We start from the raw sequence: 57,671 nt of genomic DNA, 5'->3' as shown, positions 1-57,671 counted from the left end.
GCCGGTGCGGCGGAAGGTGCCGGCAATGGGGTACAGGCTCGCCTGCCGGCCTTTAATCAGCAGCTGGGTTTCGGGCGAGGAGCCGAAGATTTTAAAGGAGCCGTAATCGAAGTAAAACAGGTAGGGCGAGGGGTTGATGGAGCGCAGGGCCCGGTACACGTTGAACTCGTCGCCGGTGAAGCCCTGCTGAAACCGCCGCGACAACACAATCTGGAACACGTTGCCGCGGCGGCAGTGCTGCTGCCCGGCGGCCAGCACTTTTAGGAATTCCTCGTCGGTCTGGTTGGTTTGCTCCTCTCCTACCACGCGGAACTTGAAATCGGGCAAGGACGGGTTACGGATCAGGTTTACCAGCCGCGTCAGCCCATCTTCATCAACCGTTTGCCCGGCCAGCGTATGCTCAAACACATACAGCTCGTTGCGGAAGTGGTTAACGGCAATTACGTAGCGGTAGGTGCTGTACAGAATGTCCGGAATTTGGCCGGCGGCCTGCTTTACCGAGCTCAGCTCCAGGTCCTCGAAGTACTGCACGGCCTCGTAGCCCAGGTACCCAAACAGGCCGCCAGTAATGAAATCATGGCCCGTATCCTGGGTCTGGAAGCAATTAGCAAACTCCTGCAGCCGCTCCAAAGCCTGCCGGGGGTTGGTTAGCGTTTCCGTGGCCGTGGTATCGTCGGGGAAGGTTAGGGCCAACTCGCCGCCGCGCAGCTCAAAACGGGCCAGCGGATCGAAGGCCAGGTAGCTGAAAGCGTTCTGCTGGCCGTGGTAGTCGGAGCTTTCCAGCAGCAGGCAGTTGGCGTATCGGTCGCGCAGGCGCAGGTACAGCCCCACGGGAGTTACGGTATCGGCCAAAACGCGCAGGTGGCGGGTGTGCAGGTGGAAGGTTTTCATCGGCTGGTTGTGGGAGTGAGGTAGAGGACCAGCGCCGGGAAATAAAAAAGCCCGGCGGGGCGGCCGGGCTTTTGAGCTAATGCGAAGAAGGTTGTTCAGTTGACCTTAGCGCACGCACAGGATGTCCCGTCCGGAATTTCCGTAGGGCCACCACCACGCTTGCTGAGTCATTGAAAAGGTCATTGCCAAATAGGGTTGGGCGTTGAACGGGGCAAAGGTAAGCTGAGTTGATTTTTTCGCAAGCACAAGCCCGATTTTTTTTATTTACACCCACGCTGTATCATAACTTACTGTTTTACAAGCAGCTGCCGCCCTTGCTCCTCTCCCGCCCGTACCAACACCTCGTAGGTGCCCGCAGGTAGGCTCCCAACATTAACTGCGCTGCCAGTCCGTACTTTCTTCCTAAGAACTGTCTGCTGCTTGTGGTTCAGTACAGTTACCGTACCCCTTTTGAAACCCGCGGGCAGGTGTACTGCCAGCCGATTCTGTTCCGGATTCAGGTGCGCGCTGTAAGCTAGGGGCGGCTGATTTTTATAAGCAGTACTGTCCTGCCTGTACAGCCAGCGATAGGCCGCTGGAAACTCCCGCTTCCAGAACCACTCGGCATGCTTGCCATCAGCCGGGGTAGTGTACTCTACCCCGGCTCCGCTTCGTGCTAGGGTATCGTGCATAGCCTTCATGAAGGGCACCATGGTTTCGCTTTCCGTGGTGCCGCTAACGAAATAAAACTGCGTACCGGGCTGCGGCCGGTGTTGTTGCACGTAGCGGAACAGGGAGTCTTTAGCAAACCAGAAGGCCGGCGAAAACACGCCTACCTTGCTATATACCTGCGGGTACTTCAGGGCCGCGTAGGTGGAAATCAGGCCGCCCATGCTGCTGCCCGCAATGCCCGTAAACTCCCGGCCGCTTAGGGTTCGGTAGGTGGCATCAACGTAGGGCTTCAGGGTCCGGACCATAAAATCCACGTATTCGTTTCCTTGCCCGCCGCCGTATTCGGGGTTTTTCCAGGGCGAAAGCTCGTTGAGCCGTTCCGGGCCGCCGTTGTCCACGGCCACTACTATGCAGCCGGCCGCGTCCTGCCCGGCTTGCTGCAATTGTTGCAAAGTCTCATCTACTCCCCATTCCCCCGAGAAGCTGGTGCAGGCGTCAAACACGTTCTGGCCATCGTGCATATACAGCACGGGGTAGCGCTTAGCCCTGGCAGCGGTGTAGTCGGCGGGCAGGTAAACCCAGACGCGGCGGGTACGGCCCAGTTGGGGCATTGGGAAAGCGGGATTGATAATCTGCACGTGGGGCTGCAGGGCGGTGCTTGTGCAGGTGGTTGCTCCGGCACCATCTTTCCAAGCAGCTACGATTAACGTTACCTCACTTTTCCCAGGTAGCACAGTGTGCTGCCGGTTTTCGATATCTTGGTAGCCAGCATGGGTTTCTACCGTTTCCCAAGAGCCGCGGGTTATTTTATAAGTAAAAGGGCCCTGCACAGAAGCCGGTAGCGTAAGCTGGTAGCTACCATCCTGATTCTGGGTAAACCGATACGCAGTGCTAGCAGGCTGCCAGTTATTGCACGAGCCCGCTAGGTAAAGAGCAGCACCGGGTGAAGTAGCAGCAGGCACCTTGGTTATTCGCAAGGTGGTTTGGGCTAGGCCACTTTCACTGGACAAAATACCAAGTATCAGAAGAACGAAGGAGAGTCGCATAGCGCAAATGGGCGAGATATGAGGGCAAGCTACTACTATTCTATGCCACCAACGCCGCTGAATACGAGCCGAACCAGTTCAATCGTATCACCTCCCGCAAGAGCTTGAATAGAGGATAAACCCAATCTGTATTTTTCCTAGAATTTACTTTTTTCTTCAGCTCACACTTTCTCTATCCAGTAAGTAAGCCCTCACCTAAAGATGGAAAAACTCTCTGCGCAAATCTGAAGTTGTACTGGCTACTCCCACCCTTCCTTACCTTGTCAATCTCTAGAATATATACAAAAAATAGTGTATTAAAACTGTATTTACCGCCCGAAACCGTTGCGCCTGTATTGACAACTGCTTCCCGTTGTGACTTTAAGTCTTTTCAGAATACGTAAGGCACCTTACTGCTTTTACCCCTTACTAAAAGCACCTCTATCAACGAAAAAATACTGTGTTTCCCTTCTTATGACTATAAAAATTAATGCTCACTCTTTGCACGCGTGTTGAAATCACCTAATCCGCTTCTATTGACCATTTTCAACAAACATCAATACAGCACGCTGTTTTGTTAACACAGCACAAGGTATTATTAGTACCGAACTGTCCCTTTGAATGGCCTAATTGCTAGTGCAGACCTAATATGTGCGTGGTTTTTTGAGGTGTGCCAAACTAACTAGAATAAGTTCCAAACGCTTCACTGGGCTCTGGCATTTTCTATGCTGTTCAGAGCAGCAAAGAAAGTCCAATTATCACTATACCTGCTTCCCCCTTGTACCCCATTGTTTTTATTCCTATTAGCGCTTTAACTTGCGGTGTTTAGTAACAATTTGGTGATGTTGAACCCAAGTGAATGCGGCGATAATTCAGGCTCTAGCGACTGGCATTATCAAGGCCTCTACCCTTGGACGGGCCACTAAATTCCCACTCCGGTTTGTCCGGAAAAATCCATTTCAACCCCTAACTTTTTTTCAATGAAACACCCCTATCTAGCGAAACTGGCGCTGCCTCTCCTGTGCGCAGGTGTAAGCGTGAGCAGCGCATATGCGCAGGGAATCGGGACGGTGAGTGGCCGCGTACTCGATGAGAAGGGCGAAGGCATGCCCGGCGTTACGGTCCTGATTGAGGGCACCTCCCTGGGCGGTTCCACTAACTCTGACGGCACTTTCTCCATTCAGAACGTTCCCTCGGGCTCCCACACCTTGGTTATGTCGTTTGTGGGTTACACCACCAAGCGGCTGCCGATTAACGTAACGGCTGGACAGAATACGGCCGTGGCTGGGCTATCCATGTCGGAGAACACTACGCTGCTCAACGAGGCCGTAGTAGTAGGCTACGGGGTGCAGCGCCGTCAGGATGTGACGGGTTCCATTGCCACAGTGCAGGCTAAAGACTTTGTACCTGGGCAGGTAACAAACCCGGAGCAGCTGGTGCAGGGCAAAATTGCTGGCGTAAACATTACCACCGGGGGCGGTGCTCCTGGCGCCGCAACGACGATTCGTATCCGGGGTGGCTCCTCGCTTAATGCAAACAACGATCCGCTGTTTGTAGTTGATGGCGTGCCAGTAGATAAGGGCGGTATCAGCGGGGCCAGCAACCCACTATCGTTGATCAACCCCAACGATATTGAGTCAGTAACGGTCCTGAAGGACGCTTCTGCTTTGGCTATCTACGGTAACCGTGCGTCGAACGGGGTAGTGCTTATCACCACGAAGCGTGGAGTGCAGGGCGAGAAATTTACGGTAAACTTCTCTTCGCAGACTTCGGTTTCCCGGCCTTTCCGAACCTATGAAGTACTAGGGGCTGATGAATTCCGCTCCCTTATTCAAGCCAATGGCTCGGCCTCGCAGGTCGCCACGTTGGGCACCGCTAACACCGACTGGCAGGACGAGATTTTCCGCACTGCTACTACCCTTGATAACAACATCAGCCTGTCCGGCAACCTGGGCAAGGTGCCATTCCGCGTTTCCTACGGCAACCTCTACCAAGAGGGCATTGTTATTACGAACAAGCTGAAGCGTAATACCGGTGCCATCAGCCTTTCTCCTGTAGTTCTCGACGGCCATCTGCGCATCGATGTGAATGCGAAGGGTACCCAGCTGGAGAACCGCTTTATTGACAATGGCGCAATCGGTGGGGCCTTGTTCTATGACCCCACGCAACCGGTGCGTTCAGCAGAAAGCCAGTTTACTCCCTTCGGTGGCTACTATCAGTACCTTACGCCAACTGGTGTACCCCTGACGCTAGCCCCTGGCAACCCAGTAGCAGCCCTGCGCAACACGAACAACATCAGTGATGTACAGCGCTTTATCGGTAATGTACAGCTGGACTACAAGTTCCACTTCCTGCCCGAACTGCGTGCTAACCTAAACCTGGCCACCGACCTTTCGCGCGGCTCCGGCTCGTCAACCAGCTCGGTAACTGATTTCGGCAACTTTAACAGCACTGCGACTAACGTTAACCAGAACGGCCGTTACTCGCAGTACAAGCAGGATAAGGATATGCGCCTGCTGGAATTCTACCTTGCTTATAACAAGCAGCTAGGGGAGAATACCAAGTTTGATGTTCAGGCGGGCTACTCCTATCAGGATTTCGAAACCCAGGGTCCGTTATATCTACCTTACCGCTTCGACCGCACTACCCTGTTCACCCTCGGCCAAACGCAAACGGTTACGGGTTACTATGACCCCTTCCGCCTTATCTCGTATTTCGGTCGGGCTAACTTCACGGTTAAGGACCGTTACCTGCTGACGGCAACCCTGCGTAACGATAACACGTCCCGCTTTGGTGAGGATAACCGGAGCGGTTACTTTCCTGCTATTGGTTTGGGCTGGCGCCTGAAAGGCGAGGAATTCCTGGCTAACAACACGACTATCACGGAGCTGAAGCTGCGTGCCGGATATGGCACTACTGGTCAGCAGGAAATTGGTGGACCATTCGACTATCTGCCGCGCTACGTTACAGGTCGCTCCACAGTGCAATACCAGTTTGGGGTGGATGCTAACGGCAACCCGATTTTCGTTACCGCTCTACGTCCTTCCGGCTACAACAACGATTTGAAGTGGGAAACCACCACTACCTATAACGTTGGTTTGGACTGGGGTATTTTCGACAACCGCCTCTCCGGTACGGTTGATGTATACCAGCGTGAATCCAATGACCTGCTGGCCAACGTATTTGTGCCAGCGGGCGGCCTAGCTAACCAGCTAAACCGCAACATCGGCTCGCTGCGTAACCGCGGCGTAGAAGTTGCGCTGAATGCCTCGCCGGTACGTTCCGACGACTTTACCTGGGACCTTAACTTTAACGTGGCCTACAACAAGACTAAGATTACGGACTTAGGGCCCCAGCAGGAGAACTTCCCGGGTTACCTGGTGGAAGGTATTCCTGGTGGCACGGGAACCACGGTCCAGATCAACTCAGTGGGCTTCCCCAACAACGCGTACTATGTGTACCAGCAAGTATACGGCGAAAATGGCCGTCCGCTGGAGGGTATCTACGTAGATCGTAACGGTGATGGCACTGTAAATGAGCAGGATCTGTACCGCTACAAGCAGCGCGCGCCGCTGGCTACGTTCGGCTTGTCGACCAATTTTGCCTACAAGAAGTTTTCGCTGAATGCTGTGTTGCGTGCTAACACTGGCAACTACGTGTACAACTCCCTGGCTGGTAACTTGGCCAACTTTGCTAATGCCAACACTTCAACCGGTTTTGTAGGTAACCTGCCCGTTGGTATCCGTGACACTGGCTTCCGCACCCAGCAGGTTCTCTCCGACTACTACGTTGAGAATGGTTCGTTTATCCGCGGCGAGAATATTACCCTGGGCTACAACGTAGGCAAGATTTTCCGTGAAGGATCGAATCTTCGCTTAACAGCTGCTGTTCAGAATGTATTCCTTATCACCAAGTACAAGGGCTTGGATCCGGAAATCTTTAATGGAGTTGATAACAACTTCTATCCCCGCTCCCGCACTTTCACCTTTGGCGTGAACGCCAGCTTCTAACCCACCCGACTAATGAATAAATTTTTAATTCGTGGCTTGGTAGCAGCCACCACAGGTCTTACGCTATCTGCCGGTCTAACGTCTTGTAATGACCTTGACTTGGAGCCTAAGTACGAGACGACGCCGGACCGGGTGTACGTTGACCTGAATGGTTACCGCTCAGTGCTGGCGAAAGTGTATGGTGGTTTTGCGGTGACGGGTCTGGGTTCCGATGACAATGGAGCTTCTGGTGGGGGTGACGTTGGGGGCATTGACGAGGGCACGTCTGACTACATCCGTCAGTTGTGGAGTGCTCAGACCTTGTCTACCGACGAGGCCATTCTGGCTTGGGGTGATGCTGGGGTGCGCGATTGGCACAACATGAACTGGACGGCTTCCAACCCGCTTATTCGTGGTCTGTACTACCGCATTTATTACGAAATTGCCGTTGCTAACGAGTTCATTCGTGAATCGAGCGATGATAAGTTGAACTCCCGGCTCAGCGGCAACGATATTGCCACTGTAAAGCGCTACCGTGCTGAAGCCCGTTTCCTGCGTGCCGTGGCTTACATGCACGTTCTGGACTTGTACGGTGGTGGTCCTTTCGTTGTGGAAACCGATCCGGCTGGTGCCTTCACGCCCCCTTATCGTAATCGGCAGCAGTTATTTGAGTACGTGGAAAGCGAACTGCTCGCGTTGAGCAACGACGCCGACTTCGCCGAGCCTAAGACCAACGAGTATGGTCGCGTTGACAAGGCTGCAGCTTGGAGCATGTTGTCTCGTCTGTACCTGAACGCGGGAGTGTACACGGGTACTCCTCGTTTCAATGATGCAGCTACCTTCGCTAAGCGCGTAATTGATGTGCCTGGCTTCGCTCTTTCTTCAGCACCAGCTGGTCGGGTTGCTTCGGCTTATGGCCGCTTGTTCCTGGCTGACAATAACACGTCGCCGGCACGTGACGAAATTATCTGGCCGGTAACTTTCGATGCCAACAACACGCGGAGCTTCGGGGGTACTACCTTCTTGGTGAACGGTTCCACCAGCCCCAGCAACGCTAGCTGGAAGGCTAAAAACGGTATGCCCCAGGGCGGCTGGGGTGGCATGCGGGCTACTAAGAATCTGGTGAATCTGTTCGGGGCCGATACCGCTCGTGATACGCGGGGCCGTTTCTGGACGCAGGGCCAGAGCCTGGAAATCAACGATATCGGTAACTTCAATGAAGGCTTCGGTGTCGTTAAGTTCCGTAACGTAACCTCCACGGGTACTGCCCTGGGTGGTTCGCAAAGCCAGTCAAGCGTAGACTTCCCGATGATTCGTCTGGCAGAAGTAATGCTGAACTACGCGGAGGCCGTTTCTCGTGGTGGCTCCGGCGATGCTACCTTGGCGTTATCCTACGTCAACCGGATTCGTCGTCGGGCTTACGGTGTGCCACTTACGACGCCTAATCCAACTGTTGACTTGGCAGCCCTTTCAACTGACGCCCTGCTGAATGAGCGCGGCCGTGAATTGTTTTGGGAAGGCTTCCGCCGGACCGACCTTATCCGCTACAACCGCTTTGTAGATGCTTACCTCTGGCCTTGGAAAGGCGGGGTGGCCGCTGGTCGTAATGTGGAAGCATTCCGGACTCTGTACCCACTACCTGCTTCTGATTTGACAGTAAACCCGAATCTGAAGCAGAATCCTGGTTATTAAGCAGAACTTCTACGCTCCGCCCAAGTAATTTTGGCGGGGCGTAGATATCTTCTTTCGTATTAAACTTCCCACATAACGGTATCATTCTACATGAAAAATTGGTTCGCTCAACTAGCCGGACTGGTTATGGTAACGGCCCTGACTCTTACTTCCTGCGAGAAGGATGAGACGCAGGTAACTCTGAACCCCACCAACTCCCCTACCTTCTCAGCTTCTACTAACACCGTTGTGCTGCAACAGGCCAACAGTGCTCAGAACGCTATTACCTTCACTTGGACGCCAGTTAATTATAGCTGGGGCAATGCTAGCAGCTCGGCAGTTGTGCCTACCGTACAGTATGCCGCTGAGATTGACAAGAAAGGCAACAATTTCGCGCGTCCAGTAACAGTAACCCTGGGAACTGGCACTACTACTACCTCAACTCTTACAGTTGAGGCGCTTAACCAGAGCCTGAATACATTAGGCTTGCCTAATGGTGTAGCTACGGACGTTGATGTACGCCTCAAAGCGTATGTTGCGGCTAACACGCCTACCTACTCTCCGACGGTAACGTTGAAGGCTACTCCTTACAAAGTGTGCATTGCCCCCACCACGGACAAATGGTCGATCATCGGGCCGGCGGGCGTTGATTGGTCAACTGATGTTCCTCTCACCTACGATTGTGACACCAAAACGTACGTGCTTACCCGGACGCTGAACGCCGGAGAGTTCAAGTTCCGCAAAAACAACGACTGGGCCGGTAATCTGGGCGGCGACGGTGCAGGCGACAAGTTGAAAGTAGATGGGGCCAACATAGCTGTTGCTACTGCTGGCATGTACACTATTTCGCTAAATCTTGCCGGTGCTACCCCAACCTACTCACTGACCAAGAAATAAGGGACAGTAGTTTGCTCCTTATCAAATATTCGGAAAGGCCGCTGGTAAATACGCCAGCGGCCTTTTTTGTGTGGTACCTCCTAATCAGTCAAGCGTAAACTCTTTTCCCCGGGAGGGGTATCATGCAGAACGAAGCTGGGCCGCGCTAGTTGATATTGGGGGCCGTGCCTTATCCTTGTCATCACCCGGCGCATTGCTATCTTACAGCCGAGTGAAGTACTGGCGGTTTGCTCACCTAAGGATGTATTTTACTTACAACTGCCACTTATAGAAAAGCCCCGCTGCTTAGGCAGCGGGGCTTTCGTATTCATAATGCTACTTAAAGTATTCTACTCAACTACTACCTTCTGGCTGGTCATTTGGTCACCTACGCGCAGCTTTACAAAGTAAGCGCCGGCGGTAAGGTTGGTCAGTGGGTACGACTGCTTGCCGGACTGCGTGCCGGACGCTACGGTACGAACCCGCTGACCCAAGGAGTTGAACACGTCCAGAGAAACGTTTTGCTGACCGGCTACTACGTAGTCGATGGTAGCGGCGGCAGGCGCGGGATTAGGATACACCCCGAACTTCAGGGCCGCAGCTGCAGCATTCCGGTTGGAAGTAACGATACTCAGGCCCGAGGCCGTAACGGTTAGCGTGGCAGCTTGCGTACCCGCAATAGCTGTAAAATCGGCGCCAGAACCCGGGTTAGCAGCGTCAGCAGGGCCCTGCGGGATGTAGTCGCTGGAGATGAAACCTCCGTCTTGGTTGTTTTGCAGGGCAAAAATTCTAACCTGACCGCCCGTGGCCGGAATACCCATTGCCGAGCGGCTTACCACAATTTCCAGCCCATTGGCCGGCGCGTTGCCATTGGTAGCGAACCCAGGGTTACTCGACAGGTTAGCGCTGGTTAGGTAGGCTACCTGGGCCCCAGCGAAGGGAGCAAACGTGCCGGTGGTGCTGGCCGGTACCGTGAAGGCGGCGCCAGTTACGGCATTCAGCGGCGTGCTGCCGCTTGCTACCATAGCCGTAGCCGTGGGGGTGGTGCCAGGGGTGTATACTACAGCACCCATTTGTACTTGCCCGGCCGCACCGGTGCCCTTGATAGCTACGCCCAGATCGGCGGCCAAATCCAGCTTGGCGTTCATCTTCTGGAATGAGGTAGCCGGACCGGAGGTAGGATCGGCGGGGAGTGGTAGGGCCGTGCCTACCGGAATGCCGTCTACGCCCGGCCGGTCAATGAATACCTGCAGCGAGTTCTTTATTTCTGTGGCGCTAGATTCTAGGGTGCCTACTAGGAAGAAATACAGGTTGTTGGCGTCAGCAGCGGCGTACAGAGCCAGCACCCCAGCGTCACCGAACCCGCGGGCACCGGTATCACGGCCTACTAGCTGATAGCCGTTCGCTGCTACTTCCGTGGCTGCCAGCTTGCCGTCAACCGTGATAGGGGCCTGGGCCATAGAGGGCAAAGCAGCTACAGACAGTAGGCCAAGAGTAGCTAGAGTAATGGTTTTTTTCATGAATAAAAGAAAAAGTGTGAATAAAATTTTTTACCAGGCTTAGTCAGTAAGTGATTCCTTACTGCTGCCCTGGCACTAAAAGTACTATATATCTCTTATTACCAAAACTCAAGTATTACCAAAACTCAAGGCCTAGTTATCTTCTCCAAAAAAACAGCTTATGAGCGTAAGCTGAAAGACTAGCAAGTAACTATTTCCTTCCCGGTTCCTTTCTGGCTATGGCTAAGGAAAAAAGGCTTAACGGAACTTACAAAGCATTTTTTTGTACCGAAATCTTTTCCGTGCTTCGTTCTTAGTTATGGCTGAACTTTCACTTGTTCCCTCGGAGCTCGCCCAGATCAGCCACGTAAGTTTTTCCTCACCTTTCCAACTGGAATATGATTCTTATTGCCGACGGCGGCTCGACTAAGAGCAACTGGTGCCAGCTTGATGATGCGGGTAACCGGGTGTACTTCAACACCGAAGGGTACAACCCTGATTTTATGGGTACCACCGCCATTGCGGCATCCTTGGATAAGAACTTGCCCGACACACTACCCCGTCAGGAAGTAAGCAAGGTGTATTACTACGGCGCGGGCGTGCACAACGCGGAAAAGGCCGAGCGGGTAGCTGCCGCCATGCGTCAGATTTTTCCGAACGCCAACGCCTTTGTAGCCGAGGACCTGCTGGCGGCGGCCCACGCCCTGCTCGGCAACAAGCCGGGCTTTGCGGCCATTCTGGGCACGGGCACCAACTCCTGCCTTTACGACGGCGAGAAAATTACCTATAACGTGGACTCCCTGGGCTATTTCCTCGGCGACGAGGGCTCCGGCTCGTTTATTGGCAAGCGCCTGCTACGCGACTACCTGCGCGGCCTGCTGCCCGATGGCTTGCAGGAAATCTTCCAGGAGGAGTTCAAGCTCACGCGCGACGAAATTCTGGACCGGCTCTACAACCAGCCCCTGCCTAACCGGTTTCTGGCCAGCTTCGCCAAGTTTACCTACGACCACAACAACATCAGCTACTGCCGCGAGATTGTGCTGCAGGGGTTCGAGACGTTCTTCGCTAACCTGGTGAGTCACTACCCCAACTATCAGGACTATACCTTCAACTGCGTGGGCTCAGTGGGCTACAACTTCCGCGACGCGCTGACTCAGGTAGCGCGTGGTCACAACATGGAGGTCGGCAAAATCATCCGCTCCCCCATCGACGACCTCGTGTCGTATCACGAAACTGCCTTGCGCTAAGCGGCCTGTACACTTCGCGCAGAGCGCATAACTAAAAAGGGCCACCCTACTAACAGGGTGGCCCTTTTTAGTTTGCCCTACCTGGCTGGCTCCCGCGAGAACCAGCCAGGTCAGAAGCAGACAACTTGATTATTTCTGGACGACCAACCGAACGGCTTGCTGCTGCTGGCCGGTGGTGAGCTGTACCAGGTATATGCCATTGGCCAGGTTGCGCAGCGGCAACTCCAGCTCGTGGGCACCGGCGGCCTGCCGGGTAGCGGGCAGCGTATGCACCGTGGCGCCAAGCAGGTTGGTAACCGTTACCTGCACGGTAGTTGCCTGGGGCAGGCTGTAGCGCAGCTGGGCCGAGGCACTGGCCGGGTTGGGCTGGGCAGTCAACTGCAGAACGGCCGCGTCGCGCTGGCGCTTGGTGGCCAGCACCGTACCCGCGGGGACAGCAATTTTGCGGGAGGTGTACACGGCGTACTGGCCGGGCGCCAGGGTCATGCTCATGGTAGCGCTAGTTACGGCCAGCGGCTCGCTAGTGAGGTAGTTATACCAGGTGCCGGTTTGCGGGAACGTAACCGTGGCAGTAGCGGGCGTCACATCAAAGTTACCAACCACGGTCACGCTCAGGCGCGGGTCGGTGAGCTGCAAGGTTTTCACGGCGCCGCTCAGGTTTTGAGTAAAGCTGGCTGGGTTTTCGAAGGCGGGCTCCTGCACTTTCAGGGCAATCAGGCTGCGGTACACGTCGTACAGACGGCGACGGTTGGGGTCCTGGTAGTAGTTCCACAACGCGGGCTTGTTGCTGAGTTTGCAGTTGTCCGTGGGGTAGGGCTGAGGCACCGTACCATCGGGGCAGGAGAAAATCGACTTGTCGTAGCCTAGCTCGCCAAACTGCCAAATCATTTTGGGACCGGGCACGGGGAAGAAGAAGGCCGCGGCCATTTCCTGACGGGCCAGGGCCGTTGGCAGGTTTTTCACGCTGTAAGAGCCCGAAGAATTACCGAACGTCAGGTTCTTGTACATCAGGCGCTCTTCGTCGTGGCTTTCCATGTAGGTTACCAGGTTGGGCTGGCTCCAGCCGCGGCCGCCTTGTGCGGTGCTACCGTAGTAGCCGTAGCTGAAGTTGGAGTTGGGCAGGTAGCCCATGGTCGCCTCGTTGTAGTTGTAGGTCATAATACCCCACAGCATCAGGCCCATATCCGACAGCACTTTTTCCTCGTCGTTGTTGCCCAGGTGCTCCAGAATGGGGTACGAGGTAGCATCCACGCTCACTTGGTAATCGTGGTAGTCCTTCCAGATATTCACGCGCGACTGGTCGTACTGGCCCCAGTCGCCCACATTGGTGCTTACTTTCTGGGTGAAACCCTTACTCAAATCAAAGCGGTAGCCGTCTACGTTGTACTCCTTAAGCCAGTGCTCAATAACGCGCTTGGAGAAATAACGGGTGTAGGGGCTTTCGTGGTTGAAATCGTAGCCTACGCTAAAAGGGTGCGTGGCATCGGGGTTAAACCAGGGGTTGCTGGCGGCGGGTTTGTTGCCATCGAAGTACATCTGCACCATGGGGCTCTGGCCGAAGGACTGGTTCAGGACCACGTCGAGCACCACGGCAATACCGCGCTTGTGGCACTCGTCAATGAAGCGCTTCAGCTCGTTTTTCGAGCCGTAGTACTTGTCCGGGGCAAAGTAGAACGACACATTGTAGCCCCAGCTTTCGTTGCCCTCAAACTCATTGGGCGGCATCAGCTCGATGACGTTGACGCCCAGGCGCTTCAAGTAAGCCAGGGTATCGGTCAGGGTTTTGTAGTCGTGGCGGGCCACAAAGTCGCGGGGCAGCAGCTCGTACACCACCATATCGGTGCGGGCGGGCCGCTGGAAGTTGGTGGTTTGCCAGGTGTAAGTAGGGGCGTTGCTCTGCAGCACCGAAACGATGCCGTTGGTTTTGCCAGCGGGGTACGCCTTCAGGTTGGGGTACACCGTGTAGCCCGCGGTGTTGATGTACTGGTCGTTGTCGGGGTCCAATACCTTTTCGGTGAAGGGGTCAGCCACGCGCATGGTTTCGTTGATCAGAAACTGGTAGGCGTACTCCTGGCCGGGCGTCAGGCCGTCAATCTGCACCCACCACCGGTCGTCGGCGGCGCGGCTGGCGGTGGTGGTATCCGTGCGCTTAAGCTGGTAGGCGGCGCCGGGCTGCCAGTTGTTGAAGTCGCCGAGCACGTACACCGATTTTTTAAGCGGAGCCGTCAGGCTCAGGATGGCCGAGGTACCGTTGTTAATGTACGTAACGCCGTCTTTCTTGGCCCCGGCCGGTAGCGCGGCCGTAGTGAAGGGGGCGCGCACCAGTACGCTGAGCGTAGCCGAGGCGGTGTTGGTACCGCTGGTGGCCGTCAGCACCAGGTCGTTCTGGCCGGCCTGGGTTACGGGCACCGTGGCCGTCAGAACTTTGGTGTTGGTTTGCTGGGCTACCTGGGTGCCATTAAGCGTCAGGGTCAGCGTGGACTCAGTGGAAGCCTCGCCCCTAACGCTAAGGCTGGTGCCGCTATTTACAAAAATGGGGTTGCCATTCTGCGAAGCCGGGCTGGTGAAAGCAACAGCAAAGGCGGATTGGGATACATCCACGAAGATGTCGCCGCCGCCGGTGGCGCGGCCCACGGTGGTGCCGGCCGCATTTTTAAAGATCATGGCCAGCTTCTTGACCTGATCGGTCGCCGCTACGCCGTACCAGGCGCGCACGCTGGGCGTGAGGGCAATGGTGTAGCGGTTGGGGTTGGTGGCGTCGCGCGTCATCTTGGCGGCCGGATCGGCCTGATTGAACGTCGGGCTCTTTACGTACTTCCAGTCAGAGTTGGAGTTGCTCTTGTCCGTAATAACGCCGGTCCAGATGTAGACGTCGCCGGTGAAATTGGCTAATGCTGCGTTGCCCTGCGTGGCATCGAACACAATGGTTACCGGGTCCGTGTCGCGGAAAAGAGCTGGCTGCGTGGTAACGACCTGAGCCTGCAGAACCGGGATTCCAGCCAGTAAAGCCACCAGACTTAAGAAAAGTCGAAGTATTCTCATGAAAAATGGAGGTTGGGAATTTTGGAAAGTGAGAACAAGACAAATGCTCTATTAACACGAGGCAGTCAAAAGCATCGTATCAAAGCGCAAGGGGGCATTAAAGATAGAGGATGGCGGCAGTTGTTACCAAGTCAATAGCCGCTTTTATTGTAGCTTTGATTCCTGTTTTTCGGCTTTCTGCCTTTTCCTCTTCTATGGTGTCTTTCCAGCCGCTCCGCCAGCTAGTTGGCCGCCTCGCGGGGTGGGCAGCCCTGACGGCCGGCTTGGGCACCCTCACTACCCCGGCTGCCGCCCAGCTACCCCGGCTCCCGGCCCCCGAAGCTGGGGCCAGCGCCCCCACCCCACCAGCCGATGCGGCAGCGGCCCGGCCCGACACTACCCGCCTGAGCCGGCGGCTGCCTTTGCTGGCGGGAGGGCTGGTAGTAACGTACTCTGGAACGATGTATCTGCTTAGCCGGGGCTGGTACACCGGTGAGCGGAGCCGCTTGCACTGGTTCAATGACTTATCGGAGTGGAAGCAGCTCGACAAGGCGGGTCACTTCTGGGGGGCTTTCCACGAAAGCCGGGGCGCCGTGGACATGCTGCGCTGGGCGGGCGTGCCCGAGCGGCGGGCCCTCTGGTACGGCGGTTTCGTGGGGTTCTTGTTGCAGAGCCCAATCGAGCTACTAGATGGCCGCGACCCGGCCTACGGCGCCTCTGCCACTGATTTAGCCGCCAACCTCCTGGGCTCCGTGGGTTTGATCGGTCAGCAGCTGGCGTGGAACGAGGTGCGCATCATGCCCAAATACTCCTTTCATACCACGCCCTACGCCAAGCGGCGCCCCAACGTACTGGGCCGCAGCCTGGCGGAGCAGCACCTGAAGGACTACAACGGCCAGACATACTGGCTATGCGCCGACGTAGGCGCCTGGCTGCCAGCCACCTCCCGCTGGCCCCGGTGGCTGCAGCCCGCCGTGGGCTACGGGGCCCAGCAAATGGTATTCAACGACCCGGCGGCCAACGCTGCCCTGGGCCTGCGCCCTTACCGCCAGTACTACCTCAGCCTCGATGTGGACCTACGCCGCATCCCCACCCGCTCCAAACTCCTGAAGCGGGTGTTCTACGTGGCTAGTATTTTTCACCTCCCGGCTCCTGCTCTGGAGTGGAACAGGAAGCGCGGCTTGGTAGCGCACGGGCTGTATTATTAAGGATTACCGCCGCTACTACAAGCTAGGCCCGAACTCCTATTTTGTGTGGTGAACAGGCAGCGGACCAGCCATACATACTCGGATTATCGGCCTGAATGGGCCCCGCGGCTCCGTCGCGCATAACTCGTCTCACGTCTTTTCTGCCCAGCATCAGCCCCGACAATGCGAGCGGTGCAGGCCCTCCAACGAATCAGGCCGGAGCGCAAAACGGACCGGGAGGGCGGACTGGACCTGCGGTTTGTGGACGACCGCAGCAGCTTCGGCATCATGGGTTACACCAACCGCACATCGGCACCATCCTAGCCGTGCCCTCGTGGCCACGCCCACCGGCTGCTCGGCCACCAGCGCTAACGCCGCCGAAATCAAGCACGGGAAATCCTGACCGAAAAGTACCTGAGCGTGGTTGGCCAGCTTGAGCCTTTCAACGACACTCGGCGGACGGATAACCTGACTGGAGTGCCGAAAAAGCGGGCCGCTACGCCCTCCATTCCCCGCCGCTACCCCCCTTGCCCAGAACGAATTCAGCGCCAGCCTCACCGGCCCCAGCCCATTGCTTCTTGTATGAGCCCACGTAGGCAAACCGTAATCCTTCCGCAGAAAGATTTGCGTACAAAGCCCTGGCTGCTAAGCCAAGGCTTTTTGCTTGCCGGTGGCCCTGGCGGCCTTGCGCTACTTCTCACCGCGGAACGTGCGTGTGCTTCGGCGGCGGAGTTAGGCAAATATATTTTGGTCCTGAAGCCCGCTGGCCGCCTACCTTTGCTGATTATTCCACCCGATTTTTGTTTCTGTTGATATGAACGTAGGAGACCGAGTACGCCTGCTTACTGGGCGCGAGGAAGGCATTATCACCCGCCTGCTCAGCGACGAGCTGGTAGAGGTAGCCATTGACAACGATTTCACCATTCCAGTGCTGCGCCGCGAGGTAGTCGTGGTAGCGGCCGAGGAAACCAAGGCTTTCGGACAGAGCGCGGCTTCGGTGGCGGCCGAAAAGAAAGCAGCTTCTGCCGGCGCGGCCCGGGCCGCCAAAGCTGCCGGCGTACCCGCAGCATCCGCTGCCAACGCTAGCAAAACCGAAGGCCCGGCCCCCATTAAGGCCGATAAAAACCTGACCCCACCGGTTCAGAAGGGCTTGTATTTGGCCCTTACCCACCAGTCGCCGGAACTGCTGGCCCTGCAGATTGTCAACCACACCGACCGGGACGTGCTCTATACGTTTGGGGAGGAGCGCAACGGGCAGTACCGGGGGTTATCGGCGGAACGGCTGGCGGCTAAATCGGCCAGCAAGCCTCTGGGCCACTGGCACCTGAAGGATTTCGACCAGTGGCCGGCTCCCGTGGTGCAGCTGCTGCCGTTTCAGCTCAACGGCACGACAGCCTACGAGCTGCTGACCAAGCGCCTGCAGTTCAAGGCCGCCAGCTTCTACACCAGCCGCCAGCCCAACGTGCCCGTGCTGCAGCGCGAGGCCTACCTCTTCCAGCTCGACGAAAAGCCCGCCGCGCCCGTGGTCGTAGCCCCCGAAAAGCTGGCTGAAACCCTGAAGGCCCAGCTCACTGGCAACGCGCCCGCCAAGCCCGCCGCCGTGGCTCCCGCCCCGGAGCCGGCCAAAGCCATTGTAGCCCCGCCCCACGAGGTAGACCTACACCTGGAAGCCCTCATGCCGGAAGGTGGCACGGAAGGCCTGAGCAACACGGCCATCCTCAAGCTTCAGCTCGAAGCCTTCGAGGACGCCCTGAGCCGGGCCCTGGCTACCAACATGCACGAAATCATCTTCATCCACGGCTCCGGCAACGGCACCCTGCGTAAGGAGCTGCACAAGCTGCTCAGCCGTAACCGCGACATCAAGTTCTTCGAGGACTCGCAAAAGGAGAAGTTCGGCTACGGCGCTACCCTGGTGCGCCTGAAGTAAGCCGAACCAGTATGGTCATTCCGACCACAGGGAGGAATCTGGGGCAAGTCGTTGAATCGATTACCCCAGATTCCTCCCTGTGGTCGGAATGACCGTTCCGGGCGCAACCCTCCAGGCCTATGTGGTACCTTTGCGGCAGAACTATTCCTTCCGCATGAAACTACCCGCGCTACTCGCTGCTTCCCTCCTCTCCCTTGCCGCTTCGGCCCAGCAGTTGCCGGTGCCGCGCAACCTGCAGGCTACCTACGCCAAAGGCACCCGCAGTGAATCGGGCCACCCGGGACCCAACTACTGGCAAAACTCCGCCGATTATACATTAAAGGTCAGCTTCGACCCAACCTCGCGGCGGGTGGCGGGCACCGTGGACATTGCCTACCACAACCAAAGCCCCGACTCACTGCGGCAAATCTGGTTTAAGCTCTACCCCAACCTCTACCAGAAGGGTGCGCCGCGGGCTTCCGGCATCAGCCCGGAGGACGTGAGCGAGGGGGTGAAAATCACCAAGCTGACCATCAACGGGCAGGCTTTGGACGTAGCCAAGCTGCGCGCCGATTTCACTAATTTGTCGGTACCCGTACGCCGCGCTATCGGCCCAAAGCAGAAGGCCCAGGTGTCGGTTGCCTACTCCTACATCCTCAACAAAGGCTCCCACACCCGCACCGGCGAGGTAGAGCCCAACGCGGACTTTGTGGCCTACTTCTTCCCGCGCATAGCGGTGTACGATGACATCGACGGCTGGAACCGCACCCCCTACCTCGGCTCCCAGGAGTTCTACAACGACTTCGCCAACTTCTCCGCTGACATCACCGTGCCCAAGAATTTCGTGGTGTGGGCCACCGGCGACCTGACCAACGCCAGCCAAGTGCTAAGCAAAAAGTACGCTCAGCGCCTTCAGGAGGCGGAGAAGAAGGACGGCATCACCAGCATCATCACCGAGGCCGACCTCAAAGCCCGGGACATTACCGCCCCCAACGCCCAGAATACCTGGCACTTCGAGGCCAAGAACGTGACCGACTTCGTGTTTGCCACCACCGACCATTACGTGTGGCAGTCGAGCAGTTTGGTGGTGGACCCGGCCACCAAGCGCCGCACCCGCGTAGATGCCGTGTACAACACCAAGCACAAGGATTACGAGGAGGTGATTCACTTTGCCCGCCAGACCGTGGAGGCCATGTCGTACACTTTTCCCAAGTGGCCCTTTCCCTACTCCCACGAAACCATTTTCGATGGCCTCGACCAGATGGAGTACCCCATGATGGTGAACGACAACCCCACCAGCACCCGCCAGGACGCCATTACGCTTACCGACCACGAGATATTCCACACGATGTTCCCGTTTTACATGGGCATCAACGAAACCAAGTACGGCTGGATGGATGAGGGCTGGGCTACCATCGGCGAGTGGCTGATTTCGGGCCTCATCGACCCCAAGCTCGACGACGACTACGGCATTGCGCCCTACGCCGCGGCGGCCGCCACCGAAGTTGATCTGCCCATCGTCACGCTCAGCACCCAGCAAACCGGCACGGCTTTCTTCCTCAACTCCTACCCCAAGCCCGGCCTGGGCTACCTCTATGTGAAGGATATGCTCGGCGACGAGCTGTTCACCAAGGCCCTGCACACCTACATCCGCAACTGGAACGGTAAGCACCCCATGCCCTATGACTTCTTCAACTCGATGAACGCCGGGGCCGGCCGCAACCTCAACTGGTTTTGGCAGCGCTGGTTTTTCGACGGCGGCTACCCCGACCTGGCCATCCAGCAGGTCACCAAAACTGCCACCGGCTACGACGTGGTAGTCGAATCAAAAGGCAGCAAGCCTGTTCCCGTCGACCTCACCCTCACCTTCCAGGACAACTCCACCCAGAAGCTGCACCGCACCATTGCCGTCTGGGAGCAGGGCGCCCGCACCGTTACGGTGCCCGTGGTTACCACCAAAGCCGTGAAGCAAGTGAAGCTAGGCGCTACCCTCGTGCCCGACAGCTACCCGAAGGATAACGTGTGGGAGGGGAAGTAATTATAAAATTCGAGCTCATGGTGCTGCTGCCCTCACATCTGCTTTGCTCGTAGATCCTTCATCAGTAGAATTTTGTAGTAGAGAACTAAAGTTATAAATGATGCATACATAGTAATGCACACCATATTGCCACAAAAAAGCAGCCTCTCCAAGTTGGAAAGGCTGCTTTTGGCTTTAATAACAGAGACAATTTAGGCTTTCGACTTTGATTTACCTTTACCGTTCTGTTTATAAGACAGTGTTGTTATAACAGAACCGTTGGGTTCTGTTATTGTTTGTACATCGTATAGGGTAGTCTCGCCGTTTACTGTTTCAGAGTAAGTAGTGTTGTGAACAAACCGTTTGGCCGGACGCTGATTAACAGGCAATTCACCTTTCCAAACAGCTGTGCGGTTGTTAGAAGGCGTTACTAAGAATTTTACCTGTGTCATAGTCAAGCAAGAAGCAGTAAAACCAGGAATACCAAGCAAATTTGCTCCCAGACAATCCTGACGATCCGTTTTTTGCACGTAGGCGCCATTTCCTTGCTGAACAGCACCGCCGATGGCATTCTGGGCTAAAGCGCTAGTGCTTGCCAGAAGGCCAGTCGACAAGGTGAGAATGGCTATTTTCTTGAGAATGTTTTTCATCTTTTACTAGTAAGTGAGAGCAGGATTTTGATCTGTTATGTGCAACACTTTTCAAGTATCGTACCACATTTACCGCATAATACGAAAAAGCTCAACTGTAGATGCAGTTGAGCTTACTTTTTCACAGCAACGCAAATTAACATCTTGGGAAAAGGCTTTACTGCTTTTACTAAATTGAACACTAGGTGAAAATTTTCAGCTAGCAACCCAGCCGTGTTCTTACCTTTGCCCCCAGTGATGGGTCGCCCCACCGCGGCGCCGGACGCAAGAATGGCGACGAGGAAAGTCCGGGCAACGCAGAGCACCCTGCTTCCTAACGGGAAGGACTGGGCGGCGTAACGCTTCTCAGGACAGCCAGTGCCACAGAAAATTACCGCCAGGCGGTGAAGTGGTGAGTTGGTGAAATAGTGAGTCCTTGTTCAAGCTGCGCAAGCAGCACGGCAAACTCACCATTTCACAGTTTCACCATCTCACCTTTGGTAAGGGTGAAAAGGTGCGGTAAGAGCGCACCAGCGGCTGGGTGACCAGGCCGGCTGGGTAAACCTCAGGGGTTGAAAGACCAAATAAGCTGGCACGCAGGCCCTTCGGGGCCGGCACCGGGCGGCTCGTCCGGCGCCAGCGGGTAGGTTGATGGAGCCTTTCCGCGAGGACTGGCCTAGATAAATGGTGGGGCCGCTGTTGCTTGCAAGGGCGGACAAAACCCGGCTTACAGACTCATCACCTTCCATCAAACGGCCGCCGCAGCTTCGGATGCGGCGGCCGTTTTTGTGCTTATATGGTGTTACTTCGCGAAGTCAAACGTTTGTGTTATGTCTGAATCCTTGCGTGCTGTTGGGGCTGTTCGCCGCAGCTGGTTGTTTGTTCTGGCTTTTCTTACTGGACTACCGCTGCTTACTGAGGGCCCGGCCGCCTTTGCTCAGAAGGCCCCGCCGGCCCGCGCCGATGTGTACGTGGATGCCAAGGGCGTGCTGCGCTGGCAGGGTAGCAAGCAGGAAGTCGCCCTGTTCGGGGTGAACTACACCAGCCCCTTCGCCTACTCCTACCGGGCCCACCGGAAGCTGGGCGTGAACCTGGAAAAGGCCATTGACCAGGACGTGTACCACCTCTCGCGCCTGGGCGTGGATGCCTTTCGAGTGCACGTCTGGGACGTGGAAATCACGGATACGGTGGGTAATCTGCTCCAGAACGAACACCTGCGCCTGCTCGACTATCTGGTGCAGCAGCTGAAAGCGCGCCACATCAAAATCATTCTGACGCCCATTGCCTATTGGGGCAACGGTTACCCCGAGAAGGACACGGCCCAGACGGGCTTTTCCAGCCTCTACCCCAAGGGCCGGGCCTATAACAACGAGCGGGCCGTGCGGGCCCAGGAGAGGTACCTGGGTCAGTTCCTGAACCACCGCAACCAGTATACCGGCCAGCTTAACCGCGAAGACCCCGACATCATTGCCTACGAGGTGTGCAACGAGCCCCACTACCGCCAGCCCGAGGCCGAGGTTAGTAGCTTTGTGCAGCGCATGGTGCGGGCTATGCGGGCTACCGGTTACAAAAAGCCCATCTTTTACAACATTGCCGAAAGCCCTACGGTAGCCAATGCCATCCTGAGCAGCCCGGTGCAGGGCTTTACGTTTCAGTGGTACCCCTCGGCCCTGGTGGGCGGGCACACCTTGCGCGGCAACCTGCTGCCGCTGGTCAACCAATACCCCATCCCGTACGCCCAGGACCCGCGCTTTGCCGGCAAGCCGCGCATGGTGTACGAGTTTGAGTCGGCCGATATTTTGCAGCCCGTGCTGTACCCGCTGATGGCCCGCTCCTTCCGCAGCGCCGGCTTTCAGTGGGCCACGCAGTTTGCCTACGACCCGCTGGCTATTGCCTTTGCTAACACCGAATACCAGACCCACTACCTCAACCTGGCCTATACGCCTGCCAAAGCTATTAGCCTGCTGATTGCGGGCAAGGTGTTCCGGCAGGTGCCCCGGGGCCAGCAGTTCCGCTCCTACCCCCAGGACTCTACCTTTCACAACTTCCGGGTAAGCTACCGCGCGGGCGTCAGTGAGTTGAATACGCCCGAAGAATTCTACTACACCAGCTCCACCACCACCCAGCCCCGCAAGCCCGCCGCCCTGCGCCGCCTGGCCGGCACGGGTTCTTCGCCAGTGGTTTCCTACGAAGGCACCGGCGCCTACTTCCTCGACCAACTAGCTACCGGCGTGTGGCGCCTGGAGGTGATGCCCGATGCCATTCAGGTACGCGACCCGTTTGCCACTACCTCCCTGCGCCAGCCCGTGACGCGCATCGACTGGAACACCCAGCCCCTGCGCCTGACGCTCCCCGGTCTGGGCGCTGACTTTACGGTGCGCGGGCTGAACGAGGGCAACGCCTTCCAGGGCCAGGCCACCAACGGTACCGTGCGTCTGCAACCCGGTGTATACGTGGTAGCCGCGCGGGGCAAGAACGCCAGCACGTTCACGGCCCAAACGACGCTGGGCGCTATTAAGCTGGGCGAGTTTGTGGCCCCGCCGGCTACCAACTTGCCCGTGCAGGTGCTGCACTCGGCCCCCACCCAGCTGCAAGCCGGGCAGCCGGCCACGCTCCAGGCCACCGTAGCCGGCGCCGCCCCTACCGACTCGGTACTGCTGGTCGCCCAGCACTACTATGGTCCCACCCGCACCATCCCGATGCGCCGCCTTACGCTGACCACGGCCGAGGCAACGGTACCCGCGAACTTGCTCTACCCCGGCCTGCTGCGCTACTGGATTGTCGTGAAAGGCAATAACCGAAACACCACCTTTCCCGGCGGCCACCCCGGCAGCCCCCGCGACTGGGACTACGCCCCCCGGGAGCAGTGGGAAGCAACCATTGTGGCCCCGGGCACGGCCCTGCCGCTCTACGTGGCCAGCCAGGACCAGCAGCGCACCGAAACCGGCGGCATCAACGGGGGCGGCTGGGCTGATTACGTGACCACCAGCAACGGCCAGCTGGCGTTGCGCCTGCTCCAAAGCCCTGCGCCCACCAGCCCCATTCCCTTCGCCGATGCCACCGCACCGGTGGCCTTTTTGCGCGCCTACTTCGGCGACCGGCTGGCCGCCCGCGCGCCTGATATCAGCCGCTTCCAGGAGGTAGTCCTGCGCGGCCGGCGCGGGGCGGGTGCTGGCACGGTGCGCCTCGTGCTAACCACCCGCGACGCGGCCGCCTACGTAGCCGACGTGGAGCTGGGCGCCGACATGCAGGAAGTGCGCGTGCCGCTGTCGGCCTTTCGGTTAGGTGCTCAATCCTTGCTGCCGCGCCCCTACCCCAGCTTTCTGCCGCTGACTTTCCAAACGGCCGGCCCGGCTACTCTACCGCTGCCCCAGGCCGAAGTGCTGCAAGTGCTGCTAGGCCCGGCCGCTACGTCGGCCACTGAGGGGCGACCCTTCCTCGACCTTGAATCGATATACCTGCGGTAATGCTGTTTCGCCCTTTCCTACTGCAAAGCCTGCTGTTGCTGGCGGCGCTGGTGGCCCTGGCTTCCTGCTCCCGTTCCGGCACCTCGTCTGGCCCCGGCACGTCGCCTTTGCCGCTTACTTTCAACGCTGATTGGGAGTTTGTGCGCGACGTAGACACGGCCGTAGGGCCTACCTTCTTCGCGCGGGCTGATCAGTCGAAGCCCTGGCAAACGGTGGCCCTCCCCCACACGCCGCGCCTGGAGCCCGTGGTTACTGCCGGCCGGCAGTGGCAGGGCACCTGCTTTTACCGCCGCTTTTTCCGAGTGAGTTCCGCCGATACGGCCCGCCGCGTAGCCATTCGGTTTGAGGGGGCCATGCACGAGGCGGAGGTGTACCTGAACGGCCGCCGCCTGCAGCGCCACCAGGGCGGCTATCTGCCCTTCACCGTCGACCTGACGCCCCACCTCCGGGTTAACGCCGATAACTGCCTGCTGGTCAAGCTCAACAACCAGGACAACCCCGCCATTCCGCCCGGCAAGCCGCTCAAAGACCTCGACTTCAACTACTACGGGGGCCTCTACCGCCCGGTGCAGCTGCTGGTTCAGGACCGGCTGCGCATCACCGATGCCGTGGAGTCGGGCCGCGTGGCGGGTGGCGGGATTCTGCTGCACTATGAAAACGTCAGTTCCCAGCAGGCTACCCTTCACATCCAGACGGAAATCCGCAACGACCACTATGCGGCCCGCCCGGCCCGGCTGCGCACCGTGCTGCTCGACGCGGCCGGTAAGGAAGTGGCCCGCGCCGTGACGGACGCGCCCCTGCTGACGCCCGGTGCGGCTACGGCCGTTAAGCAAACTTTCTCCCTGAAGTCGCCCCAGCTTTGGTCGCCGGAGCAGCCTACCCTTTACCGGCTGCGGGTAGAAGTCCTGGACGAGAAAGGTCGGAGCGTAAACCAGCAGGAGGTAGCAACGGGCGTGCGAACCATCCGCTTCGCGCCCGATGGCTTCTACCTGAATGGGCAGAAAACCCGGTTGCGCGGCACCAACCGCCACCAGGAGTATCCTTACCTGGGCTACGCCCTCTCGGATGAAATGCAGTACCGCGACGCCTGGAAAATCAAGCAGGCGGGCTTCAACTTCGTGCGCTGCTCCCACTACCCGCCCTCCCCGGCTTTCCTGCAAGCCTGCGACGAGCTGGGCCTGCTGGTGATGAACTCCATTCCCGGCTGGCAGTTTTTCGGGGGTGAGGCCTTTCAGCGCAACAGCCTGCAGCACGTGCGCGACATGGTGCGCCGCGACCGAAACCACCCTAGCATCGTGCTCTGGGAAGCGGCCCTCAACGAAACCGACATGAGCAAGTCCTTCATGAACCAGGCCCACCAGGCGGTGCACGAGGAGCTGCCCTGGACGACCGATGTGTACACCTGCGGCTGGCGGGATTATGCCTACGATGTGTTCATTCCGGCCCGCCAGCACGCCAAGGCGCCCGACTACTGGCACAAATACAACAAGCCCAAGCCCATCCTGCTCTGCGAGTACGGCGACTGGGAATACTACGCTCAGAACGCCGGTTTCAACCAAACGGCCTACGCGGGCCTGAAGGAATCGGAGCGCACGTCGCGCCAGCTGCGCGGGCAGGGCGAGCGGGCCCTCGTGCAACAGGCCCTCAACTTTCAGGAAGCCCACAACGACAACTTTGTGGGCCCCGCCATCGGCGACGCCAACTGGCTGATGTTTGACTATAAGCGCGGCTACGCCCCGGATATTGAGTCCTCGGGAATCATGGATATTTACCGCCTGCCCAAGTTTGCCTTCTACTTCTACCAGAGCCAGTACGGTCCCGCGCCCGATGCCCGGGGCTTCGGCAAGCCGATGGTGTACCTGGCCAGCTACGCCCAGGCCAGCGCCACGCCGCGGCAAGTGCGCGTGTTCAGCAACTGCACGGAGGTAGAGCTGCAGCTCGATGGCAACACCATAGCCCGCCAGCGCCCCGACCAGGACCAGTATTCCTCCCACCTAGCCCACCCGTCGTTCACCTTCACCGTGCCGCCATTCTCGACGGGCACCTTGCGCGCCGTGGCCTATCTGAAGGGCCAAGTGGCCGCTGAGCACCTGCGGCGCACGCCCGGCCCGGCCCACCACCTGCAGCTCAGCGTCGATGAGAGCGGCCGGGCCTTAACCGCTGGCCGCCAGGACGCCGTATTTGTGTACGCCACCGTGGTCGATGCGCAGGGTACGCCGCTGCCCGAGGCCACTACCCCCATTCGCTTCGCCGTAACCAGCGGCGACGCCGAGCTGCTCGGCGACAACCCGGTGGCCGCTGAAGCCGGCATTGCCACCGCCCTGCTGCGGGCCGGCCGCATCCCCGGCGCCGTGCAGCTCACGGCTACGGCCCAGGGCCTGCCGGCGGCTACCTTATCCGTGCGCAGCGTTAAACCGTAGGTAGTGTAGGCTGTCTAAGCCTTCTAAGTAGGCCCTGGGCCTACACCCGCTCAATCCGTGAAGTCAAGGTTTACGAGCCCGGCCGCTTTATTGCCGCCGGCTTTTCGTTACTTTGGTTTCTGCCATTTGCCCTTTCCTAGCCCATGCCCCGCATCTTAATTATTGACGACGAAAAAGCCATTCGGCACACGCTGAAGGAAATTCTCGAGTACGAAAGCTACCAGGTTGACCAGGCCGAGGATGGCCCCACGGGCCTTGACATGCTCATCCGCGACAAGTACGATGTGGTGCTCTGCGACATCAAAATGCCCAAGATGGATGGCATTGAGGTGCTGGAGCGGGCCCGCATTGTAGCCCCCAACGCGGCCTTTATTATGGTATCGGCCCACGGCAACGTGGAAATGGCCGTGGACGCTACCAAGAAAGGCGCGTTTGACTTTCTGCAGAAGCCACCAGACCTGAACCGCCTGCTCGTGACCGTGCGCAACGCCCTGGACCGCACCAAGCTCACGGCCGAAACCAGCAAGCTGGCCTCCGAAAACAAAACCCTGAAGAAGAAGCTGGCCAAGAATTCAGAAATGATTGGCGACTCGGCGGCCCTGACGGCGGTGCGCAAGGCCATTGAGAAGGTAGCGCCTACCGATGCCCGCGTGCTCATTACAGGTCCCAATGGCGCTGGTAAGGAAATGGTGGCCCGCCAGCTCCACGAGCTCAGCAACCGCAGCAGCGGCCCGCTGATTGAGGTAAACTGCGCCGCCATTCCCTCGGAGCTGATTGAGTCGGAGCTGTTCGGGCACGAAAAAGGCTCGTTTACCTCGGCCGTCAAGCAGCGCATCGGTAAGTTTGAGCAAGCCGACGGCGGCACCCTGTTCCTGGATGAAATCGGCGACATGAGCCTTTCGGCCCAGGCCAAAGTGCTCCGGGCTTTGCAGGAAAGCAAGATTACCCGCGTGGGGGGCGAGAAAGAAATCAGCGTGAACGTGCGCGTGCTGGCCGCCACCAACAAGGACCTGCTTCAGGAAATTGCCGACCGCAACTTTCGCGAAGACCTTTACCACCGCCTCTCGGTAATCCTGATTCAGGTGCCGGCCCTCAACGACCGGCGCGACGACATTCCGGCCCTCATCGAGAAGTTTCTCAAGGACATTGCCGCCGACTACGGTACCAAGCCCAAGCGCATTGAAGACGCGGCCCTGGCCTACCTGCAAAGTCTGGACTGGCGCGGCAACATCCGGGAGTTGCGCAACGTGGTGGAGCGCCTGGTCATCATGAGCGACGACACCATCTCGGAAGCCGACGCCCGCGCCTTCGCCGGGAAGTAGCCTACTGCGCAGGCAGTACTATAACCACCTGTCATCCTGAGCAGAGCGAAGGGCCTTATCACGAGAGAACGATTGTCAGTTGTTACGACTCGTCTATGCGTGACAAGGTCTTTCACAAGCTCAAGATGACAGGTGGTTGTGTGTAGTGGTAGTGCGACTACCTACACCATTTGATTACAGCCGCGAATATCGGAGTTATCGAGGCGGCCCAGCACTTCAAACGAGCCATCGGGGTGCAGGCGGGCCAGGTCCTTGGTTTCGATAAAGGCGCAGGAATCTACGTTGGCCAGGTCGATGACGTTGAGGGCGCCGGCTGGCCGGGTTGCTGAGACGGAGAATGGGTCACTGGGGTCGCGCAGGAGTACGCGCAACTGGGGCGGGGCGTGAAAGCGGCCGTCGCCCAGGCTGTAGGCTTGGCCCAGCAGTTCCGTCATGCCGTACTCGGAGTGGATGCCAGCCGGCCCGAAAGCCTGCTGCAGTTCCGCGTGCAACTCTTCCCGAATCATTTCGCGGCGGCGGCCTTTCATCCCGCCCGTTTCCAGCACCGTCAGGCCCTGCAGAGCCGGGTCGCCGGCGTAGGCCGCCGCCAAGTCGAGCAGGGCGTAGCTGACCCCGATAAGCAAAACGCGCCGCCCGGAGTTCTGCTTGGCTTCGCGCAGGGCCGTGAGTAGGGCGGCGTGGTCGTGGAGGAAAAACGCCGGTTGGGTCTGGCCCGACACCTGGGCAAAGTAATCGACCATGGCAACCAACGACGATTGGCCCTGCTCCAGGTACGAGGGTAGCAGCGCCAGTACCGTCCAGCCAGTGAGGGGCCCGTAGTACTGCTCAAAGATGCGGGCGGCGTGCCGGCGGTACAGCTGCGGGTCGCGGACGTAGTGGTGGCTGCGCTGCTGCTGGGTTGTGCCGCTGCTTAGGAATACTTCCTGGGGCTCCCACTCGGTAGCATCGGTCCGGACGTCGTGGGTTTTAAAGAATTCAATCGGCAGGAAAGGAATGTCTTCCACCCGGGTAACGGCTGCTGGTTTGCGGCCCAGGGCCACCAGGTAGTCGCGGTAAGGCAGGCAGTGCTGGGCCTGGTACTGAAACAAGCGTAGGGCAGCGGCCTCGGCGGTGCCTGTTGTCAGCAGCGGTAAGTGGTGAAGATGCTCTTCGCGGAAACTCATTCGGGGAACTCAAGGTTAGCGAAACGTAGAACAATGCAGGCGCTTCTTCGTTCGTTCAGATGTTGTACCTTCCGGCCGGCTGGGCTGCTTCCGCCGGCGTATTATAGCTGTTTTTATGACCCTACTTCGTACTCTGAGCTGTGCTGCTCTGCTGGCCTTTGGTGGGCTGGCGGCGGCCTCCTGCGTTAGTGAGCCCGACTACTCCGATACGCCGGAAATTGCCTTCAAAAAAATCGTCGTTAACCGCATTGTCAGGCCTACCGGTGCCTTTGATACGGTGTCCGTAACGGTTTCTTTCAAGGATGGGGACGGGGACTTGGGCCTAAACAACAACGAGACGACCTTCCCCTACAGCCAAATAGACCAGAACGGGCAGCCGAACAAGTACTATAACAACTACTTTTTCACGCCCCAGGTACGCAACAGCGACAATACCTACACCGATTTGCCGCTGGGAAACTTCAACTACAACAGCCGCTACCCGCGCCTGGAGCCCGAAAGCCAAGGCTCCCGGAAAGCGCCGTTGAAAGGCGAATTGACCTTCGGGCAAAACTTCTTCCAAGGCTCCTTTGCCCCCGGCGCCGTAGTCCGCTTTAAAGTGCAGATCGTGGACCGCGCCCTGCACGAAAGCAACGAAGTCGTGACCGACCCGGTTACCATTCGGTAAACCGCCCCGTCAGCCAAGAAAACAGTCGGCCCCGGCCCTGGTTATCCAGCGCCGGGGCCGACTGTTTGCGGGCTACCTAGTAGATAGCTGGAAACCGCTTGGGCTCCGCCTCCTGCATGATTTCGTACACGGCATCAAACACGTCCTCGACGTTGGGCTTGCTGAAGTAGTCGCCGTCGGAGCCGTAGGGCGGGCGGTGGGCCTGGGCCGAGAGGCAGCGGGGCTGGGAATCGAGGAAGCGGTAGGCCTGCTGCTCATCCAACACTTGCTGCATCATGTAGGCGGTAGCGCCCCCGGGCACGTCCTCGTCGGCGAACAGCACGCGGTTGGTGCGCTGCAGGCTGTCGGCAATGACGTGGTCCACATCGAAGGGCAGCAGGGTCTGCACGTCGATTACTTCCACGTTAATCCCTACTTCCTCCAGCTGCTTGGCGGCATCCAGCACAATGCGGCACATGGAGCCGTAGGTTACAATGGTCAGGTCGTTGCCTTTCTTGAGGGTCTCGGGCTGGCCCAGGGGTAGCGTAAACTCGCCCACGTTGGACGGAATCCGCTCCTTGAGGCGGTAGCCGTTGAGGCACTCAATGACAATGGCCGGCTCATCAGAGCGCAGCAGGGTATTATAGAAGCCGGCGGCCTGGGTCATGTTGCGCGGCACGCACAGGTGCATCCCGCGGATGGAGCCCAGAATCATCTGGATGGGCGAGCCGGAGTGCCAGATGCCTTCCAGGCGATGCCCACGGGTGCGCACAATCAGCGGGGACTTCTGCCCGCCTTTGGTGCGGTACTGCAGCGGGGCCACGTCATCACTCAGGATTTGGATGGCGTACAGCAGGTAGTCCAGGTACTGAATTTCAGTGATGGGGCGCAGGCCGCGCATGGCGGCGCCAATGCCCTGCCCTACGATGGTGCACTCCCGGATACCAGTGTCGGTTACGCGTAGCTCCCCGAATTTTTCCTGCAACCCGGCAAACGCCTGGTTTACGTCGCCGATGCGGCCTACGTCCTCGCCAATGGCGAAGATGCGCGGGTCGCGCTGGAAGTTGGCGTCGAAGCAGGCCTGCAGCACCTCGCGGGCATCTACCTGGGGCGCGTTCGGGGCAAACTCGGCTTTCACTTCCACAATGTTGCCGATGGCTTCCTCGCTCTGGCTGAAGAGGTAGGAGTTGTAGCGGTCGGCATTTTCGGCCAGGGCTTGCTCCAGCCAATTCTGCAGGTCGCGGCGGGCGGCGCTGCGCTGGCCCCGCACCTGGCGCAAAGCGCGGCGCACGGTACGCACCAGATCGGCCCGGATGGGCGCGGAGTTGTGCATCAGCGGCTCCACCAGCTCGTGCAGGCTATTCTCGGCGCCGGTTTCGGCCACCAGCTTGTTCAGCAGCTGCACTACTTCGTCGCGCTCCTGCTTAATGGGGTTGAAGAACTCGCTCCAGGCAGTGGTGCGGGCAACTTTTACGGTTTCCTTGGCCTCGTTTTCAATCTGGTCGAGCTCGGCTTCCGAGGCGTGGCCTTCCTGGAGCAGCCACTCGCGCAGTTTGCGCAGGCAGTCATGCTCTTCCTCCCACGAAAGGCGGTCTTTGCTTTTGTAGCGCTCATGCGAGCCGCTGGTGCTGTGGCCCTGGGGCTGCGTTACCTCCTGCACGTGCACCAGCACGGGTACATGTTGGGTGCGGCATACTTCGGCGGCGCGCTGGTAGGTGTCAATCAGGCCGGCGTAATCCCAGCCTTTCACCCGGAAAATCTCGAAGCCGTCCTGGCCCTCGCCTTCCCGCTGGAAGCCTTTCAGAATTTCGCTGATGTTCTGCTTGGTGGTCTGGTACTCAGCAGGTACTGAAATGCCGTAGTGGTCGTCCCAGACGCTCACGAGCATCGGAATTTGGAGTACGCCGGCGGCGTTGATGGCCTCGAAGAACATGCCCTCCGAGGTGCTGGCGTTGCCGATGGTGCCAAACGCTACCTCGTTGCCATTCACCGAAAACTGGCTGAACTGGTGCAGCTCGGGATTTTGGCGGTAGAGCTTGGAGGCGTAAGCCAGGCCTACCAGACGGGGCATCTGGCCGCCGGTAGGGGAAATATCGGCCGAAGAGTTTTTGCTCTGGGCCAGGTTTTTAAAGTTGCCATCCTCGTCGAGGTGGCGGGTGCCGAAGTGGCCGTTCATGGCGCGGCCCGCGGTGGAGGGCTCCGCCGCCACGTCGGCGTGGGCGTACAGCTGGGCAAAGTACTGCTGCAGGGTCAGCTCCCCGATGGCCAGCATAAAGGTCTGGTCGCGGTAGTAGCCCGCGCGCCAGTCGCCGGCCCGGAAAGCGCGGGCCATGGCCAGCTGGGGCACTTCCTTGCCGTCGCCGAAAATGCCAAACTTGGCTTTGCCCATGAATACTTCCTTACGACCGGCCAAGGAAGCCTGCCGGCTTTCCCAGCCCAGGCGGTAATCATGGAGCAGGTCTTCTTTGCTGAGGGAGGCGACGCTGGTGTACACGTCGGCGGCGGTTTCGGCAGTGGCCATAAAATAGAAGGCGGGTGGGTTAGGAGCCGGAGGTGAGGAAGGGTGGGAGCCTGCCGCCCGGAAAGCAGGCCCCCAAAAGTACGGATTTACGTTTGATGCGGTGTCAGGCGTTTTTGTGGTTATCTTTGGGTAGGAGCTAGAAGGTAGAAGCTAGGAGTCAGAATGCATTCTGACGTAGCTGCGCTTCCCTTCCCACTTCTAGCTCTTGACTTCTCACTTCTAGCTTCTCGAGAAATGAAACACGTATTCTCCTTCCTGCTGGCCCTGCTCGTGGCCGCTGCCGCCCAGGCCCAGGGCATGCTCAAATTCGAGCAAGAGCTGCATGATTTCGGCTCCGTACCGGAGGGCACCATGGCCACCCACGAGTTTAAGTTTCGCAACGTGGGCAATCAGCCCGTCATCATTGCCAACGTGCAGGCCAGCTGCGGCTGCACTACCCCCGACTGGACCAAGACACCGGTCCTGCCCGGCAAGACCGGCATTGTGAAGGCCGTATACAGCAGCGCCGGCCGGCCCGGTATCTTCAACAAAACCGTGACGGTAACCAGCAACGCCGCCAGCCCTAGCACGGTGCTCACCATTAAGGGCAACGTACTGAACAAGGAGCAAGTAAAATCTACGCTTACCCCGGCCCAATTGGCCCAGTCGCCGCGCCTGGTGCTGGACCGCACCACCCACGACTTCGGTAAAATGGAAGCCGGCCAAGCGCCGGTAGCCCGCTTCACGGTGAAAAACACCGGCAAGCAGGAACTGGTGCTAGGCGCCATTACCTCGCAGTGCTACTGCGTGGGCTACCGCAACGTGCCCTCCCCCATCAAGCCCGGCCAAAGCGCCACGGTAGAGCTGGTGTACAGCCAGCGCAAGCTCGGCACGCAGGCTGAGCCCGTAGTCATCACCAGCAACGACCTGAATGGCGATGCCAAACTGACGCTAAAGGCAACTGTAGTGCAAGATCTGAATGCCGGCAGCATGGTCAAGGAAAGCGGGGCTTCGGTTCCGTTTAAGTAGGTGATGGGGTGACGGGGTGAATGGTGACAGGTGAGGAAGTATGGTAGCCCCAGCGGGGCGGCATATCGGTAGTAAAAACAATCCGGTTAGGTAAAGTAAAGCCCCAGCGGGGCGACACCAATTGTTCAACAACGGGTGCCGCCCCGCTGGGGCTTTTACCATAATACTGCGAGGTTTCTACCACTATGTCGCCCCGCTGGGGCTACCATACTTCCTCACCTGTCACCATTCACCCCATCACCTGTCACTTTTCACCTTATCTTTGTCCCGCCTTTTCCGGGCAATCCTCAATCCACCCACCTTCACCCTCTGCTTCGAGCCATGATTATCGGCGTACCGAAAGAAATTAAGAACAACGAGAACCGCGTGGGCCTGACGCCCGCTGGCGTAGCTGAATTCCGTAAGCATGGCCACGAGGTGTTTGTGCAAGCTACCGCCGGCAACGGCAGCGGCTTCTCTGACGCCGAGTACCAGCAGGCAGGTGCCACCATTCTGCCCACCATTGCCGATGTGTACGGCAAGGCCGAAATGATTGTGAAGGTGAAGGAGCCGATTGCCTCGGAGTATCCGCTTATCAAGGAAAACCAGCTGCTGTTCACCTACTTCCACTTTGCCTCGGGCGAGGAGCTGACCCACGCTATGATTGAGCGCAAGGCGGTGTGCCTGGCGTACGAAACCGTGGAACTGCCCTCGCGCGCCCTGCCCCTGCTCATCCCGATGAGCGAGGTAGCCGGCCGCATGGCCCCACAGGAAGGCGCCAAATACCTGGAGAAACCCCTGAAAGGCCGCGGCATTCTGCTGGGCGGCGTACCCGGCGTGAAGCCCGCCGAAGTGCTGGTGCTCGGGGCGGGCATCGTGGGCACCCAGGCGGCTAAAATTGCCGCTGGTTTAGGTGCGCAGGTGACCATCATGGACATCAGCCTGAACCGCCTGCGTGAGCTCGACGACTTCATGCCCAAGAACGTGGTAACCCAGTACTCCAACGAGTACAACATCCGCGAAGCCATCAAAACCGCTGACCTCATCATTGGGGCCGTGCTGATTCCGGGCGCTAAGGCTCCTCACCTCATCACCCGCGAGATGCTCAAGACCATGAAGCCCGGCACCGTGCTCGTGGACGTGGCCGTGGACCAGGGCGGCTGCATCGAAACCTGCGAGCCGACCACCCACGAAAACCCGACCTTCATCATCGACGACATCGTGCACTACTGCGTGGCCAACATGCCCGGTGCCGTGCCCTACACCTCTACCCTGGCCCTGACCAACGCTACCCTACCCTACGCCGTGAAACTGGCGAACCTGGGGTGGCAGGAAGCCTGCCGCCGCGACGAGGCCCTGCGCCTCGGCCTGAACGTGGTGCACGGCAAAGTGGTCTACAAAGGCGTAGCCGAAGCCTGGGGTCTGCCTCTGGAGTCGGTGGAGTCGGTAATGGAAGAAGCGGTTGCTTAACTTACTTAGCAATTGATAATCAGCAAGTAAGAATTGAGCGTTCTGGCAGCTTGAGGCTGTCGGAACGCTCAATTTTTCGTTACAAGCGGCCTGCTGCTGCGTTACCAGAAAGCCGGCAAAGGCACGCTTAGTCACCCTCCATTACTCACTACTCATTACCCATTCCTACATGAGAGGCATCCTGTATACCGGCGGCGAGCTGACCGACCTCGTGAGCTTTGCCCGCCTTCCCATCTACCTGCAAGCCTTCCTGCGGGAGCAGAACGGGGTAGTGGCTTACTTTGGCGGCCTGTACATTCGGGGCTGCGTGAATGAGCCTGCCTGGCACGCGCTGGCCGAAGCCTGGCAGGGCGAAACCGCCTTCTGGCGCACCTACGACGAGGTGGCGGAAACCGATATTCCCTTTGCTCAGGATTCCGTGGGCAACCAATTTCTGCTGCGCGGCGACGCGGTGCTGTTTCTGGACACGGAAACCGGTGAACTGGCCGATTTGGAGGTTGATTTCAAGCACTTCCTGTTTGGGGCCGAGAAGTTTCCGCTCGACGCCCTGGGCATGCAGGCGCTCCGGGTGTTCCAGCAGGGTGGCGGCGTGCTGAAACCAGGCGAGTTGCTAAGCCTGCACCCGCCCGTATGCATTGCCACCACCGGCACCCGCAAGCCCACCTCGAAAGCCGTACCGGCCGCCGCCCGCCTTACCTGGCTAGCCGACTTTTACCGGCAGATCAAAGATTTGCCGGACGGGCAGCCAGTGCGCCTAAAGCCGCTGTAGCAAAGCGCCAGAATCTGTTTCTGGCCGGCTGCCGTACGTGGTTTCGTTTCTTTCTCGCTTGGCAGACGCCGAGCGCCTCATTATATGCCTTCGATTTTTTTGCAGTTGCTGCTGCGGCGGTTTGTCCTGCTGCTGGGAATATACCTGCTGCTGCGGTTTGGCTTTTACTGGGCCAACCACGCCGTTTTTCAGGAGGCCACTACGGGGCAGGTGCTGCGTGCTTTCTGGTACGGCATCCGGTTTGATATGTCGGCTTTGCTGCTGCTGAACCTGCCGTTTGTGCTGCTTTCCCTGGTGCCCCGGCTTGGGGGCCGCTGGCAGCGCACGGTGCGCGGCGTGTACCTGACGCTGAACGCTACGGGCATGGCCCTGAACTTGATTGACACCCAGTATTTCAAGTTTATCGGGCGCCGCACCAGCAATGAGCTGCTCACCATTACCGGCGACATTCAGCGCCAAGCCGGGCAGCTGGCGGGGCACTACTGGTTTCTGCTGATTCCGTTTGTGCTGCTGTTTGGCCTGTTGTGGTACGCCTACCCCATGCCGGGCCCCGATGCTACGGCGGCCCGGCCGTTAGCAGGCCGTCGGCGGTGGCTGCAGCCGGGCCTGGAGCTGCTATTGGTGGCGGGGCTCACGGTGCTCGGTATCCGGGGTGGCCTGCAGCTTAAGCCCCTGCGTACGGGCCACGCCTTCGTGCAAACGCCCCCTATTCTGGGCCACGTTACGCTCAACAGCACCTTTACCTTCCTGAAAAGTCTGGGCTACCAGCCCCCGGAACGGCGCAGCTACTTCAGCTCGTGGGCCGTGCTCCGGCCGGCGCTGGCGGCCCACGAGCCCGCCCCGCGCCCCGGTACTACCCACCCCGACAACGTGGTCATTCTGCTGGTAGAAAGCTTCGCCTCCGAGTACAATGGCATTGAAAACGGCGGGCAGGGCTACACACCATTCTTTGATTCACTGGCCACCCAGGGCCTGTTTTTCCGGGACCATTACGCCAACGGCCGCCGCTCCATTGAGGCCCTGCCGGCGGTACTGGCGGGCTTGCCGGCCCTGATGGAAAGTCCCTTTATTACCTCCAACTTTCAGACCGACGAGTTGCATGGCTTGGGGGAGATACTCGGCCGACAGGGCTACGCTACCTCCGTTTTTCACGGGGCCCAGAACGGTACCATGGGCTTCAACACCTTCGCGGGCATCACGGGTATCCAACAGTATTACGGCCTGCAGGAATACCCCGGCGGAGCCCAAAGCCCCGATTACGACGGGCACTGGGGCATTTTCGATGAACCTTACCTGCAGTACTTTGCCCGGCAGCTCGGCCAGCAGCGCCAACCGTTTTTCTCGACGGTGTTTACCCTGACTTCCCACGAGCCATTTCCGGTGCCGGCCCAGTACAAAACCCGGTTTGCGCCCGGTCAGCTGCCCATTCACGCCTCCGTCCGCTACACTGATTTTGCCCTGCGCCGGTTTTTCCGCACGGCCGCCCGCCAGCCCTGGTACCGCAACACGCTGTTCATCCTGCTGGCCGACCACACCTCCCAAACCCTGCGCCCCGACTACCAAAACACACTGGGCAGCTACAAAACGCCGTTGCTCTTGTTTCATCCCGGCCGTAAGCTCCCGGCCGCCAACCCCCGGCGCATCACCCAGCAAGCCGACCTGCCCGCCACCGTGCTCGACTACCTCGGCGTACCGGCCCAGGGCCACCTGCTACCCTTCGGCTACTCCGTGTTCGACTCCACTGCCCCGGGCCGGGCCCTGTTCCTGACCGGCGGCAGCTACTTCCTCGTCCACTCCGATTTTGTGACGGAGCTGACCGTGGACAACCGCGTGCGCCTCTACCCCTATCAGAATCACCAGCTCCCCCCTACCCCCTTGGCCAGCCCCGATCCGCAGAAGCTACAGCAGTACGGCAACGAGCTGAAAGCCTGCGTGCAGTTTTTTCTGAACGGCTTGGCAGACAACAGCTTGTATAAGTAAAATGGCGGGTTCAATGCGCTAATGGCCCTACTGGCGCTACCAGAACAGCAAACTCACCATTTCACTACCTCACCATTTCACCATAAGCCGGTACTTCCAGGAGCCGCTCGTTGGTGCGCTGCTCGAAGTTTACGCGCCAGCAGAAGTGGCTGAGGCCGTTGGTGAGCAGCAGCAGCGGGGCCCCGATAGTCTGATTGTAAGTAGCTGCCTGCAGGGCCACGGCCGCCGTAATCGGCACCGAAGGGGCTTTACACTCGACTAGCAGCAGGGGCTGGCCGGTAGCATCCAGGGCCACCAGGTCGGTGCGCTTTTGGCGCTGGTTGTAGCGGTGGCCACGCTCCAGGCTCAGCAGGCCTTTGGGGTAGCCACGGTGGTTCATCAGGTAGTGCACCACGTGTTGGCGCACCCATTCCTCGGGCGTAAGCACCACGTTGCGGCGGCGCAGAACGTCCCAGATTAGCAAATTTTCGCTGGATTGTGTAACTTTGTGCTCGAAAGGCGGCAGGTTCAACTCTTGCATCACCTCCAAAGGTACGGCCCTGGGTAGTCAACTCCCGCTTTTCGCCCCGTACCGTCGCACCCACTCTCCCTGGGTTCCGACGGTTTTTTTGTACCTATTATTTCCGGCTGCGCGTAGCTGGTTGCGGTCCGTAGCCGCGGCCGATACCGATGCAGCCTCTCTGTAAGCAACCCATAACCACCATACCCTATGAAAACCAAAGCCGACATCGTCGAGAACTGGCTGCCCCGCTACACGGGCGTACCCCTGAATGACTTTGGCCAGTACATCCTGCTGACCAACTTTATCAACTACGTGCACATGTTTGCCGAGCAGTTCGGGGTAGAAGTACGCGGCCTGGACAAACCCATGCAGACGGCCACGGCCAATGGCATTACCATCATCAACTTCGGCATGGGCTCCCCGATGGCGGCTACCGTAATGGACCTGATTTCGGCCGTGAAGCCCAAAGCAGCCCTGTTCCTGGGCAAGTGCGGGGGCCTGAAAAACAAAACCAAGCTCGGCGACCTGATTCTGCCCATCGCGGCTATCCGCGGCGAGGGTACGTCCGACGACTACCTGCCCGCCGAGATTCCGGCCCTACCCTCCTTCCGCCTGCAGCGCGCCGTGTCGTCCATGATCAAGAAGCACGAGAAAGACTACTGGACCGGCACGGTGTACACCACCAACCGCCGCGTGTGGGAGCACGACGAAAACTTCAAGGAGTACCTGCGCCAGATCCGGGCCATGGCCGTGGATATGGAAACGGCCACCATCTTTACGGTAGGTTTCGTGAACGAAATTCCCCACGGCGCTCTGCTGCTGGTATCGGATAACCCGATGACCCCGGAAGGCGTGAAAACCTCGGAAAGCGACAAAAAAGTAACCGCCGACTTTGTGACTTCCCACCTGCAGATTGGCATTGAGTCGCTGCTGGAGCTGAAAAACTCCGGCGAGTCGGTAAAGCACATGCGCTTCGAGTAAGCAATTTGCTACCCCTTCAGAAGCCCCAATGCCTGCCCAGGCGTTGGGGCTTTTTTGTTGTGCGGAGCACGTCCTGGCTATATCCGATGCCCTGCAGAAGCAAGGTGGAAGCGTCCCGCTCGGCTGAGGTTACCCAGCTGCTTAAGTAGCTAAACTAGCTGTCATGCTGAGCGCAGCCGAGGCATCTCTACCTCTGGCTAGGCTCAGACGAAGCGGTAGAGATGCTTCGACAAGCTCAGCATGACCGTTCTTTTTATTCTTCAAGGATAATAACATCAATCCAACATTAATCAAGGCTGAGGGCACGGCGATGGGAAAGACCATCATGCAGAAGCGCAGAAGGCTCAGCAGTGCGGTCCGTAGGCCGGAAGTGCACCATCCTTGATTTCCCTCTGCAGGACAGCTCGCAAATCTGCTGAGCTGGCCGCTCAACATTCAATTTTCTACCTCAACTTGCAGCCTGCGGCAGACAATTGCCGACTCAGCCTCACCCCGCCCGACCAAATTAACCCTTTATGACCTCACGTTTCCGCCCGTTGCTGGCGCTGCCTCTGCTGCTGGGAGGCTTCACCGCCTGCCAGACTACCTCCCGCCAAGCCGCCGACGTGCTGGTGTACAATGCCACCGTTTACACCGTCGATTCAACGTTCAGCCAGGCTCAGGCTTTTGCCGTGCAGGATGGCAAGTTTGTGGCCGTAGGCACCGCGGAGGAGCTGCGCGGAAAGTTTCAGGCCAAGGAGGAAATTGATGCCAAGGGCCAATTCATCTACCCCGGTTTTTACGATGCGCACTGCCACTTCTACCGCTACGCCCTGGGCCTGCGCGACGCCGATTTGGTGGGTACCGGCTCCTGGCAGCAGGTAGTGCAGAAGCTCCAGCAGCAGCGCCAGCAGTACCCCCAGGCGGCCTGGCTGACGGGCCGCGGCTGGGACCAGAACGACTGGCCCGGCAAGCAATTCCCGACCAAAGACACCCTGGACGCGCTGTTCCCGAATACGCCCGTTTTCATTGTGCGGGTAGATGGCCACGCGGCCCTCGTCAACCAAAAAGCCCTGGACCTGGCCGGTATTACGGCCCGCACACCCATCAGCGGGGGCACCATTACCAAGGATGCGGCGGGCCGACTGACGGGTTTGCTAGTGGACAACGCCGTGGACTTGGTGACGGCCAAAATCCCGGAGCCTACCCCCGCCGAAGCCAATGCCGCCCTGCTTGAAGCCCAGCAACGCTGCGTGGCCGTGGGCCTAACCAGCCTGGCCGACGCCGGCCTCGACAAAGCCAACATCGACCAGATGGCGGCCCTGCAGCAACAGGGCAAACTCAAGCTGCGCCTCTACACCATGCTCAACCCCACGGCGGCCAATAAGCAGTTCTACTTCCAGAACGGCCCCGTGTACCAGGACCGGCTCACGGTCAACTCGTTTAAAGTGTACGCCGACGGAGCCCTGGGCTCCCGCGGGGCCTGCCTGGTGGAGCCCTACCACGACAAGCCCAAGGAAACCGGCTTCTTGCTTTCCACCGAAAAGGAATACCGCCAATTGGCCAAGGACATTGCGGCCAGCAAGTTCCAGATGAACACCCACGCCATCGGCGACTCGGCCAACCGCATTATCCTCAACATCTATGGGGAAGCCCTGAAAGGTCAGAAAGACCGGCGCTGGCGCATTGAGCACGCCCAGGTTATCACGCCGGCCGACATGCCCAAGTTCGGACAGTTTGGCATTGTGCCCTCGGTGCAGCCCACCCACGCTACCTCCGATATGTACTGGGCCGGGGAGCGGCTGGGGGCTGAGCGGCTAAAAACGGCCTACACCTACGAGCAACTGCGCAAGCAGTACGGACAGGTAGCCCTCGGCTCCGACTTCCCGGTGGAAGACATCAACCCGCTGTTTGGCTTTCACTCGGCCGTAGCGCGCCAGGATGCCAAGAACTACCCCGCCCAGGGCTTCCAGATGGAAAACGCCCTGAGCCGCCCCGATGCCCTGCGCGGCATGACTATCTGGGCCGCCCACGCCGCCTTCGAGGACAAGCAGAAGGGTAGCATCCGGCCCGGCATGGCCGCCGACTTCGTCATCCTCGACACCGACCTGCTGGAAGCGCCCAAGGAGAAGCTCCGCGGTGCTAAAGTCCAACAAACCTGGATTGCCGGCGAGAAGGTGTTTTCGACTAAGAAGTAACCCATAACAACGAGCCGTTCAACGATTCCTTACAGGAGCGTTGAACGGCTCGTTGTTATGGGTTACTTCTTAATCAGGAATTACCGAACCGGGGCTTCGTCGGCGGAGCCGCCGTAGATGGCGGGCACGGGAATGTCGAGCAGGCGTAGGTAGACGCTTAGTTGGCCGCGGTGGTGAATCAGGTGGTTGAGGACCATGGTGCGGGCCACGGCCGCGCGCGGCAGCGTCATGAGCACCTGCTCGCCCCGGCGCAACGACCAGTTGCCGTGCAGGGTGGCATCATCTACCTGCTCCAGGGCCTTATGGATGTTCTCACGGTTCACATCGAAGCGGCTCAGCACCTCATCGGTCGTGGCCGAGTTAGGCATCTGCACGGTGGTTACGTCGGTATCGGGGCCGGTCAGGGACAACTCCAGGAAACCGACCAGGTTGGCCATGTGGGAAGCCAGGCCGCCTATGGTCATGGATTTGGGGTGGGGCTGCCAGCCGAACTGCTCGGTGGGCACGCGCTCCAGCAGGCGGCGCGTGAGCTTCAACTCGTGGCGTAGCTCCTGGCTGAGCGCGGCTTGCAGGGTGGGTTGGGTGTCGGTCATGAAGTAGTACAAAGAATGGGTGAGAAATCGGGCGCTAAAGTAACTGCTACGCTAGCGGATGGTTGTGCCCGCGGCTACAAGAAAAGCCCCCCGGGCAGTCCGGTAGGGCTTTTCTTGTAGGAATAAGCAGCCGCTACTGCGCTGAGGCCGGCATACCCACATTGGGGGTAGCAGGCGGCGGGCCCAGCGGCGCGGCTGCCGATACGGGCGCATCACGCAGCTTTTTGCCGCGCAGGGTCAGCAGAAACAGCAAGCCCAGAATAAAGAACACAATCAGGGACAGAATGCTGTTGCGCATGGAGCCGGTAATCTGGGCAATGATGCCGAATACGGCCGTCCCAATTACAATACTGAGCTTTTCCGTGACATCGAAGAAGCTGAAGAATGCCGCCGTGTTGGGCGTGTTTTCGGGAATAATTTTGGAGTACGTGCTGCGCGAAAGGCTTTGAATGGCCCCCATGGTCAGGCCAATGACGGCTGCCAGCGCATAAAAAGACCAACCGGCCTGCACAAAGTAGCCCGCCACGCAAATGCACATCCAGATAAACACCGACCAGCTCAGGGCCCGGGTGTTACCGATACGCTCCGAGAGTTTAGCAAAGAGGTAGGCGCCTAGAATTCCGACAATCTGGAGCAGCAGAATCGTGACAATGAGGGCCGTGCTTTCCAGATGCAGTTCTTTGTCGCCGAAGATGGTGGCCACGTACATCACGGTTTGCACGCCCATGTTGTACGTGAAGTAGGCCAGCAGAAAGCGTTTCAGGTTGGGCAGATGCTTGAGTTGATCTACTACCTTACCCAGCTCCCGGAAACCGTTGAGCAGCCAGCCGGAATCGGCAGCGGCAGCGCCGGCGGGGCGGCCGGGGTCGGCGGGCAGGCTGAAAAACGGAATCTGGGCAAAGCCAGCCCACCAGATGCCGGTGAGCAAAAAGGCCAGGCGGGTGGCGTGCCCTTCTTCCAACCCGAGTTTATCGTGACCCATAATGAGGCCCAGGCAAATCAGCAGCAGCAGCACCGAGCCAATATAGCCCATAGAAAAGCCTCGGGCCGACAAGGAATCGTACTTTTCCTCGCTGGAAATCAGGGGCAGGTAGGAGTTGTAGAAGACAATGGAGCCGGAGAAACCGATAGTGGCCGAAATGAAGATAAAGGTGCTGGCTGTCAGCGTATCGGGCGTAAAAAAGTACAAGGCCGCGCAGGAAGCAGCGCCCAGGTAGCAGAAAATCTGCATAAACAGCTTCTTCCGCCCCGAAAAGTCGGCCAAAGAGGTCAGAAACGGGCTAACCAGAGCAATGACCAGAAAGGCGGCGGAAATGGCGTAAGTCAGCAGGGAAGAGCCGGGCACCGCAAACCCGAGGAAGTTGACAACATCGGTTTGGGGGCTGATTTGCTTGGTGATGGCGCCCCAGTAAATCGGGAAGATGGAGCTGGTAATTACCAGTGGGTACACGGAGTTGGCCCAGTCGTAGAACGTCCAGCCGCGGGTGATGCGCTTGTCGTCCTTGGGAATTGTATCGAAGGAAGGGTCCGCCGTGGCAGCCGGGGTAGTGCTCATACTAAGAAGAGGGAAGTGTGGTACCGGCCAAGATAACGGGATTTTGTGGTTGCGGTTGCCAGCTCCACATTACCCCTCAGTTTCCCCGGTCTACCTCTTATTCACCCGCCAGCAGCGCCGCGTACTGAGCCTCCGTATCTACATCAATAGCGCCGGCCGGAAACGACACCGTGGCCACCAGTTCGGGCCGCTGCTTCAGGAGCAGGCCCGCTCCCGCAGAATCGGGTAGCTGCTGGCACAGGGGCAAGGCTTCTGCTGCGAAAAACACGGGCACACCGTGCGTCCCGGCGTACGCCGTAGCCACTATGGGCCGGCCGGTGGCGGTGTGGGCTTCGGCAAGCTGGAGGAGCAGTTCCGGCGTTACGTGCGGCTGGTCGCAGAGCATAACGATAACACTCGACCAGGAGCTGCACAGGCTTCTCAGCGCAGCCATTCCAAATTTCAGCGAAGCGCCCATGCCCTGCTCCCAATCCGGACAGCACGCTACTGTTAGCGGCAACCCATCTAGTTCGGGTAGCAGGGCCTCGTGCTGAGCGCCCGTTACTACCACTACTGGTGCGCCAGCCGCCGCGGCTATGGCCGTTTGGGCAGCGCGGCGCAACAAGGACTGGCCCTGGTAAACCAAGAGTTGCTTGGGGCGGCCGAGTCGGGTAGAGGCCCCGGCGGCAAGAACTAGAATGGCGGGCATTGCATATGGAATCTTGGCTTCGCTCGAGTGGGTCGCTACAGGCTACACACTGCGTCAACCCGGCCTTCGGCTACCAGCGGGCCGTCGGCGTGCAGGGGCGGATGAATGGGGTGGGGCGAGTCGCGGAGGAAACCGGCGGGGCGGCTGGTTAGCACGGCCTGAATTTCAGCTACAATGGACAGGGCAATTTCCTCGGGCGTTTCGGCGCCCAGATTCAGCCCAACGGGGCTGTAGATGCGGCCCTGGAGCAGTTCGGCCGCGTTGGGTACTTGCTGGCGCAAGTCGTCGAGCAGGCGCTCATACTTCTTGCGGGGCCCCAGCAACCCGATGTAGCGGGTAGTGGCCGCCGGTAGCAGGTGGCGCAGCACGGCCAAATCGTAGTAATAGTTGTGCGTCATGAGCAGGGCAAAGCTGCCGTCGTGGGGCTCCTGCGCTACCTGCGCCAGGGGCAGCACGTGCACGGCATCGGCCTCCGGGAAGCGGGCCGGCTGGGCCTGGGCCGGGCGGCCATCTACTACCTGCACGCGCCAGCCCAACCCCGCCGCCAGCCGTACCAGCGGCTGCACGTCGTTGCCGGCCCCGTACACGGTCAGGCGCACCGGGGGCCGCAGTATTTCCAGACTCACGCGCACCGTACCGGCCGCCGCGGCGTAGTGGCGGGTAGCGGGCTGCCCGGTGCCCAGGGCCGCGCGGGCATCAGCCAGAACCAACGGATACACCGTGGCCTGGGCGGAAAGCGTGCCCTGAACGGCTCCATCGGGGGTAAGCAGCAGGCGCTGGCCCACTTCAACCCCAGCCCCAGCCCCGGCTACGCCGAATACGGTGGCTATAACCGCGGGCTCCTCTACCCCTTCGGCCCAGCGGCGTAGCAGCTCCACGGGGTTGTCGGGGTTTTGAAAATCGAGGGGTTCCAGCAGAATCTGGACGATGCCCTGGCAGCCCAAGGCCGCCCCGAACTGCAGGTCGTCGTCGGGGTCGGTGGAGTCGTAGGTTACGACCGTGGGGCGGCCCTGCTGAATGGTGCGCCGGGCGCGCTGGCGCGCGTCGCCTTCCAGGCAGCCCCCGCTAATGGCGCCCGTTAGCTTCCCCTCATCCGTCACGAGCATGCGCGCGCCGGGGCGGCGGTAGGCGGAGCCCGCCACGTCGACCACCGAGGCCAGGGCACAGGCCCGGCCCGCGGCGCGGTGCTCATCGTAGGCGCGCAACAGGCGCTGGAGTTCAGTCATGACAAGTAAGCAGGTATTTTCCTAATCAGGCAAAAGCAAAAGCGGGTTTCGAAGGCCAGAGGCTACCCAACCGACCCCAGCCGGCCAAGCAGAGAATACGCGGCGCAGGTGCGGTAAGTTTAACTGTCCAGCTACTACCGCACCGCAACTGGCTAGCCTCCCTCCTATCTACCCGCCAGCAAACCAGGTGTAAACCACGCTGAGTACTGGATGTTTTACAACTAAAATATATAATACTCTATGTGTAAAATTTTATTTATTCGCTGGATACTACCAATAGTCTCAATTAGTATTACCAATTTACTATCCCACTTAACTACTACTTCATGTTAAAATCATCCACAACGTTTCGTTCCTTTTCTTTATTGAGCCTCGGCCTCGTTCTATTAGCTGGGTGCAGCAAGGAAGACATTCGGGTGGCCGAGCCCCAGAATAGCCTTAGCAGCGCCGCTACTGCCAGCTCCGAGACGGTAGTGCGCCGCAGCCACCAGTATATCATCCTCTCCTCTACGGATCAGCTGCCCACCGATTTGGTGAGCCAGACCCAGGCGGCCAACGGTACCATTACCGAGCAGTTGCCCGGCGCCGGCCTGGCCCTGGCTACTTCCACGGACCCCGACTTCGCGGCTAAAGCCGGCCGGATTGCGGGTGTGCGTTCCGTTATTCATGACTTTAGCTTTCAGGGGTACAATCCCGAAGCCGCCCGCGGGGTAGAGGCCGTGCAGGATGCTGATAATACCAACCCAGCCAGCTCCGGCGACAACGACCGGTTTTTTCCGCTGCAGTGGGGCCACACGGCCATTCAGGCTCCCGAAGCCTGGAACACCGGGGCCCGCGGCCAGGGCGCGCTGGTAGCCGTACTGGATGGTGGCTTCGACTTAAACCACCCCGACCTGAGAGCCAACATTGTGGGTGCTGAGTCGTTTGTGACTGGCGAAAAGGCCCAGTTTGTGGGCGCCGGCTTTAGCCACGGCACGCACACGGCTGGCACCATTGCCGCCGTCGACAACAACATCGGCGTGATTGGCGTGGCACCGGATGCCAAGCTGCTGCTGGTGAAAGTGCTGCGTGATAGTGGCTCAGGCTCCTTCTCCTGGATGATTCAGGGCATTTACTACGCCGTATCAAAGCAGGCCGACGTAATTAACATGAGCCTGGGCGCCGCTATTCCGCGCAACAGCAAGTTCCGCGACGACAATGGTACGCCCAATGATACCTCCGACGATACCTGGGTAAACGAAACCAAGGAAATTCAGGAGCTGCTGGTAGCCATCAGCAAGGCCACTACCTACGCTACCAAGAACGGAGTAACGGTAATTGCCTCGGCTGGTAACGACGCCAACAACGGCCAGCGCGACCAGGATCTGGTGCACATCCCCTCGGGCGCTACCAACGTTATTTCGATTTCGGCTACCGGTCCTTTGGGCTGGGCTCTGAATCCTTCTACCTCCCTCGACCGGGTAGCCTCCTACACCAACTACGGCACCTCCGACGTAACCTTTGCTGCTCCCGGCGGCGACGCGGAATACCCGGGCAACGAAATTGTGACGGTAGCGGGCGTGCGCCAGTACGCCTTCGCCTTCGACATGGTGTTTAGCTGCACCAGCCTGGGCCGCTATAGCTGGTCGGCGGGCACGAGCATGGCGGGCCCGCACGCGGCCGGTGTGGCGGCGCTTCTCGTGGGCAAAAACGGGGGCCAGATGGATCCCACTCAGGTTCGGGCCGCCATGCGCGCCTCGGCTGATGACCTCGGCAAACCCGGCCGCGACCCATACTACGGCTACGGCCGCGTGAATGCCTACCGGGCGGTAACCCAGCCTGCCAACTAGGCTCCAGGCAGCTTTTTACCTGCTTTACGTGTCAACAAAAAGGCCGTTCCCAGCTGGGAACGGCCTTTTTGTTGCATTGCCAGGTTGACTTCAAGGCTCTTCGGTCAGCAACCTGCTGGCCTTACGCCTGCACCATTTTGGTTTCCAAGACTTTGTCAGGCGTGATGGGCAGGCTGCGGATGCGTTTGCCGGTGGCGTGAAACACGGCGTTGGCCACGGCCGCCGCTACGCCTACCATCGAAATTTCCCCGATACCTTTCACGCCCATGGCGTTGATGTAAGGGTCGTGTTCCTCCACGAATTCTACCGTCATGTCGGGAATGTCGGCGTTGACTGGAATGTGGTAGTCGGCGAGGGTGGCGTTGGTGTAGCGGGAGAAGTTCTGGTCGCGGGTGGTGGCCTCCATCAGGGCCGAGCCAATGCCGAAGATGCTGCCGCCGATAATCTGGCTGCGGGCCGTTTTGGCGTTCAGGATGCGGCCTGCCCCGTGCACGCTCACCCAGCGCGTAACGCGCACGGTGCCCAGCTCAGGGTCTACTTTCACCTCGCAGAAGTGCGCCCCGAAGGAATGCATGGAATGGCCCGCCATATCGTCCTGGTGGCCGGAGTTGGCAGGGCCTGCCGCCAGCCCCGACTCGTAGCCGGCGCCGTACTTGCCGTTGCCGGTGCCCTCCATGTCGGCGGTTTCGTTGCGCTTCATTAGGGTAGCAAAGTCCTCGCCTTTGGTTTTGTCGGCCTTGAGGGCCAAGCGGCCGTTTTCTACCACCACGTCGGCGGGCTTGGCCCGGAACAGCGGCGACTTTTTATCGGCCACGGCCAGCTTAATAAGCCGCTGCCACACATCCTGAGCGGCCATGTAGATAGACGACGACACGGTGCCCGCCGCCACTGAGCCGCCCGAGTTGGGGGCCGTGGGCAGCTTGGTGTCGCCTAGCTCAAAGCGCACTTTGTCCGGGCTGAGCCACAGGGCATCGGCCGCTACCTGGGTCATGACGGTATAAGTGCCCGTGCCCAGGTCGGTGGCGCCGGTTTGCACCAGCGCGTGGCCGTCGGCATACAGGCGGACCCGAGCGGTGCCTTGGTTGTTGTGCACGGGATAAGAAGCCGTGGCCATGCCCCAGCCCACCAGCAGCCGCCCGTCGCGGGTGGCGCCAGCCTGGGGGTTGCGCTTGCTCCAGCCAAAGAGCTCAGCCCCGCGCGCGTAGCACTGCTTCAGGCTCTTGCTCGACCAGGGTTTACCGGTGCTGTGGTCTTTCTCGGCGTAGTTGCGCAGCCGGATTTCCAGCGGATCAATGCCCAGCTGGTAGGCCAGATCGTCCAGGGAACACTCGATGGCGAAGGAGCCGGGAGCCTCGCCGGGGGCGCGCGTGAAGGTGGAGGTCATCACATCGGCCCGGGCCAGCTGGTACGTGGCCTCGAAGTTGGGGCAGGCGTAAAGCAGGTTGATAATGCGGCTGTTCGGCTCGGCATAATTATCCCAGGGCGAGGTAGTAGAAGTCTTTTCGTGGATGAGGGCCAGGAGCTTGCCTTCCTTGGTGGCACCTACTTTCAGGGTCTGGGTCTGGTCTTCGCGGTGGCCCATGCTGGTAAACATCTGCGGACGAGTGAGGGCCAGCTTCACCGGCCGGCCCACGGCCTTGGCCGTCTGCACCGTCAGGATGGTGTGGGGCCAGGAGGAGCCCTTGCACCCGAAACCGCCGCCCAGGTACTTCGTGACTACGCGGACCTGCTCGGCAGCTAAGCCCAGCATGGTACTCAGCGCCTTTTGGGTTCGGGTCACGCCCTGCGTCGATTCATAAACCGTCAGCCGGTCGGGGGCCTCCCAGTGGGCGGTGGTAGCGCCCGGCTCCATGGGGTTGTGGTGGTTGATGGCGTGCACGTAGGTATGCGTGAGCTGCACCGGAGCCGCCGCGAAGGCCGCTTTGGGGTTGCCGCGCACGGTGTGGCCCGGGGTCTTGCCATCTTGCACCTTTTGGGGGTCAAACAGCTCGGCGCGCGGATCAGTGTAGGAAGCCAATGGCTTTTCGGCAGTAATATGTACCTGCACCAGCGTGGCCGCGTGCTGGGCGCGCTCCAAGGTATCGGCCACAATAATAGCTACCGGCTGACCGGCGTAGTGCACTTGGTCCGAGGTGAGGGGCAAAAACCCCATGGGGGCACCAATGGCCTTTTTGCCGTCGGCATCGTTGGGCGTTTTGGCCAGCTTAGGCAGATTCTGGTGGGTGAGAACGGCCACCACGCCCGGTTCCTTAAGAGCCGCACGGGTATCGATGCTCTGGATGCGGCCCTTGGCTACGTCACTGGTTTTGAGCACGGCGTGCACCAGCCCCGGCAAGCTGTTAAACTCAGCCGAGTAGCGGGCCTGGCCCGTTACCTTGGCCCGACCGTCTACCCGGTCCAGGGGTTGCCCCACTGAGCCAGCCGTGGGGTTGGTATCAAAAAAAGTAGGTTCGGTATCCATAAGAAGGTAGGGCTACGTGCGGATAAAACAACGCTTCAGCAGGACGTAGGAAAGCCGTAACCTTGCTCAGCGTTGTTGAAAGTAAAGGTGCCTGGTGGCAGTATTCAGCGAATCTGGCAGAGGAATGCGGGGAGTACTACCCGGCCACTTTCCGCAAGGCCTGCACGAGGGTATTCTGGGCCAGCTCCACTTTGTAGCGGTTGTGCTCCCGGGGCTGGGCCCCGCGCAGGGCCGCGGCGGCGGCCGCCCGGAAAGTGGCTTCGGTGGCGGGCTGGCCGGTCAGGACCTGTTCTGCCTCCCGGCTGCGCCAGGGCTGGGCCCCTACCCCACCCAAGGCCACGCGGGCCGCGCGAATAGTGCCGGCCTGCACGTCCAGGCCCACGGCCGCCGAAGCCAAAGCATAGGCATAGCTGGCCCGCTCGCGCACTTTCAGATAAGTAGAACGCTGCGTGTGGGCCGCCACGGGCACGGTAACGGCCACAATCAGCTCGCCGGGCTCCAGCACCGTTTCCCTTTGTGGGGTAGTGCCGGGTAGCAGGTAGAAGTCGTTCAGGGGCAGCTGGCGCTGCTTGCCTTTGGCGTTTTGCAGCGTAAGCACGGCATCAAAAGCTACCAGGGCCACCGAAAGGTCACCGGGATAAGAAGTAGCAATGCAACTCTCACTCACGCCCAGAATAGCCAGGTTGTGGTTGTCTCCGTCCAGAGCCGGGCAGCCCGAGCCGGGCACGCGCTTGTTGCAAGGAAAGGCCGGGTCGCGGAAGTAGCCGCAACGGGTGCGCTGCAATATGTTGCCCCCAATGCTGGCCATGTTGCGCAGCTGCGGCGAGGCCGCCAGCAGCAAGGACTCCGACACGGCCGGCATCTGCTGCTTCAGCAGCGCATGCTCGCCTACCTCGCTCATACGCGCCAGGGCCCCAATGCGCAGCCCGTCCGAGGTTTGCTCGATACCAGTGAAAGGCAGCGGGTTGATATCGATGAGCTGAGGGTGTTCTTCCAAGCCCGCCTTCATCAGGTCCAGTAGCGTGGTGCCGCCGGCAATGTAGGCCGCCTGGGGCGTGGTTTTGCGCCGGGCAGTGGCTTCTTTGGCCGAGCCGGCCTGGGTGTAGCTGAAGTTGTTCATGGAATTAGCCTTTGGCAGATTGGCCGGCCACTTCGCGCACGGCAGCAACAATGTTGGGGTAGGCCCCGCAGCGGCAAAGGTTGCCGCTCATATACTCCCGGATTTCCGCCTCGGAGCCGGCGTGGCCTTCCCGCACGCAGGCCACGGCCGACATGATTTGGCCCGGGGTGCAGTAGCCGCACTGCAGGCCGTCGTGCTTTAAAAATGCCTCCTGCATGGGGTGCAGTTGCTCGCCCTGCGCCAGCCCTTCAATCGTGGTTACTTCCTTGCCCTGGGTCATGATGGCTAAGCTGAGGCAAGCCAGGGTGCGCTTGCCGTCTACGTGCACGGTGCAGGCCCCGCACTGCCCATGGTCGCAGCCTTTCTTAGTGCCGGTCAAATCCAGGTACTCGCGCAGGGCGTCAAGCAGACTTACCCGGGGCTCGGCCTGAATGGTGTGCACTGTGCCATTGACTTTAAGTTTGATGGCGGACACCCCCTCAACCGTTTTGGAGTAGGCCGTCAGGCGTTCGGCCTGGGCTACCAGCGGCGGAGCCAGGGCTAGGCCCAGGATGCCACCGGCCTGCTTCATAAACGAGCGGCGTGAACCATCGTCGGGCCGGGGCTCCTGGGGTGGAAGCCCACCCGGGTTATCGGGGGAAGGAAATGTCGACATAGAAGTAGATAGTTGAAAAGCGCACACCACACACCAACCGGAGAAGAAAACCACCGCTTCCTACGGTGCCAGCCTGCAGGGCTCAACCACAACACGTAGTACTCGAGGCGGCCTCAGGCCTGACTTGCCTATACGTTATGCTCTGCGTATTGTTCAGGTACCTACATAGGTCCGCACCCGGGGCAGGGGCGCATTAGCAGCCTGATCTACAATCCAGTACCTACCAACTACTACGGATGATAGACTGAAAGTAGCCGCACATGCTGGGCTACAACGGCGGGTAACTACCGAGAGGCGAAGGGAAAATTTTACTGGACTTACTTCACGCAACAGGCCGAAATCCGCGAGCTGCAGATTTCGGCCTGAAAGATGTGCTTTGACAAAAAGCGGCTACTAGCGGGTTGTGGTACCGGAAGTAGTAGAGCCGGATGTAGTTGAGCCAGAGGTAGTGCCGGTAGTAGTACCCGATGTGGTACCTGTGGTGTTGCCGGCGGTAGTGCCCGTGCTTGTACCTGTAGTAGTGCTACCGCTGGTAGAGCCCATGGTAGTAGAGCCGCTGGTGCTGCCAGAGGTAGTACCGGTAGTTGTGGAGCCCGAAGTGGAGCCGCTGGTGGTAGCATCAGTGCCCGAGGGAGAATCGGTGCTGGTGCTGGAACAGGAGGACAGCGCGGCGCCGGCGCAGAATAGTACCGTGAATAAGCGGACGGACCAGGAGGAAATCTGCGTCTGTTTCATAGGAAGGAGGTTAAGTGAGAAATAGAATTCAGGCAGAGAGTCAGCCTAGTAGGGTGCGTATACGCAGCATATTTCAAAAACGATAATAAATAGCAATAAAATACTTTTCGGAAACGACTTTTTGCGGCTACTCTACCCGCTAGAGCATACCACCCTGGTCAAAATGTAGGCGCAAACATTTAGCACGCAACGCCATTGTCAAAACGCTTGGGTTAAGGCCTTATAGCTGAAGACAATAAGTAGTGGTAGAGCCTTGATAACGATTCGCTACGTCGCGCCCCTTTTTTGCCTTTAGGCAGTAGCAATTCGGTGGCGGGTGTCACGGTAAACGTATGCAGGTTACTCCTGGCTTAAACCAAGTGGAAGATGAAGCCACAGCCGAGGTGTACGCGTATCTTTGGGTATGAAACCCCCACTATTTCACCCTGGGCAGGAAGTTATCTGTACGAATGATGATTTCACCCTGTTGTTGGTGCAGAACCCCAATATTCAGACGCCCAAACGCGGACCTATTTACACGGTGCGCGGCGTCTACGACACGCACCGCGGCTACGGCATTACCCTGGCTGAAATCAATAATGCCGGAGTAGCCCCTGGATTCCCGGAAGCCAATTTTCACGAATCCCGTTTTGCGCCCGTCCCTCCCCTAGAAGAAATTGATATAGCCGAAGCCATTGAGGAAAGCGTGACGGTGTAAATCAAAAGACGCTAGCTTAAATGGGCTATGATGTTCTTATGTGAGGAGGCAAACTATGTTGCAAGAAAACAAGCCGCACGGGTCAGGCTGTAGATTCAGGCAGGCTTTCAGTTCTTGCTCTAAATATGTACTCTTCCAGCACGTTCAGTAAGGGTTGCAGCGTTTTTCCCTTCGCTACATCCGACAGGCTCATTGACTACTGCGCCCGTCGGAAAGTCACCTAACTAATGCCGGATAAACTTTGATCGGGTGATTCCGCCCTCTTTCCCCACTCGCCTGTCGCTCAAAATAATAAGCTCAGTGGGCGACAGAATTTCAATAATGAACGTCATGGTGCCCTGAATAGGGTTTACCAGCGTCAGGCTACTGTCGTGCCAGCTGTAAGTGCCACTCCAGCTGAGAATATCGTCTGTAATGGAATCATAACTTTTGTCTTCCCGGAAGATGAGGTAGGCTTCCCGCTGTCCAGCCGCGTTTGGTTCATCATAAATGACGCCGCCATCTTTGTTGTACAGGGTTATATGAACAGATTGGGAGTCCCAACGCCCAGCCAATTTTGCGGCCGGGACTGGCGCCGGCTTGTCTTTAGAGCAGCTAAGCAAACTGATACTAAGCAGTAGGATAAGGCAGCGGAATAACAAAGACGTGGGCATTGCAGAGTTTATTTCCTATCTGAAAGCCCAGGTGGGCATAGAGCACGCAACAAGTGCAGCTTAGTGCTTTCGGAGCGTTAGCACTTCAACGGTCCCAGTTCCTCGTCCTTCGCGACGAGAGTCATTCACCAGCACCAGATTGGTATCCGTAAAAGTAGTAATCTGCTGCGTAGCCTGATTCTGGCTAGAGGTATTCGTAAGGGTAGTGTTAGTGTAGCTATAGGTTCCAGTAAGAGCTAATTTGCTATCCTGGTATCGCTCGAAGGTTTTATCAGCTTTAAAGATGGTGTAGTAGCCATCCGGCACATTCAGCACGTCCGATTTAGAAGTAACGACGCCACTCGCGTCGTATGTAGTTGTTTGCATTGTTCTTACGTCCCAACGACCTACTAAGTCTTTTAATGGCTCTGGTTTAACGGGAGTAACTTCTTCCTTGTCCTTGTCTAAACAGCTAACAGTAGCCCCAGCGGAGAGCAGCAGAAATACATAAGACAGTAGGCGAGTACGCATAAAAAAACAGGTAAGTGAAACCGGTACGAAGATACTCTACTTCATTATACTACTGATACTGCCGTTATCGGGGTAGCATACTTTAGTGCCTTCTCATTGCTTACCAGTGAGTAAAGATTTGCTTTCACAGGCAGTACTCCTCATCCAGCCCGCCGGCCGGCCAGAAATAGCGTCAATAGACAGCCCAGCCCTACCCCTTAAAAAAATAAAAACCGCATTTCTGAAATAGAAATGCGGTTTTAGCAGAGAGGATGGGATTCGAACCCACGATGAGCTTTAGACCCATACACACTTTCCAGGCGTGCTCCTTCAACCACTCGGACACCTCTCTAGGATGCGGGGAAGTGGCGCAAAATAACACCCGATTTTCGGGATACGCAAGCCCTGCGGCGGTAAAGCTCAGATTATGGTGATTTCGCCGCGCAGGTCTTGGGTAAGCAACTGGCGGGTAACGGCGGGTTTCTGCTTGAGGCCCAGCACGAACATAAGCTTGGTTATGGCTGCTTCTACCGTTATGTCGTCGCCGCCGATAACGCCCAGGTCGGTAAGGTAGGCGCTGGTTTCATAGCGGCCCTGCATCACCCGGCCTTCCTCACACTGGCTTACATTCAGCAGAAATATGCCCCGGTCCGTTGCGTCGCGCAGGGCCTTGAGAAACCAGGGGGCCGTGGGGGCGTTGCCGGAGCCATAGGTTTCAAGTACGCAGCCGCGCAGCCCGTCGGCTTCCAGCTGCACCCGCAACATGCGCTCTGTCAGGCCCGGGAACAGACGCAGAATGGTCACCTGCTCGTCGAGGTGCTGGTGGGCGCGCAAGGGGGCCGCGGGTAGCAACCGAATCTGCTTGTCGTTGAAATCCAGCTCTATGCCAGCCCGGGCCAAGGGCGGATAATTCTCGGAGCGGAAGGCATTATACTGTTGGCTCTCGACTTTTTTGGCCCGGTTACCTCTGATTAACAGGTCATTAAAAAAAACACACACCTCCGGTACGCGCACGGTGCCTACCATAGGGTGGCGGGCCGCCGCCATTTCCAGGGCCGTTACTAAGTTGCGCCGGGCGTCAGTCCGGATGCGGCCCACGGGCACCTGAGCGCCGGTAAACACCACTGCCTTACCCAGGTTTTCAAGCAGGAAGCTCAGCGCCGCCGCCGAGTACGCCATGGTATCGGTGCCGTGTAGCACCACGAAGCCGTCATAGTGGGCGTACTTTTCCTCAATGAGGGCCGCCAGCCGCAGCCAGTCCTGCACGGTCACGTTGCTGGAGTCGATGGGCTCACCGAGGTTGGTGACTTCCACCCGCATGTTGAGCTGACGCAACTCGGGCATTTTCTTCCGAATCTGCTCAAAGTTCATGGGCACCAGCTCCCCGCGCCGGTTGTACGTCATCCCGACGGTGCCGCCGGTATAAATGACCAGAATGGCCGTTTCAGGTTTATCGGGGGCTGGAAGCGCAGGAGTAGACAACGGGCGGATGGCTTGGGTGGTAAAAGGGCAACTGACGAACAAGCTGAACGGGCCGACAAGTTAGGAAACGTCGTTCAGGCTTCGTGCGGCGCTACGAAGCTCATTAGCCTGCTACCTCCCCAAACAGGGTCAAGGTGTTGCGGGTGGTAGCCTCGGCTACTTCCTCGGGGTCTTTGCCCAGGATTTCGGCTACCCGGCGGGCTACTAAGGGCAAGTACGCGGGCTCGTTGCGCTTGCCCCGGTGCGGAATGGGCGCCAGGTAGGGGCAGTCGGTTTCCAGCAGCAGGTGCTCCAGACCAATACCGGGCAGCACCCTATCGAGGCCGCCGTTCTTGAAGGTGGCCACGCCACCGATGCCCAGCTTGAAGCCCAACCGAATCACTTCTTCCGCTTCTTCGCGGGTGCCGGAAAAGCAGTGAAACACCCCGCGCAAGGAGCCGTCCTGGGCCGCCGTAACAATATCAGCGGCTTCGCGGAAGGCCTCGCGGGTATGCAGCACCAGGGGCAAATTGTGCTTTTTGGCTAAGTCGACCTGAATGCGCAGGGCCTCCTGCTGCTCCGCAAGGTGGGTTTTATCCCAGTACAAATCGATGCCGCACTCCCCCACTGCGGCGAAGGGCCGGCGGTTCAGCCAGGTTTCTACCTCGTACAGCTCCTTTTCAAACTGGCGGGTAACGTGGCAGGGGTGCAGGCCCATCTGGGCAAAGCACTGGGTAGGATATTTGGCTTCCACTTCCAGCATGGGGTCAATGCTGGCGTGGTCGATGTTGGGCATGAAGATGGTCCGGACTCCGGCCTCAAAGGCGCGCAGCAGCATCCCATCCTGGTCGGGCTTAAACTGCTCGGAGTAAACGTGGGCGTGCGAATCAGAAAGTTGCATGCCGCAAAGGTGGCGAAATCGTGACTTTGTGTGGGCCTAGGAGTGGCATCCTGCCCGAACGGTACCCCAGCGGCGGGGCTAGGTAAGGCACAGAAAAAGCCCGTCCTCCTTTGCTAGGCTCAGGAGGACGGGCTTTTTTACTTACAGTATGACAGCTCTACTGCCTCATTCGTTTTCACATCTACATCCCGCCCAAGTTACAACTTCACTTCTCCGGTCTGGCGGATGTCGCGGGAAGAACTGCCGACTAGCAGCTTGAAGCTGCCAGGTTCCAGCACCCACTGCTTTTTGGCCTCATCGTAGTAGCGGAAGGCCTCGGGGCCCAGGTTGAGGGTCAGGGTTTTCGACTCGCCGGGCTTCAGGAATACCTTTTCGAAAGCCTTTAGCTCCTTTTCGGGGCGCTTCACGCTGGCCTGCTCATCCTGCACGTAGAGCTGCACCACTTCGGCGCCTGCCACCTTGCCGGAGTTACGCACCGTGAGCTTGACGGTAGCGGATTGCTTGCCGGGCTGCACGGTAAGTTTGCCGTAGTCGAAGGAGGTATAGCTCAGGCCGTGGCCAAAGGCGAATTGCGGGGCTACCTTGTAGGTATCGAAGTAGCGGTACCCCACGAAAATATCGTCTTTATACGTCTGCTTCAGGGGGTTGCCGGGGGTGCTGGGGTACTCGCCCAGCTTATGGGCCGGCGAGTCTTCCAGCTTCACGGGGAAGGTGAAAGGCAGCTTGCCCGAGGGGTTTACGTCGCCAAACAGGATGCTGGCCAGGGCGTTGCCGCCTTCCATGCCGGGGTACCAGGCCTCCACAATACCCTTGGCCTGCCCGGCCCACGCCGACACGTCAATCGGCCCGCCGCCCAGAAGCACTACCACCGTATTGGGGTTAGCCTTCAGCACGGCCTGAATCAGCTCGTCCTGCCCGAAGGGCATTTTCATGTCGGGCTTGTCGTACCCTTCCGCGTCGTAGGCGTTATCCGACCACACTTTATAGTCGTAGCCGTGCGTGGAGCCGCCCACGATGATGGCCACGTCGGCGGCTTTGGCGGCGGCTACGGCCTGCTCAATCAGCTGCGGATCAGCCTTTTGGTTGCGGGCAATTTTGTAGCCAGGGGCGTAGGTGATGGTGGCCTGGGAACCCAGGGCTTTCTGCAGGCCCTGGAGCGGCGTAATTTCATACTTGGCCTTCACTTGGGAGCTGCCGCCGCCCAGGGCATTTTCACGGGTAGCGTTGGCCCCGATAACGGCAAAGGACTTCGCTGTTTTCTTGAGGGGTAGGATGTTGCCGTCGTTTTTGAGCAGGACAATGCCTTCTTCGGCTACTTTGCGGGCCGTGGCCTGGTGCTCGGGAGTGTTGTAGGCGCCGGGCTTGCGCTTGGCCCTATCCAGCATGTTGGTGGCGTACATCACGCGCAGAATGCGGCGCACTTTGTCATCGAGCAGCGGCTCCAAAGACTTATCCTTTTTCACCGCTTCCAGGGCCGGTTTACCAAAGAAAAACCGATCATAAAGGCTCGGCATATCCTCTTGTTTCACCTGGCTGGCCGTCTGATCCACGCTGTTGTACATCAGGGAAAGGTCAGTACCCATTTCCAGGTCGG

At 58.9% G+C, this 57,671-nt stretch carries 41 protein-coding genes, 1 tRNA gene and 1 other RNA gene (2 of these 43 cut by a window edge); 21 read left to right on the top strand and 22 right to left on the bottom strand.

Features of this window, described 5'->3' with window-relative positions:
* Nucleotides 1–891: the 5' portion of an anthranilate synthase component I family protein gene (locus IEW18_RS08465; RefSeq protein WP_188557407.1), read on the bottom strand. The gene continues 525 nt to the left of window position 1, outside the view; the window shows 891 of its 1,416 coding nt (coding positions 1–891); the start codon lies at nucleotides 889–891; its stop codon lies beyond the left edge, outside the window.
* A gap of 287 nt (nucleotides 892–1,178) precedes the next feature.
* Complete coding sequence (locus tag IEW18_RS08460) at nucleotides 1,179–2,153, bottom strand: alpha/beta hydrolase (protein ID WP_188557406.1); 975 nt, start codon at nucleotides 2,151–2,153, stop codon at nucleotides 1,179–1,181.
* Between the two features lie 1,394 nt (nucleotides 2,154–3,547).
* Here IEW18_RS08460 and IEW18_RS08455 point away from each other — a divergent pair.
* From IEW18_RS08455 to IEW18_RS08445, 3 genes are all read left to right on the top strand, one after another.
* On the top strand, nucleotides 3,548–6,577 hold the full coding sequence (locus IEW18_RS08455; protein ID WP_188557405.1) for a SusC/RagA family TonB-linked outer membrane protein: 3,030 nt from the start codon (nucleotides 3,548–3,550) through the stop codon (nucleotides 6,575–6,577).
* Between the two features lie 12 nt (nucleotides 6,578–6,589).
* Nucleotides 6,590–8,248 carry a RagB/SusD family nutrient uptake outer membrane protein gene (locus IEW18_RS08450; protein ID WP_188557404.1) on the top strand — a complete coding sequence of 553 codons (1,659 nt, stop codon included), beginning with the start codon at nucleotides 6,590–6,592 and terminating at the stop codon, nucleotides 8,246–8,248.
* 90 nt (nucleotides 8,249–8,338) lie between these two features.
* Nucleotides 8,339–9,124, top strand: coding sequence for a SusE domain-containing protein (locus IEW18_RS08445; RefSeq protein WP_188557403.1), 786 nt, complete (start codon nucleotides 8,339–8,341; stop codon nucleotides 9,122–9,124).
* A 329-nt stretch (nucleotides 9,125–9,453) separates the two neighbouring features.
* Here IEW18_RS08445 and IEW18_RS08440 read toward each other — a convergent pair whose 3' ends face one another.
* Nucleotides 9,454–10,563, bottom strand: a complete 1,110-nt coding sequence (locus IEW18_RS08440; RefSeq protein ID WP_229728656.1) for a T9SS type A sorting domain-containing protein — start codon at nucleotides 10,561–10,563, stop codon at nucleotides 9,454–9,456.
* 437 nt (nucleotides 10,564–11,000) lie between these two features.
* Between IEW18_RS08440 and IEW18_RS08435 the strand changes: the two genes are divergently transcribed.
* A complete protein-coding gene (locus IEW18_RS08435) occupies nucleotides 11,001–11,849 on the top strand; it encodes an N-acetylglucosamine kinase (protein ID WP_188557401.1) in 849 nt (282 codons plus the stop codon).
* 129 nt (nucleotides 11,850–11,978) lie between these two features.
* On the opposite strand, the gene IEW18_RS08430 is transcribed toward IEW18_RS08435, so the two are convergent.
* Nucleotides 11,979–14,891 (bottom strand): alpha-amylase family glycosyl hydrolase, encoded by a 2,913-nt coding sequence (locus IEW18_RS08430; RefSeq protein ID WP_188557400.1) that lies wholly within the window; start codon nucleotides 14,889–14,891, stop codon nucleotides 11,979–11,981.
* Between the two features lie 194 nt (nucleotides 14,892–15,085).
* Between IEW18_RS08430 and IEW18_RS08425 the strand changes: the two genes are divergently transcribed.
* The 4 genes from IEW18_RS08425 to IEW18_RS08410 all read left to right on the top strand — a co-directional run bounded on the left by IEW18_RS08425 (nucleotide 15,086) and on the right by IEW18_RS08410 (nucleotide 20,001).
* The gene (locus IEW18_RS08425; RefSeq protein WP_188557399.1) at nucleotides 15,086–16,078 is read left to right on the top strand and encodes a DUF2279 domain-containing protein; all 993 of its coding nucleotides are present in this window, start codon (nucleotides 15,086–15,088) and stop codon (nucleotides 16,076–16,078) included.
* 162 nt (nucleotides 16,079–16,240) lie between these two features.
* A complete protein-coding gene (locus tag IEW18_RS08420; protein WP_188557398.1) occupies nucleotides 16,241–16,381 on the top strand; it encodes a hypothetical protein in 141 nt (46 codons plus the stop codon).
* A gap of 490 nt (nucleotides 16,382–16,871) precedes the next feature.
* A complete protein-coding gene (locus IEW18_RS08415; protein WP_188557397.1) occupies nucleotides 16,872–17,984 on the top strand; it encodes a Smr/MutS family protein in 1,113 nt (370 codons plus the stop codon).
* A 154-nt stretch (nucleotides 17,985–18,138) separates the two neighbouring features.
* Nucleotides 18,139–20,001, top strand: a complete 1,863-nt coding sequence (locus tag IEW18_RS08410; RefSeq protein WP_188557396.1) for a M1 family metallopeptidase — start codon at nucleotides 18,139–18,141, stop codon at nucleotides 19,999–20,001.
* A 191-nt stretch (nucleotides 20,002–20,192) separates the two neighbouring features.
* On the opposite strand, the gene IEW18_RS08405 is transcribed toward IEW18_RS08410, so the two are convergent.
* Nucleotides 20,193–20,630: a hypothetical protein gene (locus IEW18_RS08405; RefSeq protein ID WP_188557395.1), complete on the bottom strand. Its 438-nt coding sequence runs from the start codon at nucleotides 20,628–20,630 to the stop codon at nucleotides 20,193–20,195.
* A gap of 234 nt (nucleotides 20,631–20,864) precedes the next feature.
* Here IEW18_RS08405 and rnpB point away from each other — a divergent pair.
* The 4 genes from rnpB to IEW18_RS08385 all read left to right on the top strand — a co-directional run bounded on the left by rnpB (nucleotide 20,865) and on the right by IEW18_RS08385 (nucleotide 27,818).
* Nucleotides 20,865–21,355: RNase P RNA component class A (gene rnpB, locus IEW18_RS08400), an RNA gene on the top strand.
* Between the two features lie 84 nt (nucleotides 21,356–21,439).
* The gene (locus tag IEW18_RS08395) at nucleotides 21,440–24,076 is read left to right on the top strand and encodes a cellulase family glycosylhydrolase (RefSeq protein ID WP_188557394.1); all 2,637 of its coding nucleotides are present in this window, start codon (nucleotides 21,440–21,442) and stop codon (nucleotides 24,074–24,076) included.
* Nucleotides 24,076–26,496: a glycoside hydrolase family 2 protein gene (locus IEW18_RS08390; RefSeq protein ID WP_188557393.1), complete on the top strand. Its 2,421-nt coding sequence runs from the start codon at nucleotides 24,076–24,078 to the stop codon at nucleotides 26,494–26,496. The genes IEW18_RS08395 and IEW18_RS08390 overlap by 1 nt, the downstream gene beginning before the upstream one ends.
* A 143-nt stretch (nucleotides 26,497–26,639) precedes the next feature.
* The gene (locus tag IEW18_RS08385; protein ID WP_188557392.1) at nucleotides 26,640–27,818 is read left to right on the top strand and encodes a sigma-54-dependent transcriptional regulator; all 1,179 of its coding nucleotides are present in this window, start codon (nucleotides 26,640–26,642) and stop codon (nucleotides 27,816–27,818) included.
* Nucleotides 27,819–27,979: 161 nt separating this feature from the next.
* Here IEW18_RS08385 and IEW18_RS08380 read toward each other — a convergent pair whose 3' ends face one another.
* On the bottom strand, nucleotides 27,980–28,981 hold the full coding sequence (locus IEW18_RS08380) for an acyl transferase (protein ID WP_188557391.1): 1,002 nt from the start codon (nucleotides 28,979–28,981) through the stop codon (nucleotides 27,980–27,982).
* A 115-nt stretch (nucleotides 28,982–29,096) separates the two neighbouring features.
* Between IEW18_RS08380 and IEW18_RS08375 the strand changes: the two genes are divergently transcribed.
* Nucleotides 29,097–29,648 carry a hypothetical protein gene (locus IEW18_RS08375; protein WP_188557390.1) on the top strand — a complete coding sequence of 184 codons (552 nt, stop codon included), beginning with the start codon at nucleotides 29,097–29,099 and terminating at the stop codon, nucleotides 29,646–29,648.
* Nucleotides 29,649–29,724: 76 nt separating this feature from the next.
* On the opposite strand, the gene IEW18_RS08370 is transcribed toward IEW18_RS08375, so the two are convergent.
* Nucleotides 29,725–32,148 carry an alpha-ketoacid dehydrogenase subunit alpha/beta gene (locus tag IEW18_RS08370; protein ID WP_188557389.1) on the bottom strand — a complete coding sequence of 808 codons (2,424 nt, stop codon included), beginning with the start codon at nucleotides 32,146–32,148 and terminating at the stop codon, nucleotides 29,725–29,727.
* A gap of 234 nt (nucleotides 32,149–32,382) precedes the next feature.
* Between IEW18_RS08370 and IEW18_RS08365 the strand changes: the two genes are divergently transcribed.
* From IEW18_RS08365 to IEW18_RS08350, 4 genes are all read left to right on the top strand, one after another.
* Complete coding sequence (locus IEW18_RS08365; protein WP_188557388.1) at nucleotides 32,383–33,156, top strand: DUF1573 domain-containing protein; 774 nt, start codon at nucleotides 32,383–32,385, stop codon at nucleotides 33,154–33,156.
* Nucleotides 33,157–33,477: 321 nt separating this feature from the next.
* On the top strand, nucleotides 33,478–34,605 hold the full coding sequence (gene ald / locus IEW18_RS08360; RefSeq protein ID WP_188557387.1) for an alanine dehydrogenase: 1,128 nt from the start codon (nucleotides 33,478–33,480) through the stop codon (nucleotides 34,603–34,605).
* Nucleotides 34,606–34,774: 169 nt separating this feature from the next.
* Nucleotides 34,775–35,374 (top strand): SMI1/KNR4 family protein, encoded by a 600-nt coding sequence (locus IEW18_RS08355; RefSeq protein WP_188557386.1) that lies wholly within the window; start codon nucleotides 34,775–34,777, stop codon nucleotides 35,372–35,374.
* Between the two features lie 84 nt (nucleotides 35,375–35,458).
* A complete protein-coding gene (locus IEW18_RS08350) occupies nucleotides 35,459–37,354 on the top strand; it encodes an LTA synthase family protein (RefSeq protein WP_188557385.1) in 1,896 nt (631 codons plus the stop codon).
* A gap of 64 nt (nucleotides 37,355–37,418) precedes the next feature.
* Here IEW18_RS08350 and IEW18_RS08345 read toward each other — a convergent pair whose 3' ends face one another.
* Nucleotides 37,419–37,874: a type I restriction enzyme HsdR N-terminal domain-containing protein gene (locus IEW18_RS08345; RefSeq protein WP_188557384.1), complete on the bottom strand. Its 456-nt coding sequence runs from the start codon at nucleotides 37,872–37,874 to the stop codon at nucleotides 37,419–37,421.
* 189 nt (nucleotides 37,875–38,063) lie between these two features.
* Here IEW18_RS08345 and IEW18_RS08340 point away from each other — a divergent pair, with 189 nt between their 5' ends.
* Together IEW18_RS08340 and IEW18_RS08335 are read left to right on the top strand one after the other, a co-directional pair.
* Entirely contained in the window at nucleotides 38,064–38,837 is a 774-nt protein-coding gene (locus tag IEW18_RS08340; RefSeq protein ID WP_188557383.1) for an AMP nucleosidase, read from the top strand.
* Nucleotides 38,838–39,352: 515 nt separating this feature from the next.
* Entirely contained in the window at nucleotides 39,353–41,014 is a 1,662-nt protein-coding gene (locus tag IEW18_RS08335; protein ID WP_188557382.1) for an amidohydrolase, read from the top strand.
* 80 nt (nucleotides 41,015–41,094) lie between these two features.
* On the opposite strand, the gene IEW18_RS08330 is transcribed toward IEW18_RS08335, so the two are convergent.
* The 4 genes from IEW18_RS08330 to IEW18_RS08315 all read right to left on the bottom strand — a co-directional run bounded on the left by IEW18_RS08330 (nucleotide 41,095) and on the right by IEW18_RS08315 (nucleotide 45,076).
* Complete coding sequence (locus IEW18_RS08330) at nucleotides 41,095–41,607, bottom strand: DinB family protein (protein ID WP_188557381.1); 513 nt, start codon at nucleotides 41,605–41,607, stop codon at nucleotides 41,095–41,097.
* A 133-nt stretch (nucleotides 41,608–41,740) separates the two neighbouring features.
* A complete protein-coding gene (locus IEW18_RS08325) occupies nucleotides 41,741–43,162 on the bottom strand; it encodes an MFS transporter (protein ID WP_188557380.1) in 1,422 nt (473 codons plus the stop codon).
* 97 nt (nucleotides 43,163–43,259) lie between these two features.
* Complete coding sequence (locus IEW18_RS08320) at nucleotides 43,260–43,850, bottom strand: nucleotidyltransferase family protein (RefSeq protein ID WP_188557379.1); 591 nt, start codon at nucleotides 43,848–43,850, stop codon at nucleotides 43,260–43,262.
* Between the two features lie 35 nt (nucleotides 43,851–43,885).
* A complete protein-coding gene (locus IEW18_RS08315; RefSeq protein ID WP_188557378.1) occupies nucleotides 43,886–45,076 on the bottom strand; it encodes an XdhC family protein in 1,191 nt (396 codons plus the stop codon).
* Nucleotides 45,077–45,402: 326 nt separating this feature from the next.
* Here IEW18_RS08315 and IEW18_RS08310 point away from each other — a divergent pair, with 326 nt between their 5' ends.
* Nucleotides 45,403–46,905, top strand: coding sequence for a S8 family peptidase (locus IEW18_RS08310; protein WP_188557377.1), 1,503 nt, complete (start codon nucleotides 45,403–45,405; stop codon nucleotides 46,903–46,905).
* 121 nt (nucleotides 46,906–47,026) lie between these two features.
* Here the strand turns inward: IEW18_RS08310 and IEW18_RS08305 are convergent, their stop codons facing one another.
* The 4 genes from IEW18_RS08305 to IEW18_RS08290 all read right to left on the bottom strand — a co-directional run bounded on the left by IEW18_RS08305 (nucleotide 47,027) and on the right by IEW18_RS08290 (nucleotide 51,876).
* Nucleotides 47,027–49,366, bottom strand: a complete 2,340-nt coding sequence (locus tag IEW18_RS08305; protein ID WP_188557376.1) for a xanthine dehydrogenase family protein molybdopterin-binding subunit — start codon at nucleotides 49,364–49,366, stop codon at nucleotides 47,027–47,029.
* Between the two features lie 136 nt (nucleotides 49,367–49,502).
* Nucleotides 49,503–50,486, bottom strand: a complete 984-nt coding sequence (locus tag IEW18_RS08300) for an FAD binding domain-containing protein (RefSeq protein WP_188557375.1) — start codon at nucleotides 50,484–50,486, stop codon at nucleotides 49,503–49,505.
* A 4-nt stretch (nucleotides 50,487–50,490) separates the two neighbouring features.
* On the bottom strand, nucleotides 50,491–51,141 hold the full coding sequence (locus tag IEW18_RS08295; protein WP_188557374.1) for a (2Fe-2S)-binding protein: 651 nt from the start codon (nucleotides 51,139–51,141) through the stop codon (nucleotides 50,491–50,493).
* A gap of 393 nt (nucleotides 51,142–51,534) precedes the next feature.
* The gene (locus tag IEW18_RS08290; protein WP_188557373.1) at nucleotides 51,535–51,876 is read right to left on the bottom strand and encodes a hypothetical protein; all 342 of its coding nucleotides are present in this window, start codon (nucleotides 51,874–51,876) and stop codon (nucleotides 51,535–51,537) included.
* A gap of 403 nt (nucleotides 51,877–52,279) precedes the next feature.
* Between IEW18_RS08290 and IEW18_RS08285 the strand changes: the two genes are divergently transcribed.
* Complete coding sequence (locus tag IEW18_RS08285) at nucleotides 52,280–52,573, top strand: hypothetical protein (protein WP_188557372.1); 294 nt, start codon at nucleotides 52,280–52,282, stop codon at nucleotides 52,571–52,573.
* A gap of 224 nt (nucleotides 52,574–52,797) precedes the next feature.
* Here IEW18_RS08285 and IEW18_RS08280 read toward each other — a convergent pair whose 3' ends face one another.
* The 6 genes from IEW18_RS08280 to IEW18_RS08255 all read right to left on the bottom strand — a co-directional run.
* Entirely contained in the window at nucleotides 52,798–53,175 is a 378-nt protein-coding gene (locus IEW18_RS08280) for a hypothetical protein (protein WP_188557371.1), read from the bottom strand.
* A gap of 111 nt (nucleotides 53,176–53,286) precedes the next feature.
* Nucleotides 53,287–53,736, bottom strand: coding sequence for a lipocalin family protein (locus IEW18_RS08275; RefSeq protein WP_505670729.1), 450 nt, complete (start codon nucleotides 53,734–53,736; stop codon nucleotides 53,287–53,289).
* A gap of 243 nt (nucleotides 53,737–53,979) precedes the next feature.
* Nucleotides 53,980–54,067 (bottom strand) — tRNA-Ser (locus IEW18_RS08270).
* Nucleotides 54,068–54,135: 68 nt separating this feature from the next.
* On the bottom strand, nucleotides 54,136–55,197 hold the full coding sequence (locus IEW18_RS08265) for an asparaginase (RefSeq protein WP_229728655.1): 1,062 nt from the start codon (nucleotides 55,195–55,197) through the stop codon (nucleotides 54,136–54,138).
* A 103-nt stretch (nucleotides 55,198–55,300) separates the two neighbouring features.
* Entirely contained in the window at nucleotides 55,301–56,077 is a 777-nt protein-coding gene (locus tag IEW18_RS08260; protein ID WP_188557369.1) for a TatD family hydrolase, read from the bottom strand.
* Nucleotides 56,078–56,274: 197 nt separating this feature from the next.
* Nucleotides 56,275–57,671, bottom strand: partial view of a glycoside hydrolase family 3 C-terminal domain-containing protein gene (locus IEW18_RS08255; RefSeq protein ID WP_229728654.1) — the 3' portion only. The gene runs 901 nt beyond the window's last position; the window shows 1,397 of its 2,298 coding nt (coding positions 902–2,298); its start codon lies beyond the right edge, outside the window; its stop codon occupies nucleotides 56,275–56,277.

Source organism: Hymenobacter glacieicola, from assembly GCF_014640315.1.
Classification (GTDB): Bacteria; Bacteroidota; Bacteroidia; order Cytophagales; family Hymenobacteraceae; genus Hymenobacter; species Hymenobacter glacieicola.
This window is presented reverse-complemented; position numbering and strand designations above follow the sequence as displayed.

What these genes read in the sequence shown, in the direction of transcription:
- IEW18_RS08460 (WP_188557406.1), bottom strand. Translation starts at nt 2,153, where the DNA reads ATGCCCCAACTGGGCCGTACCCGCCGCGTCTGGGTTTACCTGCCCGCC.
- IEW18_RS08455 (WP_188557405.1), top strand. Translation starts at nt 3,548, where the DNA reads ATGAAACACCCCTATCTAGCGAAACTGGCGCTGCCTCTCCTGTGCGCA.
- IEW18_RS08450 (WP_188557404.1), top strand. Translation starts at nt 6,590, where the DNA reads ATGAATAAATTTTTAATTCGTGGCTTGGTAGCAGCCACCACAGGTCTT.
- IEW18_RS08445 (WP_188557403.1), top strand. Translation starts at nt 8,339, where the DNA reads ATGAAAAATTGGTTCGCTCAACTAGCCGGACTGGTTATGGTAACGGCC.
- IEW18_RS08440 (WP_229728656.1), bottom strand. Translation starts at nt 10,563, where the DNA reads ATGGCCCAGGCCCCTATCACGGTTGACGGCAAGCTGGCAGCCACGGAA.
- IEW18_RS08435 (WP_188557401.1), top strand. Translation starts at nt 11,001, where the DNA reads ATGATTCTTATTGCCGACGGCGGCTCGACTAAGAGCAACTGGTGCCAG.
- IEW18_RS08430 (WP_188557400.1), bottom strand. Translation starts at nt 14,891, where the DNA reads ATGAGAATACTTCGACTTTTCTTAAGTCTGGTGGCTTTACTGGCTGGA.
- IEW18_RS08425 (WP_188557399.1), top strand. Translation starts at nt 15,086, where the DNA reads ATGGTGTCTTTCCAGCCGCTCCGCCAGCTAGTTGGCCGCCTCGCGGGG.
- IEW18_RS08420 (WP_188557398.1), top strand. Translation starts at nt 16,241, where the DNA reads ATGCGAGCGGTGCAGGCCCTCCAACGAATCAGGCCGGAGCGCAAAACG.
- IEW18_RS08415 (WP_188557397.1), top strand. Translation starts at nt 16,872, where the DNA reads ATGAACGTAGGAGACCGAGTACGCCTGCTTACTGGGCGCGAGGAAGGC.
- IEW18_RS08410 (WP_188557396.1), top strand. Translation starts at nt 18,139, where the DNA reads ATGAAACTACCCGCGCTACTCGCTGCTTCCCTCCTCTCCCTTGCCGCT.
- IEW18_RS08405 (WP_188557395.1), bottom strand. Translation starts at nt 20,630, where the DNA reads ATGAAAAACATTCTCAAGAAAATAGCCATTCTCACCTTGTCGACTGGC.
- IEW18_RS08395 (WP_188557394.1), top strand. Translation starts at nt 21,440, where the DNA reads ATGTCTGAATCCTTGCGTGCTGTTGGGGCTGTTCGCCGCAGCTGGTTG.
- IEW18_RS08390 (WP_188557393.1), top strand. Translation starts at nt 24,076, where the DNA reads ATGCTGTTTCGCCCTTTCCTACTGCAAAGCCTGCTGTTGCTGGCGGCG.
- IEW18_RS08385 (WP_188557392.1), top strand. Translation starts at nt 26,640, where the DNA reads ATGCCCCGCATCTTAATTATTGACGACGAAAAAGCCATTCGGCACACG.
- IEW18_RS08380 (WP_188557391.1), bottom strand. Translation starts at nt 28,981, where the DNA reads ATGAGTTTCCGCGAAGAGCATCTTCACCACTTACCGCTGCTGACAACA.
- IEW18_RS08375 (WP_188557390.1), top strand. Translation starts at nt 29,097, where the DNA reads ATGACCCTACTTCGTACTCTGAGCTGTGCTGCTCTGCTGGCCTTTGGT.
- IEW18_RS08370 (WP_188557389.1), bottom strand. Translation starts at nt 32,148, where the DNA reads ATGGCCACTGCCGAAACCGCCGCCGACGTGTACACCAGCGTCGCCTCC.
- IEW18_RS08365 (WP_188557388.1), top strand. Translation starts at nt 32,383, where the DNA reads ATGAAACACGTATTCTCCTTCCTGCTGGCCCTGCTCGTGGCCGCTGCC.
- ald (WP_188557387.1), top strand. Translation starts at nt 33,478, where the DNA reads ATGATTATCGGCGTACCGAAAGAAATTAAGAACAACGAGAACCGCGTG.
- IEW18_RS08355 (WP_188557386.1), top strand. Translation starts at nt 34,775, where the DNA reads ATGAGAGGCATCCTGTATACCGGCGGCGAGCTGACCGACCTCGTGAGC.
- IEW18_RS08350 (WP_188557385.1), top strand. Translation starts at nt 35,459, where the DNA reads ATGCCTTCGATTTTTTTGCAGTTGCTGCTGCGGCGGTTTGTCCTGCTG.
- IEW18_RS08345 (WP_188557384.1), bottom strand. Translation starts at nt 37,874, where the DNA reads ATGCAAGAGTTGAACCTGCCGCCTTTCGAGCACAAAGTTACACAATCC.
- IEW18_RS08340 (WP_188557383.1), top strand. Translation starts at nt 38,064, where the DNA reads ATGAAAACCAAAGCCGACATCGTCGAGAACTGGCTGCCCCGCTACACG.
- IEW18_RS08335 (WP_188557382.1), top strand. Translation starts at nt 39,353, where the DNA reads ATGACCTCACGTTTCCGCCCGTTGCTGGCGCTGCCTCTGCTGCTGGGA.
- IEW18_RS08330 (WP_188557381.1), bottom strand. Translation starts at nt 41,607, where the DNA reads ATGACCGACACCCAACCCACCCTGCAAGCCGCGCTCAGCCAGGAGCTA.
- IEW18_RS08325 (WP_188557380.1), bottom strand. Translation starts at nt 43,162, where the DNA reads ATGAGCACTACCCCGGCTGCCACGGCGGACCCTTCCTTCGATACAATT.
- IEW18_RS08320 (WP_188557379.1), bottom strand. Translation starts at nt 43,850, where the DNA reads ATGCCCGCCATTCTAGTTCTTGCCGCCGGGGCCTCTACCCGACTCGGC.
- IEW18_RS08315 (WP_188557378.1), bottom strand. Translation starts at nt 45,076, where the DNA reads ATGACTGAACTCCAGCGCCTGTTGCGCGCCTACGATGAGCACCGCGCC.
- IEW18_RS08310 (WP_188557377.1), top strand. Translation starts at nt 45,403, where the DNA reads ATGTTAAAATCATCCACAACGTTTCGTTCCTTTTCTTTATTGAGCCTC.
- IEW18_RS08305 (WP_188557376.1), bottom strand. Translation starts at nt 49,366, where the DNA reads ATGGATACCGAACCTACTTTTTTTGATACCAACCCCACGGCTGGCTCA.
- IEW18_RS08300 (WP_188557375.1), bottom strand. Translation starts at nt 50,486, where the DNA reads ATGAACAACTTCAGCTACACCCAGGCCGGCTCGGCCAAAGAAGCCACT.
- IEW18_RS08295 (WP_188557374.1), bottom strand. Translation starts at nt 51,141, where the DNA reads ATGTCGACATTTCCTTCCCCCGATAACCCGGGTGGGCTTCCACCCCAG.
- IEW18_RS08290 (WP_188557373.1), bottom strand. Translation starts at nt 51,876, where the DNA reads ATGAAACAGACGCAGATTTCCTCCTGGTCCGTCCGCTTATTCACGGTA.
- IEW18_RS08285 (WP_188557372.1), top strand. Translation starts at nt 52,280, where the DNA reads ATGAAACCCCCACTATTTCACCCTGGGCAGGAAGTTATCTGTACGAAT.
- IEW18_RS08275 (WP_505670729.1), bottom strand. Translation starts at nt 53,736, where the DNA reads ATGCGTACTCGCCTACTGTCTTATGTATTTCTGCTGCTCTCCGCTGGG.
- IEW18_RS08260 (WP_188557369.1), bottom strand. Translation starts at nt 56,077, where the DNA reads ATGCAACTTTCTGATTCGCACGCCCACGTTTACTCCGAGCAGTTTAAG.